General features: G+C 33.0%; 50 protein-coding genes and 1 tRNA gene (1 of these 51 running past the window's edge). 24 read left to right on the top strand and 27 right to left on the bottom strand.

The annotated features are described in order from the left end of the window. The 10 genes from murC to mraZ form a co-directional block, all read right to left on the bottom strand. Window positions 1-716 carry the 5' portion of a UDP-N-acetylmuramate--L-alanine ligase gene (murC, locus tag AC4FQX_RS13320; protein WP_491168202.1) on the bottom strand. 634 nt of this gene lie to the left of the window's left edge, so the window shows 716 of its 1,350 coding nt (coding positions 1-716); the start codon lies at window positions 714-716; its stop codon lies off the left edge, out of view. A 98-nt stretch (window positions 717-814) separates the two neighbouring features. Then, window positions 815-1,909: an undecaprenyldiphospho-muramoylpentapeptide beta-N-acetylglucosaminyltransferase gene (gene murG, locus AC4FQX_RS13315; protein ID WP_491168201.1), complete on the bottom strand. Its 1,095-nt coding sequence runs from the start codon at window positions 1,907-1,909 to the stop codon at window positions 815-817. Then, a complete protein-coding gene (locus tag AC4FQX_RS13310) occupies window positions 1,899-3,161 on the bottom strand; it encodes an FtsW/RodA/SpoVE family cell cycle protein (protein ID WP_491168200.1) in 1,263 nt (420 codons plus the stop codon). Before AC4FQX_RS13310 ends, murG begins: the two co-directional genes overlap by 11 nt. Window positions 3,162-3,227: 66 nt before the next feature. Beyond that, window positions 3,228-4,559: a UDP-N-acetylmuramoyl-L-alanine--D-glutamate ligase gene (gene murD, locus AC4FQX_RS13305; RefSeq protein ID WP_491168199.1), complete on the bottom strand. Its 1,332-nt coding sequence runs from the start codon at window positions 4,557-4,559 to the stop codon at window positions 3,228-3,230. Between the two features lies 1 nt (window position 4,560). Further along, on the bottom strand, window positions 4,561-5,790 hold the full coding sequence (mraY, locus tag AC4FQX_RS13300) for a phospho-N-acetylmuramoyl-pentapeptide-transferase (RefSeq protein ID WP_491168198.1): 1,230 nt from the start codon (window positions 5,788-5,790) through the stop codon (window positions 4,561-4,563). 6 nt (window positions 5,791-5,796) lie between these two features. After that, on the bottom strand, window positions 5,797-7,260 hold the full coding sequence (locus AC4FQX_RS13295) for a UDP-N-acetylmuramoyl-L-alanyl-D-glutamate--2,6-diaminopimelate ligase (RefSeq protein ID WP_491168197.1): 1,464 nt from the start codon (window positions 7,258-7,260) through the stop codon (window positions 5,797-5,799). Then, complete coding sequence (locus AC4FQX_RS13290) at window positions 7,257-9,257, bottom strand: penicillin-binding protein (protein WP_491168196.1); 2,001 nt, start codon at window positions 9,255-9,257, stop codon at window positions 7,257-7,259. The genes AC4FQX_RS13295 and AC4FQX_RS13290 overlap by 4 nt, the downstream gene beginning before the upstream one ends. Next, the gene (locus AC4FQX_RS13285) at window positions 9,248-9,598 is read right to left on the bottom strand and encodes an FtsL-like putative cell division protein (RefSeq protein WP_491168195.1); all 351 of its coding nucleotides are present in this window, start codon (window positions 9,596-9,598) and stop codon (window positions 9,248-9,250) included. The genes AC4FQX_RS13290 and AC4FQX_RS13285 overlap by 10 nt, the downstream gene beginning before the upstream one ends. A 2-nt stretch (window positions 9,599-9,600) precedes the next feature. Next, window positions 9,601-10,509 carry a 16S rRNA (cytosine(1402)-N(4))-methyltransferase RsmH gene (gene rsmH, locus AC4FQX_RS13280; RefSeq protein ID WP_491168194.1) on the bottom strand — a complete coding sequence of 303 codons (909 nt, stop codon included), beginning with the start codon at window positions 10,507-10,509 and terminating at the stop codon, window positions 9,601-9,603. Then, the gene (gene mraZ / locus AC4FQX_RS13275; protein ID WP_491168193.1) at window positions 10,484-10,957 is read right to left on the bottom strand and encodes a division/cell wall cluster transcriptional repressor MraZ; all 474 of its coding nucleotides are present in this window, start codon (window positions 10,955-10,957) and stop codon (window positions 10,484-10,486) included. Before mraZ ends, rsmH begins: the two co-directional genes overlap by 26 nt. A gap of 401 nt (window positions 10,958-11,358) precedes the next feature. On the opposite strand from mraZ, the gene AC4FQX_RS13270 reads away from it, so the two are divergent. The 3 genes from AC4FQX_RS13270 to AC4FQX_RS13260 all read left to right on the top strand — a co-directional run bounded on the left by AC4FQX_RS13270 (window position 11,359) and on the right by AC4FQX_RS13260 (window position 14,048). Further along, window positions 11,359-12,129, top strand: a complete 771-nt coding sequence (locus AC4FQX_RS13270; RefSeq protein ID WP_491168192.1) for an alpha/beta fold hydrolase — start codon at window positions 11,359-11,361, stop codon at window positions 12,127-12,129. A 46-nt stretch (window positions 12,130-12,175) separates the two neighbouring features. Further along, a complete protein-coding gene (yihA, locus tag AC4FQX_RS13265) occupies window positions 12,176-12,790 on the top strand; it encodes a ribosome biogenesis GTP-binding protein YihA/YsxC (RefSeq protein WP_491168191.1) in 615 nt (204 codons plus the stop codon). 379 nt (window positions 12,791-13,169) lie between these two features. Continuing rightward, on the top strand, window positions 13,170-14,048 hold the full coding sequence (locus AC4FQX_RS13260) for a HEPN domain-containing protein (protein WP_491168190.1): 879 nt from the start codon (window positions 13,170-13,172) through the stop codon (window positions 14,046-14,048). 460 nt (window positions 14,049-14,508) lie between these two features. On the opposite strand, the gene gldC is transcribed toward AC4FQX_RS13260, so the two are convergent. Together gldC and gldB are read right to left on the bottom strand one after the other, a co-directional pair. Beyond that, window positions 14,509-14,844: a gliding motility protein GldC gene (gene gldC, locus AC4FQX_RS13255; RefSeq protein WP_491168189.1), complete on the bottom strand. Its 336-nt coding sequence runs from the start codon at window positions 14,842-14,844 to the stop codon at window positions 14,509-14,511. Continuing rightward, window positions 14,844-15,800 carry a gliding motility lipoprotein GldB gene (gldB, locus tag AC4FQX_RS13250; RefSeq protein ID WP_491168188.1) on the bottom strand — a complete coding sequence of 319 codons (957 nt, stop codon included), beginning with the start codon at window positions 15,798-15,800 and terminating at the stop codon, window positions 14,844-14,846. Before gldB ends, gldC begins: the two co-directional genes overlap by 1 nt. A gap of 128 nt (window positions 15,801-15,928) precedes the next feature. Here gldB and nadE point away from each other — a divergent pair, with 128 nt between their 5' ends. Both nadE and AC4FQX_RS13240 read left to right on the top strand, forming a co-directional pair. Further along, entirely contained in the window at window positions 15,929-16,735 is an 807-nt protein-coding gene (gene nadE / locus AC4FQX_RS13245) for an NAD(+) synthase (protein WP_491168187.1), read from the top strand. Window positions 16,736-16,819: 84 nt separating this feature from the next. Further along, entirely contained in the window at window positions 16,820-17,449 is a 630-nt protein-coding gene (locus tag AC4FQX_RS13240) for a LuxR C-terminal-related transcriptional regulator (protein WP_491168186.1), read from the top strand. Window positions 17,450-17,467: 18 nt separating this feature from the next. On the opposite strand, the gene dnaG is transcribed toward AC4FQX_RS13240, so the two are convergent. The 3 genes from dnaG to rlmN form a co-directional block, all read right to left on the bottom strand. Beyond that, window positions 17,468-19,441, bottom strand: a complete 1,974-nt coding sequence (gene dnaG / locus AC4FQX_RS13235; RefSeq protein WP_491168185.1) for a DNA primase — start codon at window positions 19,439-19,441, stop codon at window positions 17,468-17,470. A gap of 142 nt (window positions 19,442-19,583) precedes the next feature. After that, a complete protein-coding gene (locus AC4FQX_RS13230; RefSeq protein WP_491168184.1) occupies window positions 19,584-20,564 on the bottom strand; it encodes a polyprenyl synthetase family protein in 981 nt (326 codons plus the stop codon). A 69-nt stretch (window positions 20,565-20,633) separates the two neighbouring features. After that, on the bottom strand, window positions 20,634-21,689 hold the full coding sequence (gene rlmN, locus AC4FQX_RS13225; protein WP_491168183.1) for a dual-specificity RNA methyltransferase RlmN: 1,056 nt from the start codon (window positions 21,687-21,689) through the stop codon (window positions 20,634-20,636). Window positions 21,690-21,971: 282 nt separating this feature from the next. On the opposite strand from rlmN, the gene AC4FQX_RS13220 reads away from it, so the two are divergent. Further along, window positions 21,972-22,613: an O-methyltransferase gene (locus AC4FQX_RS13220; RefSeq protein ID WP_491168182.1), complete on the top strand. Its 642-nt coding sequence runs from the start codon at window positions 21,972-21,974 to the stop codon at window positions 22,611-22,613. Here AC4FQX_RS13220 and AC4FQX_RS13215 read toward each other — a convergent pair. The 3 genes from AC4FQX_RS13215 to AC4FQX_RS13205 all read right to left on the bottom strand — a co-directional run bounded on the left by AC4FQX_RS13215 (window position 22,610) and on the right by AC4FQX_RS13205 (window position 24,454). Next, window positions 22,610-23,185, bottom strand: coding sequence for a phosphatase PAP2 family protein (locus AC4FQX_RS13215; RefSeq protein ID WP_491168181.1), 576 nt, complete (start codon window positions 23,183-23,185; stop codon window positions 22,610-22,612). The genes AC4FQX_RS13220 and AC4FQX_RS13215 overlap by 4 nt on opposite strands. A gap of 2 nt (window positions 23,186-23,187) precedes the next feature. Continuing rightward, a complete protein-coding gene (locus AC4FQX_RS13210; RefSeq protein WP_491168180.1) occupies window positions 23,188-23,460 on the bottom strand; it encodes a Sec-independent protein translocase subunit TatA/TatB in 273 nt (90 codons plus the stop codon). Window positions 23,461-23,689: 229 nt separating this feature from the next. Then, window positions 23,690-24,454, bottom strand: coding sequence for a hypothetical protein (locus AC4FQX_RS13205; protein ID WP_491168179.1), 765 nt, complete (start codon window positions 24,452-24,454; stop codon window positions 23,690-23,692). Window positions 24,455-24,815: 361 nt separating this feature from the next. On the opposite strand from AC4FQX_RS13205, the gene pepE reads away from it, so the two are divergent. Then, the gene (gene pepE, locus AC4FQX_RS13200) at window positions 24,816-25,523 is read left to right on the top strand and encodes a dipeptidase PepE (RefSeq protein ID WP_491168178.1); all 708 of its coding nucleotides are present in this window, start codon (window positions 24,816-24,818) and stop codon (window positions 25,521-25,523) included. Window positions 25,524-25,602: 79 nt separating this feature from the next. Here pepE and AC4FQX_RS13195 read toward each other — a convergent pair. After that, window positions 25,603-25,675: transfer RNA gene (locus AC4FQX_RS13195), tRNA-Gly, on the bottom strand. A gap of 216 nt (window positions 25,676-25,891) precedes the next feature. Between AC4FQX_RS13195 and AC4FQX_RS13190 the strand changes: the two genes are divergently transcribed. Beyond that, window positions 25,892-26,332: a GNAT family N-acetyltransferase gene (locus AC4FQX_RS13190; RefSeq protein ID WP_491168177.1), complete on the top strand. Its 441-nt coding sequence runs from the start codon at window positions 25,892-25,894 to the stop codon at window positions 26,330-26,332. A gap of 25 nt (window positions 26,333-26,357) precedes the next feature. Further along, the gene (locus AC4FQX_RS13185; protein ID WP_491168176.1) at window positions 26,358-27,950 is read left to right on the top strand and encodes a L,D-transpeptidase family protein; all 1,593 of its coding nucleotides are present in this window, start codon (window positions 26,358-26,360) and stop codon (window positions 27,948-27,950) included. Here AC4FQX_RS13185 and AC4FQX_RS13180 read toward each other — a convergent pair. Then, complete coding sequence (locus AC4FQX_RS13180) at window positions 27,939-28,679, bottom strand: murein L,D-transpeptidase catalytic domain family protein (RefSeq protein WP_491168175.1); 741 nt, start codon at window positions 28,677-28,679, stop codon at window positions 27,939-27,941. The genes AC4FQX_RS13185 and AC4FQX_RS13180 overlap by 12 nt on opposite strands. Window positions 28,680-28,955: 276 nt before the next feature. Here AC4FQX_RS13180 and gpmI point away from each other — a divergent pair, with 276 nt between their 5' ends. Next, window positions 28,956-30,476, top strand: a complete 1,521-nt coding sequence (gene gpmI, locus AC4FQX_RS13175) for a 2,3-bisphosphoglycerate-independent phosphoglycerate mutase (protein ID WP_491168174.1) — start codon at window positions 28,956-28,958, stop codon at window positions 30,474-30,476. A 324-nt stretch (window positions 30,477-30,800) separates the two neighbouring features. Here the strand turns inward: gpmI and AC4FQX_RS13170 are convergent, their stop codons facing one another. Further along, on the bottom strand, window positions 30,801-32,075 hold the full coding sequence (locus AC4FQX_RS13170) for an acetyl-CoA hydrolase/transferase family protein (protein WP_491168173.1): 1,275 nt from the start codon (window positions 32,073-32,075) through the stop codon (window positions 30,801-30,803). A gap of 119 nt (window positions 32,076-32,194) precedes the next feature. Between AC4FQX_RS13170 and map the strand changes: the two genes are divergently transcribed. The 6 genes from map to pruA all read left to right on the top strand — a co-directional run bounded on the left by map (window position 32,195) and on the right by pruA (window position 38,106). After that, a complete protein-coding gene (gene map / locus AC4FQX_RS13165; protein ID WP_491168172.1) occupies window positions 32,195-33,013 on the top strand; it encodes a type I methionyl aminopeptidase in 819 nt (272 codons plus the stop codon). Window positions 33,014-33,104: 91 nt separating this feature from the next. Further along, entirely contained in the window at window positions 33,105-33,869 is a 765-nt protein-coding gene (locus AC4FQX_RS13160; RefSeq protein ID WP_491168171.1) for a class I SAM-dependent methyltransferase, read from the top strand. Between the two features lie 64 nt (window positions 33,870-33,933). Continuing rightward, window positions 33,934-35,184 (top strand): type IX secretion system plug protein, encoded by a 1,251-nt coding sequence (locus AC4FQX_RS13155; protein ID WP_491168170.1) that lies wholly within the window; start codon window positions 33,934-33,936, stop codon window positions 35,182-35,184. A 122-nt stretch (window positions 35,185-35,306) separates the two neighbouring features. Next, the gene (gene apaG / locus AC4FQX_RS13150; protein ID WP_491168169.1) at window positions 35,307-35,693 is read left to right on the top strand and encodes a Co2+/Mg2+ efflux protein ApaG; all 387 of its coding nucleotides are present in this window, start codon (window positions 35,307-35,309) and stop codon (window positions 35,691-35,693) included. A gap of 118 nt (window positions 35,694-35,811) precedes the next feature. After that, complete coding sequence (locus tag AC4FQX_RS13145) at window positions 35,812-36,261, top strand: GNAT family N-acetyltransferase (RefSeq protein WP_491168168.1); 450 nt, start codon at window positions 35,812-35,814, stop codon at window positions 36,259-36,261. 219 nt (window positions 36,262-36,480) lie between these two features. Next, window positions 36,481-38,106, top strand: coding sequence for an L-glutamate gamma-semialdehyde dehydrogenase (pruA, locus tag AC4FQX_RS13140; RefSeq protein WP_491168167.1), 1,626 nt, complete (start codon window positions 36,481-36,483; stop codon window positions 38,104-38,106). Between the two features lie 406 nt (window positions 38,107-38,512). Here the strand turns inward: pruA and rsmG are convergent, their stop codons facing one another. Next, complete coding sequence (gene rsmG / locus AC4FQX_RS13135) at window positions 38,513-39,142, bottom strand: 16S rRNA (guanine(527)-N(7))-methyltransferase RsmG (RefSeq protein WP_491168166.1); 630 nt, start codon at window positions 39,140-39,142, stop codon at window positions 38,513-38,515. Between the two features lie 119 nt (window positions 39,143-39,261). On the opposite strand from rsmG, the gene AC4FQX_RS13130 reads away from it, so the two are divergent. The 3 genes from AC4FQX_RS13130 to AC4FQX_RS13120 are packed head-to-tail and all read left to right on the top strand — an operon-like array spanning window position 39,262 to window position 41,971. Further along, window positions 39,262-40,356 carry a fatty acid desaturase family protein gene (locus tag AC4FQX_RS13130; RefSeq protein WP_491168228.1) on the top strand — a complete coding sequence of 365 codons (1,095 nt, stop codon included), beginning with the start codon at window positions 39,262-39,264 and terminating at the stop codon, window positions 40,354-40,356. Window positions 40,357-40,388: 32 nt separating this feature from the next. Further along, complete coding sequence (locus AC4FQX_RS13125; protein ID WP_491168227.1) at window positions 40,389-41,573, top strand: pyridoxal phosphate-dependent aminotransferase; 1,185 nt, start codon at window positions 40,389-40,391, stop codon at window positions 41,571-41,573. 17 nt (window positions 41,574-41,590) lie between these two features. Beyond that, on the top strand, window positions 41,591-41,971 hold the full coding sequence (locus tag AC4FQX_RS13120; RefSeq protein ID WP_491168165.1) for a DUF4878 domain-containing protein: 381 nt from the start codon (window positions 41,591-41,593) through the stop codon (window positions 41,969-41,971). A gap of 78 nt (window positions 41,972-42,049) precedes the next feature. Here AC4FQX_RS13120 and AC4FQX_RS13115 read toward each other — a convergent pair whose 3' ends face one another. Then, window positions 42,050-42,580 carry an ankyrin repeat domain-containing protein gene (locus tag AC4FQX_RS13115; RefSeq protein ID WP_491168164.1) on the bottom strand — a complete coding sequence of 177 codons (531 nt, stop codon included), beginning with the start codon at window positions 42,578-42,580 and terminating at the stop codon, window positions 42,050-42,052. A 20-nt stretch (window positions 42,581-42,600) separates the two neighbouring features. Next, window positions 42,601-44,121, bottom strand: coding sequence for a catalase (locus tag AC4FQX_RS13110; RefSeq protein ID WP_491168163.1), 1,521 nt, complete (start codon window positions 44,119-44,121; stop codon window positions 42,601-42,603). Window positions 44,122-44,215: 94 nt separating this feature from the next. On the opposite strand from AC4FQX_RS13110, the gene AC4FQX_RS13105 reads away from it, so the two are divergent. The 4 genes from AC4FQX_RS13105 to AC4FQX_RS13090 all read left to right on the top strand — a co-directional run bounded on the left by AC4FQX_RS13105 (window position 44,216) and on the right by AC4FQX_RS13090 (window position 47,603). Next, on the top strand, window positions 44,216-45,154 hold the full coding sequence (locus AC4FQX_RS13105) for a hydrogen peroxide-inducible genes activator (protein WP_491168162.1): 939 nt from the start codon (window positions 44,216-44,218) through the stop codon (window positions 45,152-45,154). A gap of 26 nt (window positions 45,155-45,180) precedes the next feature. Next, a complete protein-coding gene (locus AC4FQX_RS13100) occupies window positions 45,181-45,792 on the top strand; it encodes a Crp/Fnr family transcriptional regulator (protein WP_491168161.1) in 612 nt (203 codons plus the stop codon). 407 nt (window positions 45,793-46,199) lie between these two features. Beyond that, window positions 46,200-46,919, top strand: a complete 720-nt coding sequence (locus AC4FQX_RS13095) for a pirin family protein (protein ID WP_491168226.1) — start codon at window positions 46,200-46,202, stop codon at window positions 46,917-46,919. A gap of 153 nt (window positions 46,920-47,072) precedes the next feature. Beyond that, complete coding sequence (locus AC4FQX_RS13090) at window positions 47,073-47,603, top strand: YceI family protein (protein WP_491168160.1); 531 nt, start codon at window positions 47,073-47,075, stop codon at window positions 47,601-47,603. Window positions 47,604-47,773: 170 nt separating this feature from the next. Here AC4FQX_RS13090 and AC4FQX_RS13085 read toward each other — a convergent pair whose 3' ends face one another. Further along, window positions 47,774-50,269: a leucine-rich repeat domain-containing protein gene (locus AC4FQX_RS13085; protein ID WP_491168159.1), complete on the bottom strand. Its 2,496-nt coding sequence runs from the start codon at window positions 50,267-50,269 to the stop codon at window positions 47,774-47,776. Window positions 50,270-50,540: 271 nt separating this feature from the next. Between AC4FQX_RS13085 and AC4FQX_RS13080 the strand changes: the two genes are divergently transcribed. Further along, a complete protein-coding gene (locus AC4FQX_RS13080) occupies window positions 50,541-50,840 on the top strand; it encodes a YceI family protein (RefSeq protein ID WP_491168225.1) in 300 nt (99 codons plus the stop codon). A gap of 13 nt (window positions 50,841-50,853) precedes the next feature. On the opposite strand, the gene AC4FQX_RS13075 is transcribed toward AC4FQX_RS13080, so the two are convergent. Then, the gene (locus tag AC4FQX_RS13075) at window positions 50,854-54,147 is read right to left on the bottom strand and encodes a T9SS type A sorting domain-containing protein (protein ID WP_491168158.1); all 3,294 of its coding nucleotides are present in this window, start codon (window positions 54,145-54,147) and stop codon (window positions 50,854-50,856) included. A gap of 401 nt (window positions 54,148-54,548) precedes the next feature. After that, a partial coding sequence (locus AC4FQX_RS13070; protein ID WP_491168157.1) for a T9SS type A sorting domain-containing protein occupies window positions 54,549-57,671 on the bottom strand: 3,123 nt, incomplete at its 5' end.

The raw sequence follows: 57,671 nt of genomic DNA, 5'->3' as shown, positions 1-57,671 counted from the left end.
AATTTCGCTTCTTCGTTTACTGCCACAGTAACTCCTTCCAGAGGTAAATCCTTGGTTATAAAAAGGTTTTGTCTCTCCTGAATCTTATCTGCAAACTCTATAAAAGAGGCTTCAATTGCTTCTTTGTCACCATAAATATCAAGATGATCTGCATCCATAGAGGTAATACAAGCAATATTGGGGTGCAAATGTAAAAAAGATCGATCAAATTCGTCCGCTTCTACAACAGTAATTGTTTTTCCTTCTCCAATTAAATTGGAATTATAGTTTTCTACAATTCCTCCTAAGAAAGCAGTAACGTCTAATCCACTCTGATAAAGAATATGTCCCAGTATGCTAGATGTTGTTGTTTTTCCATGTGTTCCTGCTACAGCAAAACAGAATGTTCCTTTTGTTATAATCCCCAGAACCTCTGCTCTCTTTTTAACGACATAATCTCTTTCAGTAAAATAATTCCACTCTGAATGTGTTTTAGGCACTGCTGGTGTAGTGACTACTAATGTGTTCTCCGTATAAAAATCTTTTGGGATCAGATCAATATTATCTTCAAAATGAATGTCAATTCCTGCTTCCTGTAATTCACCAGTCAGCGTTGTAGGTGTTTTATCATATCCTGAAACGGTTTTGCCTGCATTTTTAAAATAGCGGGCTAAGGCACTCATTCCGATGCCTCCGATTCCAATGAAATAAACGTTATGTATCTGACTTAAATTCATTTTCTTTTATTTAAGGTCTAAGACCTAATTTATTATACTTATCAAGTATAGTATTCACAGATTATTATCGCTTTAAATGCAACATGAATTACTTTCTTTCAATCTAACAATTTTATAATCTCGTTTACTATATCTTTTGTAGCATTTACTTTTGCTAACTTCTTCATATTTGTACTCAGTTCTTTCTGAAGATTTTCATCTTTTAAAAGACCTATAAAAAGGGAATTAAAATGTTCTTCCAGTTCTCCTTCTTTCAGCATCAATGCTCCTTTTTTATCCACAATTGCCTGAGCATTTTTGGTCTGATGATCTTCTGCCACATTAGGTGACGGAATAAACACCACCGGCTTTCCCACGATACTTAATTCTGAAACAGAAGAGGCTCCGGCTCTTGAAATAATAATGTCTGCAGCTGCATAAGCAAGATCCATTCTGTCAATAAAAGACATTACCTGCACGTGCTCTTTTTCATTATACTGTTTATATTCTTCAAAATAGAATTTACCACACTGCCAGATCACCTGAGCTCCTTCTGAAACAAAACGAATCGCTTCTTTTGCTGCTAACTGGTTTATTCTTCTTGCTCCTAAACTTCCTCCTAATATCAGAATCGTTTTTCTTTCTGCATCTAATTTAAAATAAGCTGTTGCTACTTCTTTTTTACTTTCAATATCCAGTAAATCCTGCCTTACCGGATTTCCTGTAAAAACGATTTTCTCTTTAGGGAAAAATCTTTCTAAACTCTCATAAGCAACACATATTGTATTTGCTTTTTTACTTAATAGTTTATTGGTTATTCCCGGAAAGGAATTCTGTTCCTGTATCACGGTTGGAATACCAAATCCTGATGCTGCTTTTAATAACGGTCCGCTGGCAAATCCGCCGGTTCCGATTACAGCATCGGGTTTAAACTCTTTTATTATTTTTCTTGATTCCCATAAACTATCTATCAGTTTTACAGGAAATAATAAGTTCTGTAATGTAATCTTTCTCTGTATACCAGCAATCCATAATCCTTTTATAGGGTAACCTGCCTGCGGTACTTTCTGCATTTCCATTTTATCTCTGGCTCCTACAAAAAGAATCTCTGACTTTGGAAAACGTAGCTTCAATTCATTTGCAATAGCAATTGCAGGATAGATATGTCCTCCTGTTCCGCCTCCGCTTATTATGAATTTTAAATTATCCTTCATGTGTCACTAATTTTCCTTTTACTGCATTCATCGGATTTTCTTCTTCTGTTTTTATACCTTCTTCAGAAGATTTTTTTGAAACATCCTCTATGTTAAATTTATTTTCTTCTGTTACTTCCTGTTCTTTTTTCGTCACATTTAAAATAATCCCTAATGCTACACAAGTCATCCAGATAGAACTTCCTCCGCTACTTATTAATGGTAATGTCTGTCCAGTTACGGGTAATAATTCAACTGCTACTGCCATATTAATCAGTGCCTGAAAAACGATCGGAAAACCTAATCCTACAACTAAGAGTTTGCCAAACAGTGATTCTGCTTTATGGGCAGCAACCAAAAATCTAAAAAATAACATCAAATATAAAGTCAATATACCTAAACCGCCTATCAATCCATATTCTTCAACAATAATTGCAAAAATAAAATCTGAGGATGACTGTGGCAAAAAATTCTTTTGTACACTTTTACCTGGACCCAGACCATATACACCGCCTGAAGCAATTGCTGTCTTTGCTTTTTCTATCTGATAATCATCTTCTCCCGGTTTATTCGTCGTGAAATTCTCTACCCTACTAATCCATGTATCAACACGATTTGGAAAAGCATCAGGAAAGGCTTTTGCTACCAGAACAAAAAAAGCTAAACCTACAATTCCAAATCCTATTATTGTAATCAAATATCGCATTGGATATTTTCCAATGAAAACTAACATTACCACCATAGCAAAAATAAGTGCTGCTGTAGAAAAGTTAGCTGGAAGGATCAACATAATAATTATAAAAACAGGTACCCAAAGTTCTATTACAGAAGACTTAAATGTTATTTCTTTATCTCTGATCTTCGCTAAATATCTTGCCACATAAATCATTAAGACAATAGAAGCTACTGTCGATGTTTGAAAAGTAATCCCTGTAAAAGGTACCTGAATCCATCGGCTTGCATTTGCTCCACCAATAGTTTTTCCCTGAAAAATAGTATACATTAATAATATTGCAACAACAGGTAAAGCCACTTTTGAAATGGCTTTGAAATAATGATACGGTATTCTATGAATAAAATAAATAATAAAAAATCCTATGGCAACATGAGAAAAATGTCGTAGCAGAAAACTAATCGTATTTCCCGCCCCGTTACTACTATAGGCAAGATTGCTACTAGCACTGTAAACGGGCATAAAAGAAATCAGGATCAAAAGACCAACGAATGACCAGATCACTTTATCTCCTTTTAAATTGCTTAACATCTCTTTCATTTTTCCTGTTTTATTTTTTCATCAATACACTGAACCTTATCAAATAAAGGTTTCTTTTCAATTTTATTATAAATTCTGTACTGCTTGTTTGAACTGTCTTCCTCTGTCTTCATAATTTTCGAACAGATCAAAACTGGCACATGCAGGTGATAACAAAACGGCATCTCCTTTTTCTGATAATCGCTGAGCATATTTTACAGCATCCTGCATGTTCGTAACCTCGATCATCGTATCCACAACATTTGCAAAAGCATCAATAACCTTTTTATTATCTATTCCCAGACAGATTATCGCTTTTACTTTTTCTCTTACTAACGACATCAACTCTGTGTAATCGTTTCCTTTATCAACCCCTCCCACAATCCAGACTGTTGGTGTATTCATACTATCCAGAGCAAAAAATGTAGCATTTACATTCGTCGCTTTTGAATCGTTTATATACTGAACATTCTGTATTTTCAACACTTTTTCTAACCTATGTTCCACTGCTTGAAAATCAGACAGACTTTCTCTAATCGTCGATTTTCTAATACGCATTAATTGTGCTACTGTTGTTGCTGCCATTGCGTTTTTCACGTTGTGTTTTCCTTCTAAAGCTAAGTGGTCTATTGCCATAACAAATTCTTCGTTATTAAGGTTGATTACTAGATTATTTTCTTTTAAAAATGCTCCCTGTTCAAATATTTTTGTCAGTGAAAAAGGAATTAATTGTGCTCTTACTTTATTTTTACTTAACCAGTTATTTATTGCCTCATCATCTGCATCATAAATCAAATAATCTTCTTCTGTCTGGTTCATTGTTATTCTGAACTTAGCAGCGATATACTGGTCATAATCATAATTATACCGATCTAAATGATCCGGACTTATATTGGTTATAATCGCTATATGCGGCTTATAAGTAATGACTCCGTCCAACTGAAAACTACTTAATTCCAATACATAGACCTCATGTTTATCATCAGCTACCTGCCAGGCAAAACTTTTTCCTATATTCCCTGCTACACCTACATTCATTCCTCCTGATTTCAGTAAATGATACGTCAGCATTGTTGTTGTTGTTTTTCCGTTACTCCCTGTAATACCGATCGTAACTGAATCTGTAAACTGAGAAGCAAATTCAATCTCTGAAAGAACCGGAATCTTTTTCTCTAATATCTTTTTTATTATTGGAGATTTTTCCGGAATACCGGGACTTTTCATCACAATATCTGCATTCAATATTAATTCTTCTGAGTGGGTTTCTTCTTCCCACTGAATATCATTAATAACAAGAACTTCTTTATAATTTTTTTTTATTTTTCCATAATCAGATACAAAAACATCGTAACCGACCTTTTTTCCTAAAATTGCTGTACCAATACCGCTTTCTCCTCCACCCAATATTACTAATCTCATATTATCTTAATTTTAGTGTAACAATAGAGAAAATAGCCAAAAGAATCCCTACAATCCAGAAACGAGTAACAATTTTACTTTCATGATATCCTTTTTTCTGATAATGATGATGTAAAGGGGACATCAGAAAAATCCTTCTTCCTTCACCAAATCGTTTTTTAGTATATTTAAAATAACTTACCTGTAAAATCACGGATATATTTTCGGCAAGGAAAATTCCACATAAAACAGGTATCAGTAATTCTTTACGTACTGCAATTGCCAGTACTGCTATTATACCACCTATAGTCAAACTTCCTGTATCTCCCATGAACACAGAGGCAGGATACGTATTATACCATAGAAACCCGATCAGGGACCCTACAAAAGCGGCTATATAAACAGTAAGCTCCCCTATCCTAGGGATATACATTATGTTTAAATAATTAGAAAAAATAATATTTCCGGATATCCAGGTAAAAATACCTAGAGTAAGCACCACTATCGCGGATGTTCCGGCTGCAAGTCCATCGATCCCGTCTGTAAGATTAGCACCATTTGATACCGCTGTAATAATAAAGATTACTACAGGAATAAAAATAAGCCATGCATAATCCTCATATCCTTTTCCGGTCCATGCCAATAATTCCGCATAGTCAAATTCGTTATTTTTAAAAAAAGGAATTGTAGTTGCCGTAGATTTTTCTTCAAAACTTGATATTCCCTGCACGTTTTCGATCTGTGTTATATTCTTATTACTGATCTTGACATCCTGTCTGATCGTAACGCTTGGATAAAAATAAAGTACATAACCTACAAATATCCCCAAACCGACCTGACCGATAACTTTAAATTTTCCTTTTAATCCTTCTTTATCTTTTTTAAATATTTTGATATAATCATCAATAAAACCAATCGTCCCCATCCATAATGTTGTAATGATTAGAAGTATGATATATACATTATCCAGTTTTGCCAGTAAAATCACTGGTATCAGTGTGGCAATAATAATAATAATCCCACCCATTGTTGGTGTCCCTGCTTTCTCACGTTGTCCTTCCAGACCTAATTCTCTAACAGTTTCTCCTATTTGCTGTCTTCTCAGAAAATTGATTATTCTTTTTCCAAAAACAGTAGAGATTAATAAAGACAGTATAATGGCCAACCCTGAACGGAAAGTAATATACTGGAATACTCCTGTTCCCGGAAGATCCCATGTTTTATCTAAATAATCAAATAAATAATATAACATAACTTTCTATTTATTGAGTTGATGTAAAAATTCTTTTACGGTCTGCATATCATCAAAATCATGACGTACACCTTTGATTTCCTGATATGTTTCGTGTCCTTTACCTGCAATAAGAATAATATCATTCCCTTGTGCTAACTGACATGCTGTTTTTATTGCCTGTTTTCTGTCTGTAATTGAAATTGTCTTTTTAAAATTCTGTGGCTCAACTCCTTTTTCCATTTCACTAATAATAATATCTGGATCTTCACTACGAGGATTATCTGATGTTATTATCACTTTATCACTCATGGTTGATGCTATATTTGCCATTATTGGTCTTTTTGCCCTGTCTCTGTCTCCTCCACAGCCTACAACGGTAATTAACTGTTCATTCTTAGTTCTGATATCATTAATCGTTTTCAGTACATTTTCCAGTGCATCCGGTGTGTGTGCATAATCTACAATTGCTGTGATCTTTTCATCTGAAACAATAAACTGAAATCTTCCGGAAACACTTTCCAGTTCGCTCAGTAATCTTAATACTTCTAAATTATCCAGGCCTAACTGTACTGCTGTACCATAAATAGCCAATAGATTGTAAGCATTAAAAGTCCCTATTAAGCGTACCCATACTTCCTGATCATTAATTTTCAGCAATAATCCTGTCAGCTGATTTTCTAATATCTGTGCTCTGTAATCTGCATATGATTTCAAAGCATATGTAGACTTCTGTGCTTTTGTATTCTGTAACATTACTGCTCCGTTCTTATCATCAATATTAGATAAGGCGAACGCTGTTTTTGGTAAATTATCGAAAAATGATTTTTTCACATCCCTGTATTCTGCAAATGTGGCATGATAATCCAGATGATCATGCGACAGATTTGTAAATACACCTCCTACAAATTCTAATCCTTCTGTTCTCTGTTGGTGGATTCCATGGGAACTAACTTCCATAAAACAAAATTCAACTCCGGCATCACTCATTTCTTTTAAGTAATGATTGATCGTAATTGAATCAGGAGTGGTGTGCGTTGCTTTATACTCCACATCATTCACTAAATTCTTCACTGTTGAAAGTAATCCTACTTTATAACCGGCAGTTTTAAACAACTGATATAATAAGGTAACAATAGTGGTTTTACCATTCGTTCCGGTAACACCTACTAATTTCAAATTATGAGACGGATTCCCAAAGTAGTTTGCTGCCATAAAAGCCAATGCTTTTTTAGTATCTGCAACTTCTATATAAGTAATCCCTGTAACAATATCTTTAGGGAATTTTTCACAAACAATAACAACAGCACCTAAACGGATTGCTTTTTCAATATATTCATGTCCGTCTGAAACAGTTCCTCTAATAGCAATAAAAACATCATTTGATTCAACTTTTCTTGAATCAAACTCAATTTTTTCTATAGCAATATCTGTTGTGCCTTTTACAGCCTCAATTGCTACTTTAAATAATATGTCTTTTAGAATAATCACGATAATTCTAATATTATGGTTTTGTTCTTATCTACTCTGTTTCCCGCTTCTAAGGATTGTTTTCTTACTTTCCCAATCCCATATGCTTTTACTTTCATTCCCAGATTCTCTAATAATGCTACTGCATCCATTCCGGACATTCCGTAAACATCTGGTATCACATTTCTTTTTTTCTGAACCTGTGTATAATAATTTTCAAAATTCCGATCCTGAATTACAACATTTTCATCTATTTCTTTTACTTCATTAGTAGAAGGTACATCTGTAAATATTTTTTGTGCAATTCTTTTAAAAACAGGTCCTGAAACATCTGCTCCGTAATAACCGTTTTTAGGACTATGAACAATAACAATACAGGAATATTTTGGCTTATCCGCCGGGAAATAACCCACAAAAGAGGACGAATAATACATCCCGCTTTCTATGTTCTTTCCTTTTCCGTAATTTACCTGAGCAGTCCCTGTTTTTCCTGCCATTGAAAATTCTTTTGAATACAACTTTTTACCTGTACCTTTTTTCACTACATTTTCTAATACGGCTCTTACTTTTAATATCGTTTCTTCTGAACAAATTTTTGGATTAACAACTTCTTTATCAAATTTTTTAATCGTTTTATTCCATTCTTTTATCTCTTTCACAAACATTGGTTTCACCATTTCACCATCATTTGCAACGGCATTATAAAATGTTAGCATTTGTAACGGAGTTAATGAAACTCCATAACCATATGCCATCCACGGCAAAGAAATTCCGGACCAACCTTTTTTCCCGGGCTGTGGTATAAAAGGAATTCCTTCTCCTTTAAAAGGTAAACCCAACGGTTTATTTAATCCCCAGCTGTTTAAGCGATTGATGAATTTTTTTGGGTCACTTTTATAATTATCATTGACTGCCTGAGCCATTACGGTATTGGATGATAACTCAAAACCTCTGGCTAAAGAAACCTTACCGTAACCTCCTCTTTTTGAATCCCTTACTTTTCTGTTATAATAACTTACTACTCCATCATGGGTATCAAATACTGCACTTGTATCTATCTTCTTGTCTTCCAGTAAAGCAATTAACCCGGCTAATTTAAAAGTCGAACCCGGTTCGTGAGATTCTCCTACTGCATAATTCACCGTTTCATAATAAGATCCATCCGAAGCTCTCCCTAAATTAGAAATTGCTTTAATTTCTCCTGTATGGGTTTCCATTACCACTACACAGCCATGATCTGCTTCATGCAACTCCAGTTGTTTTAACAAGGCATGATGTGCAATGTCCTGAATGTAAACATCTATAGTCGAAATAATATCATAACCATCCTGAGGTTCTATCTCATTATTATCATTAATCGGTTTCCACTGGCTTTTGGCTATCTTCTGTTTTAAAATCTTACCATCTTTACCATTAATATATTCTCCAAAAGCCCCTTCGATTCCCACTCTGGTATATTTACCGTCATCACCCATTCTTTCATAACCAATCGTTCTTTCAGCAATTTTCCCGATAGGGTGCTCTCTTATAGTTCTCTGTTCTGTAATAATCCCTCCTTTATAGGGTCCCAACTTGAACAAAGGGAAATTTTTTATTCTGATATATTCTGTATAACTCAGATTACGGGCTACTAAATAATATCTGTTTTTATGCGCTCTTGCTTTTGACAGTTCAGACTGATAAAAACTACTTGATTTACCGAACATTGCAGCCAATGAATCAGATAATGCTTTACTGTTCTTTTCGAAATCTTCATTTTTAGAAGCCAGTGCATCAAATCGTATATTATAATTAGGTATAGATGTAGCCAGTAAACTTCCGTCTGCTGAATACACATTTCCCTTATTAGCAGGAATAACAAAATTCTTTACCGTTCTCTCTTTTGCCAGATTTCTATAATAATCGCCTTCCACCCACTGTATATTAGTAAGCTTTACAACGATTCCTATTGCCATCATTAAAATGGCAAAAGCAACGAGGTAGATTCTGTAAGAAATATTTTTATCTTCTACTCCCATAATTTAAGTTTCTCAAACCCACTTTTTTCCTTTTTTAAAACTTTAATCTTCTGAGGTGGAACTGAAGAAGGGAAAACCCCTCTTTTTTCCATTTTTTCTGAAACTGTCGATTCCATTTTTAATTTCATCAATTCGGAACGAACATCTACAAATTCGGATCTTAATTCTTTAGTCTGATTCCCTAAATCATTGATCAAATATATTTTTTGTTCAAAACGATGTGTATTAGCAATCATGATAATAGCAAGAGAAATTAGAAAAACGATAAATCCCCAGTTTTTAAAGGCATCATCATTAATCAGAAATTTCGCTTTTAATATGCTATATATCTGCTCTCTCATTTTTATTTCTTTTCTGCCACTCTTAACTTTGCGCTACGAGCTCTGTTATTTTCTTTTATTTCTTCTGCATCGGGAACGATCAGTTTTTCGATCATTTTAAAAGGAACACTGAAATTTCCATAAAAATCTCGTTCAGGCTCTCCTTCAAACATCCCGTTTCTCATATATCTCTTTACTAATCTGTCTTCAAGAGAATGATAAGATATCACACTTAATCTTCCTTCCGGTTTCAACAACTCTAACGACTGTTCTAAAAACTCTTTTAAAACATCCATTTCCTGATTTACCTCAATTCGAATTGCCTGATAAATCTGCGCCAATATCTTATGGCTTTTATGAGCTGGTAAAAATCTACTCAAAACTAATTTTAATCTTTCTGTGTTTTTAATAGGACTCTGGCTTCTGGCTTCTACAATCACACTTGCAATTGCAGCTGCATTTTTCAGCTCGCCATAATCAAAGAATATTCTTTTCAAATCGGCTTCGTCATATTTATTGACAACCTCAAAAGCATTCAGTTCATTCTTTTGACTCATTCTCATATCCAGCTCCGCATCAAAGCGAGTTGAAAATCCTCTTTCAGCAACATCAAACTGATGAGACGAAACTCCCAAATCTGCCAGGATACCATCTACTTGTTTAATACCATGAAATCTTAGAAAACGTTTTATAAATCTAAAGTTCTCATTAATCAGAACAAAGCGTTCATCCGGCAAAGCATTTGCCAGAGCATCTTCATCCTGGTCAAAAGCAAATAGTTTTCCTTTTTCTCCCAGCCTGCTCAAAATCTCTTTTGAATGTCCTCCCCCTCCAAAGGTTACATCAACATATACCCCGTCAGGCTTTATATTCAGTCCGTCCACTGATGCTGTAAGCAAAACCGGATTATGATATTCCATTGTCGTCATCATTTAAATTTCCCATTACATCTTCTGCTAAATCAGCAAAATCAACTACTGAATCATCGATCGATTTTTCATACAGATCTTTATCCCAGATCTCTACAATATTTACCGCTGAAGACAATACTAAATCTTTAGAAATGTTTGCAAAAACAACTAAATCTTTTGGAATTAAAAGTCTTCCTGTAGTATCTATTTCAATTACCTTTACGCCTGCTGTAAATCTTCTGATGAAGTCATTGTTCTTTTTTATAAATCGGTTCAGTTTATTAATTTTCTGCATCATCAGATTCCACTCAACCATTGGATACAACTCTAAACAAGGCTGAAACACAGAACGTTTCAAGACGAAACCGTCTTGTAATGAAGTGGACAACTGCTTTTTTAAAGGAGCAGGCAACATCAGCCTTCCTTTAGCATCCACCTTACATTCATATGTTCCTACTATGGTATTCAAGCACTTAGAGTTTTATCGATTACTAAGCAAATATAGAGAAATATTTACCACAATTTACCACAATCCCCCACTTTGTTGATAAGTTTTACCACCGGAGTTAAAAAATGGTTAATTATAACTAGGTCAATTAGTTGTAAAAAAATTAAGATTATGATAATTTGATAAAACAATATTCAAAATATCACAAGAATTTTACTCTTTTTCTAAACAATACAAAGCCATTTAAAAACTTTTAGAAAAATCATCAAAAACCTCTTTTCAAATACAACTTTCTGATAAATAAATCATTGGGTTTCTCAAAAGAACCTTAAAGAATCATATTTTTTAAATTAATAAAACAAAAATTCATTTTTCACTATAAAACCTTATATTTGTGTGAATTTGAAATTGCTTATTTATTCATGGCGCAAGATTTAAAAAAAGAAGGAAAATATAAATATTTTGAAGCAGGAGAAGGTGTTCCTATTGTCATTTTACACGGATTAATGGGCGGTTTAAGTAACTTTGATGGTGTTGCTGATTTTTTTCCGAATAAAGGATATAAAGTGGTAATTCCTGAATTACCGATTTATACCCAGAATATTTTAAAGACCAATGTAAAGGCTTTCGCTAAATATGTGAAAGATTTTATTACTTATAAAGGATTTGATAAAGTTATTTTATTAGGTAATTCTCTAGGTGGACATATTGCTCTTTATCACGCAAAAATGTACCCGGAAAAAATGCTTGGACTAGTAATCACAGGAAGTTCAGGGTTATATGAAAGCGCAATGGGAGACAGTTATCCCAGAAGAGGCGATTACGAATATATAAAAAAGAAAGCGGAAGATGTTTTTTATGATCCTGCAATTGCGACCAAAGAAATAATTGATGAAGTTTTTGATATGGCAAATGACAGAATGAAACTAATCAAAACTCTGACCATTGCTAAAAGTGCCATTAGACATAATATGGCAAAAGACTTACCAAAAATGACTGTTCCAACCTGTATAATATGGGGAAAGAATGACAAAGTGACTCCTCCGGAAGTTGCAGTCGAATTTGATACCTTGTTACCAAATTCAGATTTGTACTGGGTAGACAAATGCGGTCATGCTGCTATGATGGAACATCCGAACGAGTTTAACGAACTGCTTCTTGAATGGTTGCAGAAACGAAACTTTAAAGAATAGATTTTAGATTTGAAAAATCATTTCTGACCAATTTACACACTACATTATGAAAATTAATACTGCTGAATTTATCATTAGTAATTCCGAAGTAAGCAAATGCCCAAAAGAATTTATCCCGGAATATGCTTTCATTGGCAGATCAAATGTAGGTAAATCTTCTTTGATCAACATGCTGACCAATCATAAGAGTTTAGCAAAAACCTCAGGAAGACCGGGAAAAACACAACTTATAAACCATTTCAAAATCAACGATAACTGGTTCCTTGTAGATCTACCTGGTTATGGATATGCAAAAGTTTCTAAAAAAACAAAAAGCATTTTTCAGCAGTTCATTACCGATTATTTTGAAAAAAGAGAACAATTAGTCTGTGCTTTTGTTCTAATTGATATCCGACTTGAAGCTCAGAAAATAGACTTGGAATTTATTCAATATATGGGTGAAAGCGAAATACCTTTCTGTCTAATATTCACTAAAGCAGATAAGATCAGCAGAGTAAAAGTTGATTCTAATATTGCTGCCTACAAGAAACAGTTATTCGCTAATAACTGGTCTGAAATGCCTACTTATTTTGTTACTTCCTCTACGGACAAAACCGGTCGTGATGAAGTCCTGAATTATATAGATGAAGTAAATCAGGAAGTTTTTAAAAATAAAGGATAATTTGAAAATTTACGATATCCTGCAAGGTCTTTTTTGACCTTGTAAGTATAATGGAATAGACAATTACAATATTAGATAGACGATTTATCACTGCTCTGCAAAATTTCCAAATTCAAAGGTGTGAGAGTACGGTATTCCAACCGAAAATAGTACAGGATATTAATTTACTACAATATATATGACTTACTCTGCAAAATCTTTTTATTACCTTGCAACCTAAGTTTGTTTCTAAATGAATTATGATTCTCATACCATTTAGGAGATATATAAAATAAAAAAAGGGTTTATTCTTCTAACAGTTTTCTTTTTTAACTACTTTAGTGAAAAATAAATCTCAAAAAATAGAATTATTTTTATTCTGTAAATATTTAATCATCCCATGAAGAATTCCATCGCTTATCTGCCACAAAAGAAACAAAGAGACCTCCTCCGTTTTGTAGAACAAATAACCACAAGACTCCCAAAAACTCAAATGATTATCCTCTATGGAAGCTATGCCCGGAACGAATATGTAGACCATGACGAAAGAGTAGAGTTTGGCATTCCTACCTCCTACAGAAGTGATTATGATATACTCGTAGTAACAGAAAAAGTAACAGAACAAAGAGCAACCAAGATTCTTGATGCAATCGATAATATGTATTATCAGGATCCAGACTTACAAACTCCCGTTGAGTTTATACATGAAAACATTCATCGGTTAAATGACTATATTGATGCAGGCAGATATTTTTATACCCAAATCAAAGAAGAAGGGATTGTACTTTATGACACAAAAAAACATACCCTTGCAGAGCAACGTCCGCTTCGTTTTGACGAAATAAAACAACAGGCTGAAGAATATTTTAAAGATAAATTTGATAGAGCAACTAGTTTTTTAAAAGGTGTAACATTCTATTTTTTAGAAGAGGATTATAAAATGGCTTCTTTTCATCTTCATCAAGCCTGCGAAAACAGTTTTCAGACGATCCGATTAGTATATACGCTAACCAATCCAAAACTACATAATTTATCCAAAATGTTTTCTTTCATAAGGAAATATTCATCAAATTTACCGCCTATTTTCCCCAATGATACTCCCGAAGAAAAACGATTATTCGAACTCCTCAAAAGTGCCTATATCGAAGCCCGTTATAATCCGCAATTCATAGTAACAAAAGAAGATATTGACGCACTGTTACCCAAAGTAAAACGTTTGCTTGAAATCACAAAGCAAATAAGCGAAGATAAAATCGCAGAATACGCAAAACAGATTTAGTTTAATTTGGAGCTATTCCTACTTTATTCCCTTTTATTTATTGTTTTTTCAGATGAGGTCATGAACCTCTTTTTTTGGAAAAAGATTTTTATAGGGTTTCGCTTTTATCTCTCCATTTCATTACGAGGATATCAGCTCTATCAGGGCTAAAATCTCCTAACAGGTTAAAAAGAAACCTACCGTCTGGACATATCTTTAAATAATATCTAACCTTGCGGATTCAAACCCTTGAAATACCTTGTAGGTATAATGGAATAGACGACATATAATATTAAATAGACGACTTATGATCCTGCTCTGCAAAATTTTTAACTTTTCAGGTGTGTTTAAAGATCCCTTACCTTTGTAAAACATCATAATCAATTGACCAATAACGTCAGTCGGAGACTGACCAACGCATTCTCAAAATTAGAGATTTTACGAAGCAAGAAGCAGAGAAATCGAATAATCAGAATACATTTTATTTTTTCAATTCCAATTTTTCCGCAAAGTAATCACAGAAATCCTTCATTGTTGCTGACATTTTCTCATCATCTGTTGCTCTTTTAAAAGTATCAGACATTGCAACTAATGTCTGATGGAAGAAAATTTTCATCTCATCTACAGGCATCTCTTTTGTCCACAGATCAATTCGTAATGATTCTTGTTTTTTACTATCCCAGACGGAAAGCATAACTGCTTTTGTTTCTTCAGATTTTATTCCTCCATCATGCGCAGTCCAGTATAATTTTTCAGGAACACGATTCTCGTCTAATTCAACTAAAAACTTTATTTCAGAAGTATATTTTTTTGACATTATTTTTTCGGTTTGTATTTTGACTTTTCAAATATTTCTTTTGCATCTAATTGCAATAATTGCTGCAAAGATACATCATTATTTTCCATATAAGAACGTACGATCTGCCATCCGATCCATGTTCCCACACGTCCGGGCGAACTATTATCTATTTCTAAATAGAATTTAGAGAAGGGAGCCGGATTGATAAACCGCATCCCTAATTTCGAGTCTGCATCATATAATAATTTCTTTTCGATCAGATAACGCCACATCTGTTGCTGATTCTCCTCACACCATACAATCTGTTCAGGTGTATACCCTATCTTATCTGCATCAGAATATCCCGGCAACAATATATCTTTTAAATATAAAGATCTTCCCGCATAGATCATCTGTGATAATAATGTTCGGTCTGTTGGTCTTTTAATTTTACCATATGAAAAACTGGTAACGATATCCGGCATGATCTGAGAACGTTCGAAAGTCTGTTTATAATATTCCGGAAATTCATAAAATTTATGTTCTTTTCCCAGATACAAATCTAAAGAAATCAGAATGAGACTATCTGCATAAATAGCTTTACTTTCATAATCCATTTCTGAAATAAGAGTAATAACTTTTTCAGGACGCTCTTCAGGGAAATAATATTTGATATGCTGAAACAGCAATTTCAATTCTTTTTTTAAAGGTTCTATATCTGAATACTTTTTCTGCACTTCTGTATATAGTTCTCTTAATAAAGGGTTATTCATTTTATTGATCCAGACCGTATCTTCATTTCCTTCTGGAAAAAAATAATAAAACTGTTCTTTTATTCCGGAAAGATCGGCTTCAACTGCTTCAAAAAATATCTTATCAAAACGTTCTATTTTAACATCAGCAGGAATAGCTTCAATTTCCTTTTCAAGATCATTCTTTTTATCACAGGATATTATTATAAAAAGAAGAGCAAAAACAAACAGATACTTTTTCATTAGTAGATAATTTTATTTGAGAAACATTAAACGGAAATACTTCCTAATTCGTATTGTTTTTATAATTTTATCGAAATAAAACGATTTTGCAAATATACATTGCTGATTTTAAAATTCTTGAAAATATTATGTCTAAAAAAAAAACTTTCCAAGCTGAAAAAATAAATGATCTAATTGTAAACTGGTTAAAAGAGTATGCAGTCGCTGCAAGAGTAAAGGGCTTTGTTATTGGGATTTCCGGAGGAGTCGACTCTGCTGTAACTTCTACTCTCTGTGCACAGACCGGCCTACCGACACTTTGTGTTGAAATGCCCATCCACCAACCGGAAAATCATGTCAGCCGTGCTAAAGAACATATTATACAGCTTGAAAAAAGATTCAAAAATGTAACCCATACAGAAGCAGACCTTACTACAGTATTTGAAACTTTCAAAAATGAAGTCCCGGATATAGTGGATGAACAAAAATATCATTTAGCACTGGCAAATACCAGATCCAGACTACGAATGACCACTTTATATTATTATGCTGGAATACATAGCTTGTTAGTTGCCGGTACTGGAAATAAAGTAGAAGATTTTGGTGTTGGTTTTTATACTAAATATGGTGATGGCGGTGTTGATCTAAGTCCAATTGCAGATCTGATGAAATCAGAAGTCTTCCTCTTAGGCTCCTTTTTAAAAATCCCGGAATCTATTCTGCACGCTACTCCAAGTGATGGATTATTTGGAGATGACAGATCCGATGAGGATCAGTTAGGTGCTAGTTATGATGAATTAGAAGAAGCAATGATCGCAGATGAAAACGAAAAAACAGCAGATGATTTTGCCGGAAGAAAAAAAGAGGTTTTTATTATTTATAAAAGGCTGAATGCTATAAATCAACATAAAATGACTCCTATCCCTATCTGCATTATCCCTATAAATTTGAAATAATTTCTTATAGCAATTAACTGTTAATTAACATATATTTCCTTAACTTTACAGTGGAAGAATTTTGTTAATCTAAATTAAATCGCTATGCTTAGAGTCTGTTTAGCTGATAACCAGCCCGTTGTACAATATGGAGTAAAAACCTTTTTCAAAGGTCATTCTGACATAAGTATTGTTAATGTTGTTGATAATTTTAACACATTGCAAGAAGTTTTGAAAAAGAAAAGTATTGATATTCTAGTTTTAGATCTGGAGCTGGAAGGGCTTTCCAGTATCAACCTTGTGAAATCACTGTTGAAAGAATTCCCAAATACTAAAATCATAATTTACACTAATTTATCTGAACAGATATATGCTCCTAACGCCTTAAAAGCCGGAATTTCTGCTTATATACATAAAAATTCTGAGTTAGAAACACTTTCTGATGCAATCATAAAAGTAAAACAGGGTGAAATTGTATTTAGTGAGACTATTAAACGAAATCTGACCTTAATCAGTAAAAGAAATAAAACGGATCGTTTATACAGAAAACTTTCTACTCGTGAAATCGAAGTGCTACGCTATCTGAGCGAAGGAAAGAAAAATAAAGAAATTGCGATTATACTGAATCTGAACGAAAAAACGATCAGTACTTATAAACTACGTTTACTAACGAAATTACACGTAACTAATCTTGTAGATTTAGTAAATAAGGCCAAAAAACTGGAGATTGTTTAGGTATTAAGTATCGTTATATCAATGATAGCGTGACATTACTCTACCTAATTTTAACGAAAATGAATTGATCAGCTTATGATAGTCCATTGCCATAATTAAGGTTTCAGTATTATCTGAGTCAGGATTTGGAGTAATATTACTTTTTAGATCTTCTATGATTTTATCTACCAGATACCATCGTAGTGTCAAAATAGTTTCAGACACGTACTGACCGATTGACTCATCTTTCTGTTTCACAAAGATTTGTTGCCCTTCCCAGTTATGTAACGATAGTCTCTCATCTTCCATTAAAATGTCAGTGACTTCTTGTGCCAGTTCTGGTTGCATTTGCATCAGGTACTGTTCCATATTAAAGGTCTCATTTTGATGGTAGTAATTGATCAGATCATCATAAATATCTCTGAACAAATTATTTGCCAGTTCAACTTCGTCTTCTTGCAAACTCAGATAAATACGCTGATATACTTTATAAATATTTTTCTCGACCACATTTTCCATTTCTCCTTCACTATTCGTTTTTAGCAAAACATCTTCAAATTCTTCTTCAATATTACCATACAGTAAAAGAATCTCAATAATCTTTCTTTCCAGCTGATACAAAATGTCTACTTTAGAAACTTCTGGTCTTTCATTTTTAACAACATCAAAAGCTTTCTGTTCCTGTTTTATTCTCTTACTCACATCTGTAATATCTTTCTGAACTAACTGTGCTAAAGTGTTCGACAAAACCTGTTCTGAAATATCCATTATTTTAGCACATTCCTGTAAATAAATCTCACGCTGGATGCGATCCGGGATTTTAGAAATACTAACCACCATATCCCGAATTAATCCCGCTTTTTTAACAGGATCGTTCTGTGCTTCATCCATCAACAGAGAAGCTTTGAACTGAATAAAATCTTTTGCATTGGTTTCCAAATAAGCAACCAACTCTTCATGAGAATTCTTTCTGGCAAAACTGTCAGGGTCTTCCCCATCAGGAAAAGTACATACTTTCACATTCATCCCCTCTTCAAGAATCAGGTCAATACCACGAATAGAAGCTCTTAGTCCTGCTGCATCCCCATCAAAAAGTACAGTTATGTTTTTTGTCAGACGATTGATCAATCGAATCTGATCCGGTGTTAATGCTGTACCGGAAGAAGCCACCACATTCTCTATTCCTGCCTGACTGAACTGAATAACATCCGTATATCCTTCTACTAAATAACAATTATCAGATTTGGCAATGGATTGTTTTGCATGAAAAATACCATACAATATTTTACTTTTATGATAAATTTCACTTTCAGGAGAATTCAGATATTTAGCTGCTTTGGTATCGCTTGTCAGTATCCTTCCTCCAAAACCGAGAACACGTCCGGACATACTCTGAATAGGAAACATAACACGTCCTTTAAATCGGTCGAACTGTTTTTCTTCTTTGACAATGGTCAGTCCGGTCTTATCTAAATATTGTAACTGGTATCCTTTTCCCAGAGCTTCTTTTGTGAAAGCATCCCAGGATTCCGGTGAATATCCCAAACCAAATTTCTTAATGGTCTCACTAGTAAATCCTCGCTCTTTGAAATAAGAATATCCTATTGCTTTTCCTTCTTCTGAATTTAATAATATATTCTGAAAATATTTTTGTGCATATTCTGAAACAAGATACATACTTTCACGCTCATCAGTCTGTGCTTTTTCTTCGTTAGTCTGTTCTGTTTCTTCTACTTCAATATTGTATTTTTTTGCTAAATACCGAATGGCTTCGGGATAGGTAAAATGTTCATGCTCCATTAAGAAAGCAACAGCATTTCCCCCTTTTCCGGAACTGAAATCTTTCCATATCTGTTTTACGGGTGATACCATAAAGGATGGTGAGCGCTCATCTGAAAACGGGCTCAGTCCTTTGAAATTACTTCCAGCTCTTTTTAACTGGACAAAATCGCCAATTACCTCCTCTACGCGGGCAGCTTCGAAAACAGAATCTATGGTGCTTTTTGAAATCATCTTTTGAATAGCAAGATAACAAAGATACAAAGAGTGTCTTATTCTAAATTTTAAATACTGAATTTAAATAACTTTTCTCTTTGAAAACACTCAACTATTTAAAATTGGTATCTACAGCTCCAGTTATTAAGTCAATAACACCCTATTTTTTACGCTCTATAACATAATTTACCATCAAAATCAAGGCATCCTTATAAGGCGACTGAGGATATATATCTAATAACAAAAGGGCTTCCTGCTGAAACTGAATCATCTTTTCTTCTGCATAGAATAATCCTTTTTTATTTTTCACAAACTGAATAACTTCTTTTACCCTATTCTTATCTTTATTATGATTTTTAATGGAATTAATCGCCCAGTTTTTTTCTTTATTAGTGCAATTATTAAGAGCATAGATGAGAGGCAGTGTCATTTTTTGTTCTTTAATATCAATACCTGTTGGTTTTCCGATAGCATCATCCGTATAATCAAACAGATCATCCTTGATCTGAAAAGCCATTCCTATAAGCTCTCCAAACTTACGCATATTCTCTACCTGTGTATCATCATCTTCTTTAACCGCACGAGCGCCTAGAGCACAACAGGCAGCTATTAACGTGGCTGTTTTTTGTCGTATAATTTCATAATACACCTCTTCTGTTATATCTAGTCTACGGGCTTTTTCAATCTGAAGTAGCTCTCCTTCACTCATTTCGCGAACAGCAACAGATATAATCTTTAAAAGATCAAAATCACCATTATCAATGGAAAGCAATAATCCTTTGGAAAGCAAATAATCACCAACTAAAACGGCTATTTTATTTTTCCAAAGTGCATTTACGGAGAAAAACCCACGACGACGATTACTATCGTCTACAACATCATCATGCACTAAAGTTGCAGTATGAATCAGCTCAATAACAGAAGCGCCTCTGTAAGTACGTTCGTTTACTTCTCCTCCTGAAACCATTTTAGCAGTCAGGAAAACAAACATGGGACGCATCTGCTTCCCTTTTCTGTTTACGATATAATAAGTAATTCTATTTAGCAGAGCAACCTTTGAAGACATGGACTGATGAAATTTTTTCTCAAAAGTTTCCATCTCATTAAATATCGGTTGCTTTATTTGTTCTGTTATTTTCATTGTAATTCAAATATACTACTAAGTTTTATTGTGACAAATGTCTGTTATAGTAAATCTTTTACTCTGTTATCACTTTAGCTCTTCAGCTTCTTTATTTGCTAACTGTCCACAGGCTGCATCAATATCTTTTCCACGACTGTGACGTACTTTTGCTACAATATTATGTGCTTCTAATGCTTTGATATACTTCTCTATCACAATTGGATCTGCCTGCTGAAATTCTCCGTCATCAATAGGATTATATTCAATCAAATTTACTTTACAGGGGACATATTTACAAAATTTAACTAACGCATCTATTGCCTCTTTAGTATCATTAATTCCTTTCCATACTACATATTCATATGTAATTCTGCTTTTTGTTTTTGCATACCAGTATTCTAATGAAGCTCTTAAATCTGCTAACGGAAAATTCTCGCTAAAAGGCATAATCTTAGAGCGTACCTCATCTATTGCGGAATGTAAAGAAACTGCTAATTTGAATTTCACCTCATCATCTGCCAGTTTTTTAATCATCTTTGGAACTCCTGAAGTAGACACAGTGATCCTTTTTGGAGACATTCCTAATCCTTCTGGAGAAATAATCATATCAATTGCCTTAATGACATTATTATAATTCATCAAGGGTTCTCCCATTCCCATAAATACAATATTAGATAAAGGACGATCATAATACAGACGACTTTCATTATCTATCGCAACGACCTGATCGTAGATCTCATCGGGATTCAGATTACGCATTCGTTTTAATCTTGCTGTAGCACAGAAATTACAATCCAAACTACAACCCACCTGACTTGATACACAAGCTGTTGTACGGGTTTCTGTAGGAATCAGAACAGATTCTACAACCAGTCCGTCATGTAATCGTACCGCATTTTTTACGGTCCCATCACTGCTACGCTGCATCTGATCTACTTTGATATGATTAATCACATAATGTGCTTCAAGCATCTGTCGGGTCATTTTGGTAATATTCGTCATATCCTCAAAACGATATACTCCTTTACCCCAAAGCCATTCATATACCTGATTACCGCGAAATGCTTTATCGCCATTAGCAACAAAAAATTCGCGTAACTGTTCTTTTGTTAAAGCCCTTATATCTTTTTTCTTCATTTCCATGCTGTGCAAAAGTACTAACTATTTTTAATCTGATGGTTCGATTATTCGATATTTAGATATTTCGATTATTCGATTACTCTGTTTGTTCTCTCTTTCAGGCTCTGTCTAATGTTTAAAAATCAGATATTTTTTTGAAAGGTGTATACGCCTTTCAAACTTATACTGTAAAACAGACAACACGCCTAATAATATTGTTTTTAGCATTTTGAATAAGCCAATAATAGAACCATCTAAAAATCCAGAGATCAAACAGAATTTTATTAAGTTTGCAAAAAAAATATCATGCATTTTATTTCTCACGATCTTGAAGATTATGTAGTAGCACATTCTGAAGATGAACCTGCTTTATTAGCGGCACTTTACAAAGAAACATACCAAAAAGTTTTACAGCCCCGCATGCTCAGCGGTCATTTTCAGGGAAGGGTTTTAAGCATATTATCTAAGATTATTAATCCTGTAACGATTCTGGAAATTGGCACATATACCGGTTATGCTACTTTATGTTTAGCAGAAGGGCTACAAAAAGAAGGTGTTATACATACCATAGATATTAAAGAAGAACTGGTAGATTTTCAGAAAAAATATTTTGATCTTTCTCCATGGGGAAAACAGATTATACCCCATTTGGGGAATGCTGTTACTATTATCCCAACTCTGAACACAAAATTTGACTTGGTTTTTATTGATGCGGATAAAGAAAATTATCTAAACTATTTTGAACTGGTTGTTCCAAAAATGAATAAAGGAGGGATTATTTTGTCTGATAATGTATTATGGAGCGGTAAAGTTCTGGAGTCAATAGATCCAAAAGATAAAAGCACTAACGTATTACTAGAATATAACCGAAAACTCAAAGAGGATCTGAGAGTGGAAACGGTTCTTTTGCCAATACGTGACGGATTAACAGTATGCAGAGTTCTTTAATGTACTTCTGACTGTGGGAAATATCTTTTTTTAGCTATTTTATAGATTTGAAAAACAAACAGTGCTGTCAGTGTTCCCCAGGCGAAACCACAAAGTATATCTAATGGAAAATGTAATCCTAAGTAAATTCTGCTATAGGCAAATAGCAACGGCCACAGGAATATAAGTCCAATATATTTAAAATAAGGTTTTAATATCAGATACAGGAATAAAGCAGACGCAAAAGAATTTGATGCATGTCCTGAAATAAAGCTAAATGATTTTCTGGAAATAATGATTCGAATATAACTGTTTATTTCCGGGTCATTACAGGGTCTTAATCTCTGAAAACCGTATTTGAATAAATTTGTAGTCTGATCAGTTAATGTTATTAAAACAGCAATAGATATAAGTACCAAAAGGGAGTGCCTCCACCCCAGCTTTTTAAAAACAAGATAAAAAAGAAATATGAATAATGGAATCCAGTTTATCTGAGAAGTAATTATTTTCCAAAAAGGATCATATTGTTCTGAACCTAACCCATTCAAAAAAACAAACACCTGTTTATCAAATCCTATTATTTTTTCAATCATTTTTATAGCTGGCGTTTAATAGGTCCTGTAACATTTTCATCAACTCCTTCTTTCAGTTTTCCTATTTCCGAATTAATCTCTTTTGTAACATCCGTAAGAGAAGTATCTATTCCACTTTGTTCTGCGCTTTTCTGAATCTCATTTTTAATATCTTCTGTAGCGTTTTTCAACTGTCGCATTCCTTTACCTAGCTCACGTGCGATTTCAGGAACTTTATCTGCTCCAAAAAGCATGACAACTACAACTAAAATTAAAATTATTTCTGAACCTCCCATAAACTAAATTTTTATTAGATTTCCCTTTCGGGTAACAAAGGTAATTAAAATGTTTCTTTTAAAAATTAATCACCATTTAAAAAGCACAATTAAAGTTTCGTTAAAATCCAGTCAAATCCATTTTCTGAATCTTCTGACTTTATTACAAAACCTGACAAAACCATAAAAACAGAAATTCAGTACTCATTCACAAAAAACAATGCGTATAAAGTCTTTGACTTTTATCAACTCACTCTTTAGCATTAAAATCTTGACTCTTGACTCTTTCTTCTTGATTCTCAAATTGACTATTTATTACCTTAAACTTCCTCGCCATATCGACTAAGGAAAATTTAATCAGTGACTTATCTCCTTTTGCCAGTATTTTTACAAATTCCCGGTCTTCAATACAATAATACTGAAAGGCTTTGATATACTCTGTTGGAATCTTTATCTGATTTATATAAAATTCTTCCCCAAATAAAATTTGTAAATCTTCTAAATCAGAATTTTTCTTTTCTACTGCCAGGTTATCCTTTAACATTGAAGTTCTTCCACTAAAAGCATTTATCAATCCTCCTAACCCTAAAGAAGATTCCTGATTTAATCTTCGTTCAGCTACTGTTGGCAAAACCATATCTTCCTGAATAATCCCTAAAGATTTTGCTGTGATTTTTGATTTTGTCACAACCACTTCATCTAGCTGTGTGACCACCATTCTCATATCAACAATAAATATCATTTCTTTAAAATCTTCTTCCTTTAACGTAATCTGTCTCATTTTCACTTGATTACCAGAAAAAATAAGAATATCTCCTTTTTGTGCAGAAATGGTAAAATAACCTGAATAATCTGTCGTAACTTCTTTTTCTGTATTCAGATTAATTACTTTTATAAGTCCTGATGAATTTCCCTCAACAGCAACTTTTCCATTCAGCATCTTTCGGATATCTTCCTGTGCTAAAAGATTCTGAAACAAAAATAAAACAAACACACAGAATATCTTTTTCTCCATAATTGTCCCAATTTATACTTTTGGAAAAGATCTTAATTTATTGTTTCTCGTAATCCTATAACTCGTTATATTCAATTGCCAATTCTCCTATCAGAAACCGGGCTATTATTTTATTTTTGAATTTAATACTTTAATGAATTTTTCATCTAACAATATAATATTTGTAAAAGTATCTGTAGAGCCTCTAAATTTAATATTAATGAGTTGATAAAGTTATGTTAATATAGTACAATCGACTATCCGCAGCTTCAATTTTGCTAATCCTGATCTATTAACAGTAACTTCTATTTAAATCAAGAATCAAACTCCTGTTAAGAAGTAAACTTTGTATTTTTGTATTTGTAACCCTGAAAAGAAAAAAATGAAAAAAGGAATCATAGCCAGTACTTCGACATTACATAATGGAGAATACTTAGAATATCTGTTACCTGTACTGAAAGAACATTTTAAATCCGTAACTACTCTTTTGTTTATTCCATACGCCAGACCTGGCGGTATATCACATAATGAATACACGGAGAGAGTAAAAACAGCTTTTTCAAAAATTGATATTCATGTAAAAGGAATTCATGAATATGAGAATCCGTTAGAAGCAATTGAACAAGCTGAAGGAATCTTTACAGGTGGTGGAAATACCTTTTTACTAGTTACTCAATTATATAAACTTGGACTAATAGAATCTTTGGCTGAAAGTCTTAAATATGGAATACCTTACCTAGGAACCAGTGCCGGCAGTAATATCTGCGGACTTTCCATGCAAACGACAAATGATATGCCTATCATCTATCCCCCAAGTTTTAAAACACTGGGATATATTCCTTTTAATTTAAATCCTCATTATTTAGATCCGGATCCGAATTCCAGCCACATGGGAGAAACCCGTGAAACCAGAATTAAAGAATTTCACCAATTCAATCACATTCCTGTATTAGGACTAAGGGAAGGAAGCTGGTTAAAAGTTGAAGGTGGTATTATCACACTAAAAGGGGATTTATCGGCTCGTCTTTTCAGATATAACGAACCTCCGGAAGAATTAGAACCGAACAGCGATCTAAGTTTTATAGGTTAAATTATAGAAAAGGATCTAGAGGAAAGAAACAAGAATCAAAAACAAAAAGCCGAAACTTTCGTTTCGGCTTTTAATTACGAGCGGGAGACGAGGCTCGAACTCGCGACAACCAGCTTGGAAGGCTGGAGCTCTACCAACTGAGCTACTCCCGCGTTATTGTGATGCAAATATAGACATTTATTTTACTTCTGTGCAAATTTCTGATGTATTTTTTTCTGTTTTTTTTATCAGAATGCACTTATATCTTTTTAATTTATTTATTGCCAAACAGTTGCATCTACTCATTTTTTTAATTTTTACCTGTTTTTAAATGTATAAGAAAAAAATTGTAACTTTAAACGATGCAATCTTAAAGTACAATATACATAATGACCAAGATAATTAAACCTATTTCCGCATTTGAAAGCTATTCGGTAAGACATCCGGTATTAAGAAAAGGGAAACCTGTTGAAAGCTGCCACTTTGAAGGGGATACTCTGCCTTCAACCTATCATTTCGGATTATTCATAGATGATATACTTGTTGGTGTTGCTTCGTTATTTAAAAATAAGAATAAACTTTTTGAGGAAGAACAACAATACCAGCTCAGAGGTATGGCAGTTCTACCCACTCATCAGAGACAGGGACTTGGAGAGGATTTGATCTACGCCACTGAAAAGTACGTCAGAGAAAACAATGGTGAAATTATCTGGTTTAATGCCCGAGCCGCAGCTGTTAATTTTTATAAAAGATTAGGCTATGAGCTTATCGGAATGCCTTTTGACATTAAAGATATAGGAACACATTATATTATGAGTAAGAATTTTTAATCTAAAACTTTAAACTATTTTGTGTATGAAACTATTCTACTCTTTATTTTTAGTAGGTATTTTAGTAGGTTGTAAAAAAGAGAACACAGTAGCATCTGCTGAAAATATTTCAGTGATTCCGTATTCTAAAATTTCAAATCATGATTTGAAAAGGCAGTCCATTGACTCGATTGTTTTAGCTACTATTCAGGATAAAACTATTCTTTCATTTTATAAGTCATTTAATAATGAAACAGTCTGGATCTCTGAAAAAAACCGAAAAGAATTGATTGAAAGTCTTATAAAATCAGACAAAGAAGGCTTATCTCCCGGAGATTATCCTATTAAAAAACTGAATGATTTTGAAAATAAAACAGATTCTTTAACAAAAGAGCAGATAATAGAGTACGATCTGTTACTAACAGAAAACTTCTATAAATATATATCTGTACTGACCAACGGAAAATTAAATCCTAAGAAACTATATTCTAACTGGGATCTAAAACCAAATACCATTGAATCTGAAAAGATTCTTACTACTGCCTTAAAGGATAACAAAATCGGAGAAGCTATTAACCAGAGTAAACCTCAGCATATTGTTTATAGCAGACTAAGAGATGCTCTTATTTTTATTGATAAATTCCCAAATGAAAGTTTTGAGAATATAAAACTTAAAGAAAAAAAGCTGGTTTTGAATGATTCCAGTACAACTTTAATTCCGATCAAAAAAAGACTGATCTACTGGAAAGATCTGAAAGCTCCCGACTCTCTTACCTCTGTATATGATACAGTCACTTTTAATGCAATTAAAAAATTCCAGACAAGACATGGTTTGGATAACGACGGCGTAATCGGTTCTGGAACGATTGCCGCTTTAAATGTTTCAAAAGAAAAAAGAAAAGAACAAATCATCGCTAATTTAGAACGCTGGAGGTGGTTTCCTAAAAATATGGGCGAAAGTTACTTTATTATCAATATTCCGGATTATACTCTTCATGTTGTAAAAGGAAAAGATACGACCCGTACTCATAAAGTAATTGTAGGTACAGCAAAAAGACAAACACCGGTTCTGAGTTCTAAACTGAACTATATCGTTTATAATCCTACCTGGACTGTTCCTCCTACTATACTGAAAGAAGACCTGATTCCTGCTACATCAAGAAATACAGGGTATTTAGACTCCAAGAACATCACTGTTTATGACAAGAATAATAATGTTATTAACGCCATCAACTGGAAAGCAGAGGATGCACGCGGTTATCGTTATGTTCAGAGCCCGGGCAGTTATAACTCACTGGGACGAGTTAAAATCATTTTCCCAAATACTTTTTTAGTCTATCTGCACGACACAAACAACAGAGGACTGTTCAATAAAGCAAACAGATCAATCAGTTCCGGCTGTGTACGCGTTGAAAACCCTATGCAGTTAACGGAATACATACTGAATGATGCAACCAACTGGAATCAGAAAAAAATAGATGAAACTCTGGCTACTAAAAAGACCCAAAATGTAAATATCAAAGATGATATTCAAATTCACTTATTATACTGGACTGCCTGGATGAATACTCAGGAGTTACAATTCAGAGAAGATATCTATAAACTAGATAATAATTTATATAAAAAACTAAGAGAGTAATTTAATAGGTGTCTGGTTATCTCTGGACGGATGATAAATAAACAGACAGGATTTTCCTTTGATCGTTTCAATGATCTCATCTTTTAAATCCATTGGAATAGCCGGACAGCCTTCACTTCTCCCCAGTCTTCCATTATTTTTAATGAATCTGTCTCCAACATAGTTAGCTCCATGAATAACAATTGCTCTGCTTCGGGCATTATCGTTGATCCCTTTTTCCAAACCATCTAATCTTAAAGATAATCCATGTTTACCATTATAGGTTTCTGATGCAGCATAAAAACCTAAACTACTCTGATAAGAACTGACTTTATTTGAAAACTTATTTGCAAACTCTTCTCCTGTATTTCTTCCATGAGAGACTAAAGTGTTATAAAGAACCGTATTAGTAGCCATATCAATCACCCAAAGTCTTTTCTTATTAGCAGAAAGACTAAAGTCTATTAACGTCAAAATGTCTTTTTTGATGATTCCTTTTTCTTTCAGTAAATAAAAACCTTCAATGGCTTTTTTAAAACTTTCCAGTTGAGGTAAAGCAAAATTATTTGCATCTAAATTATAATAGAGGTTTTCAACTTTTGAAATTGCTTTTGTTTTTGAAACACTAGCAATCAGTACGGTATCTTTTTCTTTTGTAATATTTAATTCTAATCTGTTTGGTGTGAATGAACTATTCGGTGTAAACGATGTCAAAAAAAATAATATAACAGGCATTATCTTGTAAATCATTGTATCTCTTTCCTTTGTGTTATTAATTTTTAGTCGGCAAAAGTATAAAAACTTTATCATAATTGAGCACTTTTGTTTATAAAATATTGCTGTTTAACACTTTAACTGGTTTTTTAATCAGATTTTACTCTAACGCTGATTTTTTAATATTATTACATTATTGGATTTTTTTATTTTTTTTATCAGTATTTTTGTTAATACAAAAAGTGTGGTGTGTTTACAAAGATTTTTCTCTTTCATTATAGGACACTTCAACAATACGAAAAAATAAATCTCATGAATAAGAAAGTAATTTTAATGATCCTTGACGGCTGGGGGAAATCTCCAGACCCAAAAGTTTCCGCAATAGATAATGCTGACACTCCTTTTATAGATAGTCTTTATACAAAATACCCTAACGCTTCTCTTCGAACAGATGGACTGAATGTTGGTCTTCCTGAAGGACAAATGGGAAACAGTGAAGTGGGACACATGAATCTGGGTGCAGGCAGAATTATTTATCAGGATTTAGTTAAAATAAATCTGGCTGTGGAAAACAAAACCCTGAACAAAGAAAAAACATTAACTGAAGCTTTTAAGTACGCAAAGGATAATAATAAAAATGTTCATTTATTAGGTCTTGTTTCCGATGGAGGCGTACACTCCCATATTAATCATCTAAAAGGATTAGTGGATGCGACGCAAGAATTCGGACTGAATAAAGTATTCATTCATGCTTTTACAGACGGACGGGATGTAGATCCAAAATCAGGAGTGTCATTTATTTCTGATCTGGAAAAACACATTAAAAATACTTCAGTAAAATTAGCTTCCGTTGTTGGAAGATATTATGCTATGGATCGTGACAAACGCTGGGAAAGAGTAAAAATAGCTTATGATCTGTTAGTAAACGGAACCGGGGAACATTCTAAAAACAGTATCCGTTCAATTGAAGAAAGTTATAAAAATGACATCACAGATGAGTTTATCAAACCTATTGTTATGACGGATGAACAGAATAAACCTATTGCTGTTATTCAGGAAAACGATGTGGTTATCTTCTTTAATTTCAGAACGGACAGAGGAAGACAATTAACAGAGGTTCTAAGCCAGAAAGATCATCATGAACAGAACATGCATAAAATGAATCTGTACTATGTAACTATGACTAATTATGATGATTCATTTATCAATATGCATGTAATATATGATAAAGACAACATTACGGAAACTTTAGGTGAAGTACTGGAAAAAAACCATAAAAAACAGATCCGAATTGCTGAAACGGAAAAATACCCGCATGTTACTTTCTTCTTCTCTGGTGGAAGGGAAGCTCCATTTGAAGGGGAAAAACGTTTATTATGTCCTTCTCCAAAAGTGGCTACTTATGACCTAAAACCGGAAATGAGTGCTTTTGATCTGAAAGACGCACTGGTTCCTGAACTTCAGAAAGGAGAGGTAGATTTTGTATGTCTCAACTTTGCTAATGGTGATATGGTGGGACACACCGGAGTTATGGAAGCAGCAATTAAAGCTTGTGAAGCTGTAGATAAATGTGTAAAAGAGGTGATAGAAACAGCTCTGAAAAACAACTATACTACGATTGTTATTGCGGATCATGGCAATTGTGAAACGATGATTAATCCGGACGGAACACCTAATACGGCACACACAACAAATCCTGTACCGATCATTCTTGTAGACAAAGATATTAAACAGATAAAAGATGGTGTTTTAGGTGATATTGCTCCTACAATCCTCGATTTGATGGGAATTCAGAAACCAGAAGCAATGACAAGACACTCATTGATCTCATAAAATGTAATATTACTCATGTTCTTCTTTTTATAATCTATCGAAAAGGTAAAGAAGTAGGTCGAATTATAGAAAAACCGGTTACAACGCTAGAACAAGATTTTTTAGAAATTCTTTCAAAAAGATAATTATTATAAAAGAAGGCTTTCGTTCGAAAGCCTTCTACTATTTTCTTTCTTCTTCAATCTATTATAGAAATGATTATCCGATCAGTACTGTATAGATATTATCTGTTTCTCACAAAGCCACAGGAGGCGCAAAGGTTTTCAAAATATATCTAAATCGTATATCCATAACATCTTTCTTCTTGACTCTTGGTTCTTTTCTCTAAATACCACATATCATATCAAAATAATCTTTTTCTATCTGTTCCTGATGATCGGGATGCGCTATATTGATCATTTCTTTTGCTCTTTGTTTTAATGTTTTACCATACAAATCTGCAATTCCGTTTTCCGTAACAATATACTGAACATGAGAACGAGTAGTAACAACTCCTGCTCCCTGTTTTAAAAAAGGTACAATCTTACTTTCCCCTTTTTTTGTAACAGATGGTAATGCAATAATCGCCTTTCCTCCATTACTTAATGAAGCTCCTCTAATGAAATCCATCTGTCCTCCTACGCCGGAATACATTTTTCCTCCGATTGAATCAGCACATACCTGTCCTGTAATATCCACTTCAATTGCAGAATTGATTGCTACCATATTGGGGTTTCTACGAATAACTGAAGCATCATTAACATAAGATGATTCTCTCATTTCAATAAACGGATTGTCATCTACAAAATCATATAAGCGTTGTGAACCGAGTAAAAATGTAGCTAGCACTCTGCCTCTGTTCACACCTTTAAAATTACAATTAATAACACCACTTTGTATCAGATCAATAACACCATCTGAAAACATTTCTGTGTGTAATCCCAGATTTTTATGATTCATCAATTTTGTTAGTGCTGCATTCGGTATAGAACCAATCCCCATTTGCAATGTACTTCCATCCTCTATAAGGGAGGCAACATGATCCCCTATTTTATGTTCCAGATTAGATATCTTTTCTTCTCCATGACCATAGACAGGAATATCAACTGCAACTAAATAATCAATCTTTGAAACATGAAGAATACTATCCCCAAAAGTTCTTGGCATTCTTGGATTAACCTGCGCAATAACGATTTTACAGTTTTCTATAGCTGCTAATGTGGCTTCTACCGAAACCCCAAGAGAACAATGTCCATGTATATCGGGTGGTGAAACATGAATCAAAACAACATCTAATAAAACTACTTTTTTTCTAAACAGACGAGGTATTTCACTTAAAAAAACAGGAGTATACGATCCATTTCCTGCTTTCAATGTATGCCTGACATTCTTGCCTATAAAAAAAGAATTGACATGAAAGCTATCTCTCAATTCCGGATTTGCATAGGGAGCCTCCCCTTCTGTATGCATATGACAAATTTCAACATTCCTTAATTCTGAAGCTCTTTCAGAAAGAGCTCTGGTCAGAATCGTTGGTGTCGCAGCAGCAGCCTGAACATACACTCTGTCTCCGGACTTAACGACCTTAACCGCTTCTTCTGCAGTTACATATTTACTCATATATCCTAAATTTTCTCAAATATAGGAATCTTAATTTTACAAATAAATGACAAAAATCATTTATTAAATTCAAATAAAATTTAATATCGTACTTTTGCAAACTGAAAATTAGTACAATTATGATTATTATAAAAACCCGTGAAGAAATAGAATTAATGCGAGAAAGTGCATTAATCGTATCCAAAACACTGGGAATGATTGCTAGCGAAATCAAACCGGGAATTACGACACTTCAACTAGATAAATTAGCCGAAACTTTCATTAGAGATCATGGAGCAATTCCTGGATTTTTAGGATTATATGGGTGTCCTTCAACATTGCTAACTAGTGTTAATGAACAGGTTGTACATGGATTACCAACAAATAGACCAATAGAGGAAGGTGATATCGTTTCCGTAGATTGTGGAGCTATTAAAAACGAATTTTACGGAGACCACGCTTACACCTTTGAAATTGGTGAGGTCGCTCCTGAAACCAAAAAACTATTACAGGTCACCAAGGACTCTCTTTATATTGGTATTCGTGAATTTAAAGCCGGAAACCGTGTGGAAGACGTAGGAAGTGCCATTCAGAAATATACTGAATCTTTTGGTTATGGTGTTGTTCGTGAACTAGTAGGTCACGGTCTGGGTAGAAAAATGCATGAAGATCCTGAAATGCCTAATTATGGAAAACGAGGGAAAGGAAAAATGTTTCAGGAAGGAATGACCGTTGCAATCGAACCAATGATCAATATGGGAACCCGAAATATTAAACAGCTTAAGGACGGATGGACGATTGTTACCCGAGATGGTAAACCAAGCGCCCACTTTGAACATGATGTTGCTTTAATTGATGGTAAACCGGAAATACTTTCAACATTCGCTTATATTTATAAGGAATTAGGAATCGTTTCTAATGAAGAAGAAGAATTCAGACAAGTACCTTTAGTCCTTTAGATTATTTCACAAAGATACACAGAAAAAAAACAGAGTTTTATAGAAAATAACCTTGGTCTGTTTCATAAAACTCTGTGTAATTTTTAAAGAAATGAAGAAATTTTTTAAATTTATACTTAATACTATCCCCAGACCTGTTCTGATTCGGCTGAGCTATGTTGCCAGACCTATTCTGGTTTTGGCTCTGAAAGGAAACCGTTTTACAGATCCTATTGATGGTAAAAGTTTTAAAACTTTTCTGCCTTATGGTTACGATACACAGCGTAATAATGTTTTATCTCCAAGCACACTCTCTCTGGAAAGACATCGTTTACTATGGTTGTATCTTAATAATGAAACTGATTTTTTTAAAGAAAAGAAAAAAGTACTACATTTTGCTCCTGAACAAGCTTTCTATAAATTATTCAGAAAACAAAAAAATCTGGAATACACAACAACAGATCTTCTTTCACCATTAGCTGATGTTAAAGCTGATATCTGTGATTTACCTTTTGAAGATAATAGCTTTGATGTTATTCTCTGTAATCATGTTCTAGAACATATTCCTGACGACACTAAAGCTATGCAGGAACTGTTCAGAGTTTTAAAACCTGGTGGAATGGGTATTTTCCAGATCCCTCAGGATCTTAAAAGAGAAACTACTTTTGAAGACAACTCCATTACGGATCCAAAGAAACGCGCTGCCATATTTGGACAATATGATCATGTTCGTGTATATGGAAGAGATTATTTTGATAAACTGCGTACTATTGGATTCACTGTTATAGAGGAAGACTATACACAAAAAATAGCTCCTGAATTAACGGAGAAGTATTGCCTTATCAAAGGTGAAATTATTCCGGTCTGTTTTAAATAGAAAAAACTATTTAGTCTATAAATTATTATTATATTAACGTTTTGCAAATTAATTAGAATAACTTATGGTATTAAAAACAAATACTTCATTATACTTTCTACTTTTCTGTTTTACAAGCCTTTTTGCGCAGATTGAGAAAGAAATCGCCCCTCCTTATAATATCAAAACAGTTTCTTTTGTTCAGAACAGACAAAATATGGTTCCTTTCTTCCGATTAGGAGATCATTTCCAGTTACAATTTGATGATCTGTTTGGCAATGAAGCAGATTATTATTATACCATAACTCATTGTGACTATGAATGGAAACCTACTTCAATAGCAAAAAACGAATATATGCAGGGATTTGATGATCTGAGAATAAAGGATTACGAGAATTCTTTTAATACACTTCAGCTCTATTCTCATTATCGATTATCGATTCCAAATGAGCAGATACAACTTAAAATCAGTGGAAACTATATTTTAAAAATATTGAACTCCGACAGGGAAATTGTATTCTCAAGAAGATTTATCTTATATGAGGATTTAGTTATGGTTCCTCTACAAGTAAAAAGAGCAAGAAACCTCGATGTTATAGAATTCAAACAAAGCCTTAACTTTACTATCAACTCTCCAAATCTTTTATTTCAGAATCCTTTACAAAATGTAAAAGTGGTATTGATGCAGAACGGAAGATGGGATGATGCGATTTACAATGTCAAACCACAATATACTTTAGGGAATGATCTTGTTTATAAATATGATACTGAGACCCAGTTTTGGGCAGGAAACGAATTTTTATATTTTGACAACAAAGATATTCGGGGATTAAGTGGTAATGTAAACCACGTCGATTCTAAAGAAATATATAATACATATCTCTATGGACATCAGGCCAGAGCCAGTAAAACATACAGCTATAATCCGGATATAAACGGAAACTTTGTTGTACGAAATCTAAATGCTTCTAATAACAATGAAGTAGATGCAGATTATGCTTGGGTTTATTTTACGCTCAGTGCACCGGAATATTTTGGCAAAAAAGATATCTATATCACCGGAATGTTCAATAATTATTCGAAAACACCTGAATATAAAATGGATTATGATGTCGATAGAGGCATCTATGAAAAAGCAGTGATGATCAAGCAGGGTTTTACTAATTATGAATACACAATCTATGATGGTAAAATAGATCATGAAAACGCAATTGATGGTAATTTTTACCAAACTGAAAATGATTATTTTGTACTAGTTTATTATCGTGCCAACAGTGAACGTTATGACCGTGTTATCGGAAAAGGTGTTGCGAATTCTAAAGATATTATAAATTAGAATCTTACAAACAGCCCTTAAATATCATTCAAACAGCGAAAGAAGGTTTTTCTTTAGAAAAAAAATCGTATTTTTGAAAAAAGAATGTGTTTTAGTAATAAAACCACAGAATTTAGATTTTTATGGTATCACAAATAACAAGGGGAATTAAAGTCACTGTTTTGACTAGTTTTGAAGGGACTTACTTCAAAAACTACAAGATTCACTTTGCCTTTAGTTATGAGGTTACCATAGAAAACCAGAGTAAAGATTCTGTTCAGCTAATTTCCCGTCACTGGGAAATATATGATTCTTTAAATGAAAAAGAAGTTGTCGACGGTGAAGGCGTAGTTGGGAAAAAACCGGTACTTAAGCCTGGTGAGAAATATATTTATGATTCCGGTTGTTTACTTTCTTCCCCATTTGGAGCCATGCGTGGTTATTTTAGTATAATCAATTTTACTTCCACGAAAAGATTCAGAGTGATTATTCCTACTTTTAAATTAAGTACACCATTTGCTCTGAATTAAGAGTCTTTTGAGATTTAAATTTCTGATCCATTAAAACTCTCATGAAAAACATCTAATTCTATTATTCTCAGGAAGTAAGATTCATTTATAGTCATCAAAAAATAAATCGAAAATTATCATGAAAGTCATATCTGTAAGAGAAAATCCTGAATATAAAGATATAGCTATTGAATATCTCCAAAATAGTTGGTCTGAAGTTAGTCCAATTATATATGAAAACTGTATAAGTAATGGTATTAAAAGTGCTAATCCTCTCCCTCAATGGTATTTATTAGAAAAAGATGATGAAATTATCGGTTGTGCAGGGCTTATAACAAATGATTTTATAAGTAGAATGGATCTTTATCCCTGGATTTGTGCTGTTTATATAGATGAAAATCATCGAGGCAACGCTTATGCTAGACTTTTAATTGAAAAAGCAAAAGAAGACACTAGAAAAGCTGGTTTTATACATCTCTATTTATGTACTGACTATATTGGTTATTATGAAAAATATGGTTTTAAATATATTGGACAAGGTTATCATCCTTGGGAAGAAGAATCACGTATCTATGAAATCAGTGTATAAAATGAAGGTGTCTTTATTCCCGGGATACTATTGAATAATCCAATCTATTCTAATTATAACTTCCTTTTCATTTTCTATATTTTTTTTACTTTTTCTTACTCTATATTAGATACATTAAAATGCATCTCTAGTAAATTCTTTGAATTATAATTTTTTAAATTATCATTACGTATATTTGCGTTGCAAATAATTTATTATTCATAAAAATCTTAGTATACCATGCCAAAAGGAAATTTTATAGTACCTAAAGCCATAAATGAACCTGTTAAATCATATGCTCCGGGTTCACCTGAAAGAGAACAGGTACTTGCTGCTTACAAACAGATGTTCAATGCTACAGTTGATGTACCATTATATATTGGAGGAGAAGAAATCAGAACAGGAAATACTAAAACTTTAAATCCGCCTTACGATTTTAAACATGTTGTTGGAACGTATCATCTGGCAGAAAAAACTCATGTTGAAAAAGCTATTACAACTGCTTTAACTGCTCGTACAAAATGGGCCGCTACATCATGGGAAAACAGAGCTGCTATTTTCTTAAAAGTAGCTGAATTATTAGCAGGTCCTTACCGTGCTAAAATCAATGCTGCAACGATGATCGCACAGGCTAAAACAGTACATCAGGCTGAAATTGATTCTGCTTGTGAACTAATCGACTTTTTACGTTTTAACGTAGAATTTATGACCAAGATTTACAATGAGCAACCAACTTCAACAGATGGGGTATGGAATCGTTTAGAGCACCGTCCTCTTGAAGGGTTTGTTTATGCTATTACTCCTTTTAACTTTACAGCAATTGCAGGTAATTTACCTTCAGCTCCTGCTTTAATGGGGAATGTTGTAGTATGGAAACCAAGTGCAACGCAAATCTACTCTGCTAATGTAATTGTTGAGGTATTTAAAGAAGCCGGTTTACCGGATGGTGTAATCAATGTTATTTACGGAGATTCCGGAATGATCACAGATACATTATTAGACAACCCACATTTTGCAGGTATCCACTTTACAGGATCTACAAGAGTATTCAATGATATTTGGGCAAAAATCGGAACGAATATCTCAAAATATAAAACTTACCCAAGAATTGTTGGTGAAACAGGAGGAAAAGATTTTGTTATCGCTCACCCTTCAGCACATGCTGCTCAGGTAGCAACTGCTCTTGCAAGAGGTGCTTTTGAATATCAGGGACAAAAATGTTCTGCTGCTTCAAGAGCGTATTTACCTAAATCAACATGGGCAAAAGTAAAAGAACAATTAGTTGCTGATGTAAAAAGTATGAAAATGGGTGCTCCTAATGATACTTCAAACTACGTTTCTTCTGTAATTAGTGAAAGTTCTTTTGATAAATTAGCAAAATACATCGATCAGGCTAAGAAAGATTCTGATGCTGAGATCATTGTGGGTGGTGGTTATGATAAATCAAAAGGATACTTCATTGAACCAACCGTTATTGTAACAACAAACCCTAAATATGAAACTATGAGTACTGAATTATTCGGTCCTGTATTAACTATTTATGTGTATGAAGATGCAAAATGGAATGAAACATTGAAATTAGTAGACGAAACTTCTGAATATGCTTTAACAGGCTCTGTTTTTGCTCAGGATCGTTATGCTATCGAAGAAGCTACAAAAGCACTGGAAAACTGTGCGGGTAACTTCTATATCAATGATAAACCAACTGGAGCTGTTGTAGGTCAACAACCATTTGGTGGTGCAAGAGGATCAGGAACAAACGATAAAGCAGGCTCTATTCTGAACTTATTACGTTGGGTTTCTCCTAGAACTATCAAAGAAACATTTGTAACTCCAACAGATTACAGATACCCGTTTTTAGGTTAATACTAATCTGAATTCAGACATAAAAAAAACGCTCCAGAATCTGGAGCGTTTTTTTTATGTCTGAATTATCAACCTGAAAATTCACTTATCCTAACAGGACTTTTTTATCCTGTTAGGTATTATACCGAATATTTTATTTGTTCTTTTTAAACACCTATTTTCTTTACTTTTTTTAATAAACCTAACTATTCCCTGATCGATACCTAAGCAAAGTATTACGTTATCTTATATTCGTTTCACATTTGTGGTTTGTAGAGATGCACAGTTGTGCATCTCTACAAACCACATTACGTACAATCACATCGGTTATTATACAATTTCATATAGATACAGAAAAAAATCCTGTTAAGAAATAAAAAAATAAAATTTCTGAAAACAAAAAAACGTCCCGAGTCTGGGACGTTTTCTATACTTTATATTTAAGTGGCAGATGCACTACTTTTTTCGTTTCAAAGAATTCATCTTCAAAAAAAGTATTCAGATCATACTGGGTTGCTTTTGGAAAATCCTGCAATTCTTCTGTCAGGTCTCCTCCTTTCAGATATAAAACACCGTTTTTAAGCTCGTGTTTCTGCTGTTTTTTTACCTTGCTTCTTACCCAAGTTACAAAATCAGGCATATTGGTAACGGCTCTACTAACAATAAAATCAAATTCTCCTTTTACATTTTCTGCTCTGATCTGTTCTGCTTTTACGTTTTTCAATTCTAATGCTTCGGCTACTGCCTGTACTACTTTTATCTTCTTTGCAATAACATCAATCAAATAAAATCTTGTTTCGGGAAAAAGAATCGCCAGAGGTATTCCGGGAAAGCCTCCTCCTGTTCCCACGTCCAAAATAGCACTTCCTGCCTTAAACTCCTGAATTTTTGCTATTCCTAAAGAATGAAGAATATGTTTTGTATACAAAGCTTCGATATCTTTTCTGGAAATAACATTTATTTTAGCATTCCAATCCTGATAGAGTTCTTCCAGTTTGCGAAATTGTTCTTTCTGAACCTCTGTCAAATTAGGAAAATACTTAACAATCTCTTCCATTTTATATATTTTTCACAAAAGTACTAATTTTAGTATGGAAATTTTTAACCTTTTTATACATACTAAAAACTTTAGAATAATTACCTTTGATCTCAACTTTTGACGTATTTGATGATATTATGAGTGAAGCACCTACATTTTCAAGACAAGATTCTTTAAAATTCTTCAGAACACTTAACAAACGTGTAAATGATTATTTTAAAGAAAATAATATAAAAAAGACCGGTAACTGGAAACTGCATGTAAAAGCAGTAATTATGTTTCTGATCTTTTTAACGCCTTACTTTCTGATTTTAACTTTAAATATGCCTTTCTGGGTATATCTGATTCTTAATATCATTATTGGTATCGGCATGGCTGGCGTTGGTATGAATGTGATGCATGATGGTAATCATGGTTCTTATTCTTCAAAAACATGGCTTAACAAATGTATGGGATCAAGCATCTATATTCTGGCAGGTAATGTATATAACTGGCAGGTACAACATAATGTACTGCACCATACTTATACCAATATTCCCGGTCATGATGAGGATCTGGATGCCGGAAGGATTATCCGTTTTACAAACGAAGCAAAATGGCATAAATTTCATAGATTCCAGCACTACTATTCTGTGTTCCTTTATGGTCTGTTAACTTTTAACTGGGCTATTACATCTGATTTTAAACAAATGAGAAGTTATGTAAAAAGAAAACTGTCCTACGGAGAGTTTCCGAGTCCTGTTAGATTATGGAGTACATTAGTGATTACTAAAGTAATTTATTTTTCTATATGGTTGCTTGTTCCTATGATCTTAGGGATTACCTGGTGGAAAGTATTATTGGGATTTTTTGTAATGCATTATACCGCAGGATTAATTTTAAGCGTGGTATTCCAGTTAGCACATGTTGTTGAGGAAACAGAGAATCCTCTGCCAAATGAATTGGGGGAAATGGAAAATACATGGGCAATCCATCAGCTATATACCACTACTAATTTTGCCAAAAAGAACTGGATTGTAAACTGGTATACCGGGGGACTGAACCATCAGATTGAACACCATATTTTTCCAAATATCAGCCATATACATTATGGTAAGATTTCTTCTATTGTACGAGATACGGCAATAGAGCACAACTTGCCTTATCATGAATTCAAAACTACAAGAGCCGCTATAATCGCACATTTCAAACACCTGAAAGATCTGGGAATGAAACCTGCGGCATTAGCTTAACTATTTTAATTATGGAAACAATAACAACACCAATGAATCAGCTTTCGGATAGAATTAACAGTTTAACTACTTCTCAGACTTTAGCAATGACAGCAAAAGCAAGAGAATTAAAATCTCAGGGAAAAGATATTATCAGTTTAAGTATAGGGGAACCTGACTTTAACACTCCCGATTATATAAAGGAGGCTGCTATTCAGGCCATTCATGAAAATTACAGTACCTACTCTCCTGTTGACGGTTATCCGGAATTAAAGGATGCTATCTGCAGAAAGTTCAAAAGAGAAAACAATTTAGATTACAAGCCTTCACAGATCGTAGTATCTACAGGAGCAAAACAATCTTTATTTAATTTAGCACAGGTTCTTCTTAACAAAGGAGATGAATGTATCTTACCTGCTCCATACTGGGTAAGTTATTTTGAAATTGTAAAAATGGCTGACGGTATTCCTGTTGAAGTGCCTACTTCTATTGAAAGTGATTTTAAAATCACTCCGACACAACTGGAAGCGGCAATTACTCCAAAAACAAAATTAATAATGTTCAGTTCTCCTTGCAATCCAAGTGGTTCTGTATATAGCAGAGAAGAATTCACCGCCTTAGCAAAAGTACTGGAGAAGTATCCTAATATATTCATTATTTCAGATGAAATATATGAACACATTAATTTTACGGGTAATTTCTGCAGTATTGCTTCTATTCCCGGAATGTTTGACAGAACAGTAACGGTAAATGGCGTTTCAAAAGCCTTTGCAATGACAGGGTGGAGAATCGGTTATATGGGTGCTCCGGAATTTATCGCAAAAGCCTGTACAAAAATGCAGGGTCAGGTAACCAGCGGTGCTAACAGTATTGCACAACGTGCTACTATTGCTGCCTTAGACGTTACTTCTGATGAAATTGGTCTGATGGTAAAAGAATTCCATAAAAGAAGAGATCTTGTTGTGGGACTTTTACAAAAGATTCCCGGGGTAAAAATCAATGTTCCGGAAGGTGCTTTTTATGTATTCCCTGATATTTCTTCTTTCTTTGGCAAAACACTAAAAGGAACTAAAATAAACAATGCAGAGGATTTCTCTATGTACTTGTTATCTGAAGCAAATGTTGCAACCGTAACCGGCGATGCTTTTGGAAATCCAAACTGTATCCGCTTTTCATATGCTACCAGTGAAGATATACTAACAGAAGCACTTAGAAGAATTAAAGAAGCTCTTTCTTGAAAATACAAAAACAGACAATGAGAAAACAAGTCAATAAAATTGGTTTGATACTGGGAATAATAACTCTTAATCTATTTGTTTCCTGCTCCGGAGGAGATACTCCTGAAACTGTGGCAAAAAACTTTTTATCACATACAACAAAAGGGGAATTTGCTAAAGCAAAAGAGTATGCCGACCCCGCTACTGTATCCATGTTTGAAATGGTAGAGAAAATGGGAGGAGAAAAAATGGCTGAGGAAGCAAAACAACAAGAAATATCAATAGAAATAGTATCTTCTGAAGTAAATGGAAATGTTGCTGTTGTAAAGTATAAATCTAAAGAAAACAAAGACGAATCTGAACAATCTATCAGCTTAGTAAAGATCGATGGTAAATGGAAAGCTTCTATTACTAAATAAAAGTTCTTTTTCAGATGCTTATAAAGTAAAAATCCCCTCGGTATTAACCTTGGGGATTTTATCATTATTAATTACTTATTACTCTGATAACAGTTGAATACTATTTTTATTTTCCTGAAGAATCGCATGATCTAAAGCTGTTTTCCCATAATTATCACGAATATTTTTATTTGCTCCTTTGTCAAGCAATAACTTTATAATCGTATCTGCACCAAAAGTTGCTGCAAAAATCATAGCGGTCGCATTATTGTAATTTTTACTATCCAAATCAATTTCAGAGTGGTTTATTAACAATTCCGCTATTCTGTTAATCCGTTTAAAACAGACCCCCATTAAAGCTGTGTTTCCCATTTTGTCTTTTGAATTTGGGTCTGCACCTCTTTCTAATAATAGTTTAACAGCATCATAGCTATCATTATAACAGGCAATTATCAAAGCGGTACTTCCTCTTTCATCAACACTGTTTATATCTGTTCCCTGAACTAACAATGCTTTTAATTCATTTACATCATTATTTCTGGCTGCTGAAAAAATAGTTTCCTGAGAAAAAACAGCAGTAGTAAATAAAATAGCCATGGTATAAACTACCTGTATATAGATTTTCTTCATCTTTAGGGAAATATCGGTTTTTATTTAGAAAATACTTTTTCTACTTCTTCACGGCTTAGGTTTAATGCTTTTGCTAAACGTTTACCATAATCTGAATCTGCCATGTAAAAATATCCAACCATTTTTCTAATCACATCCTTGTCTGCCTGTCCTAAATCTCCTGTAAGGTTTTTAATCAGATTTACTTTATCTGTTTCAGAAAGGGAACGATAAAATTCTCCCGCTTGTGTAAAATCATCCGGCTTTGTTATTTTTTTCTGAACTGTTGTTACATTAGAGAAAGAAGATTTTGAATAATTGTATTTATTATTATCGACAAATCCATTCTGAGAAGCACTAGGCTGATAATTAATATCTCCATTTATTTTTCTTGTAGAAAAAGCACCATTCTGATTATTAGTGTTTACCTGAACTTTTGGAGCATTCACGGGTAATTGCTGAAAGTTTCCTCCTATTCTGTAACGTTGTGTATCAGGATAAGAGAATAAACGTCCTTGTAACAATTTATCTTCAGAAGGTTCAATCCCTGTAACTAATGTACTTGGGGAAAAAGCTGCCTGCTCTACTTCCTGGAAAAAATTATCCGGAATTTTATTTAATGTCATTTTACCCACTAATTGTAAAGCTACTTTATCTTCCGGCCAAACTTTTGTTGCATCTAAAGGATTGAAGTCAAATTTATCTAAATCTGAAACCTTTAATATCTGAACATATAATTCCCATGAAGGAAAGTTTCCTTTTTTAATATTTTGGTAAAAATCTACTGTTGCATGTTGGAAATCTTTTCCCTGAACAACTGCTGCCTGATCTGCCGTTAAGTTTCTTTCTCCCTGTAATGATTTCCATGTATATTTCACATACACTGCTTCACCTGATGCATTGATCCATTTGAAAGCATGAACACCGGAACCATTCATTTCTCTATAACTAGCCGGAATACCATAATCAGAATAAAGTCTTGTCAACATATGAGTTGCCTCTGGAATATTAGCAAAGAAATCAAAAACTCTGGCTGGATCTTGCTTATTATAAATTGGAGACGGTTTAAAAGCATGAACCATATCCGGGAATTTTATAGCATCTCTGATAAAGAATACCGGTAAATTATTACCTACTAAATCGTAATTCCCTTCATCTGTATAAAATTTTGTAGCAAACCCTCTTGGATCTCTTAATGTTTCCGGAGAACCGGCACTATGTACTACAGTAGAAAAACGTACAAAAACAGGGGTTGCTTTTCCTTTTTGTGAGAATAAAGAGGCTGCTGTATATTTACTAAAATCTGCTGAACTTACAAACTCACCGTAAGCTCCTACTCCTCTGGCATGTACCACTCTTTCGGGAATTCTTTCTCTGTCAAAAGAAGCTAACTTTTCTATTAAATGAAAATCTTCTAATAAGACCTGACCGTTTTGACCAATTGTTTTTGAGTTTTGATTATCTCCAACCGGAACTCCGGTATTTGTCGTGATTTGTTTCTGCTGAGCAAATAATACTCCTGCAGAGGTCACTAAAATAAGTAACGTTAATTTTACTTTCATAATTATTGTTTGTTTTATTCCAACAAATGTATATTTGTATTTTAATAGATACAAACTGATTTTAACTATAACAACATAGGTAAAACCTAACGTAATGAATATACAACAATTAGAATATATAATTGCTTTAAATAAGCATCGCCATTTTTTAAAAGCTTCTGAAGCTTGTTTTGTGACTCAGGCGACTCTTAGTGAAATGATAAAGAAATTAGAAGAAGAATTAGGCGTTGTTTTATTTGACAGAAGTAAACGCCCTGTCCAGCCTACAGATATTGGAGAAAAAGTAATCCAACAGGCAAAGATCAGTTTACAGGAAATCAACCAAATACAGGAAATAATAAAAGAAAGTAGTGGGGAAATAAAAGGAGAATTAAAAATTGGTATAATTCCTTCTTTAGCTCCTTATCTATTGCCTTTATTTCTGAAACAGTTTCTGGAAAAACATCACGAGACTAAACTTGTTATTAATGAATTAACTACTGATGGAATAATCAAACAATTAAAACAGGGAGATATTGATGTTGCTATATTAGCAATTCCGCTACTGGATAAAGAATTAAAAGAAGAAACACTCTTCTATGAGGAGTTTTATCACTACGGAGGCAATCTAAAAAATCCTTCTGTAACAAAGAAATATATTCTCCCATCTGATATTAATCCGGATAAACTTCTATTATTGGAGGAAGGACACTGCCTTCGCAACCAAATCATAAATCTATGCGAATTAAGAAAGAATAATACCTCTTCTATTTTAGAATATCAGTCCGGAAGTATAGAGACTTTAAAACGGATGGTGGATTTAGAAATGGGAACTACAATATTACCGGAACTATCGCTTTTTTCTTTAGACGCAGAACAAAAAGATAAAATAAGTACTTTTGAATCTCCTGAGCCTGTAAGAGAGATCGGCATCGTTTATCACCATCATTTTATAAAAAAGAACCTTATACAAGCCTTAAAAAAATCTATTCTGGAAAATATTCCGGAAAATATGTTATCTATTGAGAATAAAAAAATCATGTCTTTTAAGTAACATCAAATACAAATCAATTATAAACTATGAACCTTCTTCTTGAAAACATTGCTAAACATATTTCATTATCTCCTGAGGAACAATCTCATTTTCTATCCCTCACAGAAACCAAAAAATATAAGAATAAAACGATTCTATTAAGAGAAGGCGAAGTCTGTATTAATTCTTATTTTGTAACGAAAGGAATTTTACGGAGTTATAACATCGATGCAAGCGGAGCGGAACATGTGGTCAGTTTTGCTTGTCCGGGATGGTGGATTGCTGATATGTACAGCTATCTCTCACAACGCCCGGGTCAGTTATATATTGAAGTTAATGAGAATGCAGAAGTTATACTACTGTCTAAAGAGAATCAGGAACGTTTGTATCATGACATTCCTAAAGTGGAACGCTTTTTCAGAATCCTGATCGAAAACTCTCTGATCGCAAATCAACAACGTCTGATCGATAATTTAAGCTTTACTGCTGAAGCTCGTTATGATAAATTCACAAAAAAATACTCTGATCTGGTGCATTGTTTACCCCAAAAACAAATTGCTTCTTATATAGGAGTAACTCCGGAATTTTTCAGTAGAATGAAATCTCAATTACTAAAAGAAGATAGAACCAAGAGTCAAGAGTCAAGAAGAAAGATATAAAGTATACAGTAGTTCAGTACTCAGTACTCAGTACTCAGTTATCAGTTATCAGTATTCAGTATTCAAAAACACCTTGGCAATCTTTGTCCTTTGCTGTTAAAGACAAGCTGAGAACTATCAACTATCAACTATCAACTATCAATTGTCAATTGTCAATTGTCAACTATCAATTATTATAACTCCTAATCTACATTAAGAGCATTTCTTAATGTAGGTTAAGTAAATTCATTTTCAAGCTGTTGTATCTTTGTTATATCAAAATAACAGTTATGAACAGAATGGATTTTATCAGAAAAAGTGTATTGGGAACAAGTGCGGTAATTACCGGAACTGTCCTTGCAAATAAAACTTCGGTTAAAGAAGAAACGATAGGGTTCAATCACATTCAGAACACAAATTCAAAGATCATGGAAAATTCAATTTTACACAAAGCAGATACTAGAGGTTTGGCAAATCACGGTTGGCTAAAAAGTTTCCACACATTTAGTTTTGCTAATTACCACAATCCGGAAAGAATGGGTTTTGGCGTATTACGTGTTTTAAACGATGATGCTGTAGCTGCCGGAATGGGTTTTGGAACGCATTCTCATGACAACATGGAAATCATAAGTATTCCATTAGAAGGAGATCTGGAACATCAGGACAGCATGGGGAATAAAACCATAATAAAAAATGGTGATATTCAGGTAATGAGTGCGGGTACCGGAGTACAACACAGTGAATATAATAAAAACAAAGACAGCGAAGTGAAATTTCTTCAAATATGGGTTTTCCCAAATAAAAGAAATGTAACTCCTCGTTATGACCAAATCACTTTAAATACCGAGGAAAGACATAATAAACTACAACAAATTGTATCTCCGGACTCAAAAGATGCAGGGGTATGGATTCATCAGGATGCATGGTTTCACCTTGCTAAATTTGATAAAAGCTTTGAGACAACTTACAAAATTCATAAAAAAGGAAACGGACTATATGTATTTGTTCTGAAAGGAAACATACAGATTGGTGATCAGGTTTTAAATACCAGAGACGGTTTTGGTATATGGGATTTTGAAACACTGGATATCAAAGCAAACTCGGATGCAGAATTTTTATTAATGGAAGTGCCAATGTTATTGAGCTAATGAGTTAGAGAAAAGAAACAAGAGCCAAGAGTCAAGAAGAAAGACTAAAGTATTCAGTATTCAAAACAACTTGGCGAACCTTGCGTAAATCTTTGTGTTCTTTGCGGTTAAAGACAAAACTAAGAACTAAAAACTATCAACTATTAAAAAATTATGGCAACAACAAAATGGGTAATTGACCCGACACATTCAGAAATCGGTTTTAAAGTAAAACACATGATGTTTACTAATGTTTCAGGAAAATTCGACAAATATGACGCTTCTGTTATAACAACAGATGATAATTTTGAAAACGCGGCTATTGATTTCACAACTGACGTTGCTTCTGTTGATACCAGAAATGCAGACCGGGATAATCATTTGAGAAGTGCTGATTTTTTTGATGTAGAGAACAATCCTAAAATGACTTTCAAGACTTCTTCTTTTTCTAAAATTGATGCGCATAATTACGAGCTGGCAGGTGATTTAACCTTACGCGGTGTAACAAAATTTATCAAACTTCCTGTAGAATTCAGCGGATTAATGACCGATCCATGGGGAAATACAAAAGTTGGCTTAACTATTTCAGGAAAAATCAACCGTAAAGACTGGGGATTAAACTGGAATTCAGCTTTAGAAACCGGTGGTGTTCTGGTTAGCGAAGAGGTACGTTTAAATATTGATTTACAGTTTATAAAACAATAATTCAGTTCACAACATACAGTATTCGGTACTCGGTCACAGTATTCAGTTTACAGTATTCAAAGCAACCTTATGTAAACTTCACGAGACTCTCCAATTCTACAAAAAAATCAACTATAAAAAAGTCCGGTATTAGATAAATGCCGGACTTTTATTCTAAAACAAAAGACTTTTTAATTCTTTATTATTTTATGACTAGATATTCCTTTGGAAGTATAGGCTTTTAAAACATGAACACCTTTTTGTAGATTTCCAACGGATATTCCCTGATTCGGTTGGTTTTCTTGTTGAACCAAATGTCCGTTCAGGTTATAAATCTCCACTTTTTCAATTTTGTCCGGTGCACTGATATAGATAATATCCATTACCGGATTTGGATAGATTATAAGTGCTGTCGTTTCTGCAACTTCTTCTTCTACCGAAGCCAACTTATATCCCCATATATCACCTTCTGTTACAGATAACGGCAAACGATCAATAAAATTAGACCCTTCTTCTCGTTCTGCTATTTTTACTACACCATCCTCTACGGTATACGGCATAACAATATAATTGCCTTCAACAATTTCAAAAGATACTTCGCACTTATAGGTATACTTATTTTTAGCAACAGTGATATCGGTTAGAAAAACACCGTTTAACTCAAACAATCCAATTCTGGTAGTAGTCTCTGAAGAGGGAGCATACACCTGAAAAGGCTCTTCTACATCTACCTGAAAAAGATTATCCTGTGCAGTTTTTAACTGTAAATGTTTTGATATGATTGTCGCTTTCAAATTAGCCCCTTCTACTCCCAAAACAGTAATTGGCAACTTATCAATTAAATGGGATCCTTCTGGACGCACAATGACTTTTTGCGTTCCGTCTTTTTCCATATACGGCTGGATAATATATTTTCCTTTTGAAATATTTTCCGGTATTTTACAGCTATAACTCTTCCCTTCTCCGGAAATCGTAATGTTAGCATAAAAAACATCGCTATTATCAAACAAACCTATTTTTAGCTGTTCCTGATTTCTTGAAACTGCAGCCTGAATCTGAAAATCCTTACCTACTGCTACTTCATAAAGATACTCTGTTGGTGTTTTTATAACTAAATGCTCTTTTAATTCCTCTTTTCTGTTATCTTGCATGGTTATACGATATCCTATAACAACATCAGGATATTCAGCATTGATCATTTTACAAATAAGAGTCACTCTATCATGCCCTTTTCCAATAATAAACTTACCATTAACGGCATACTTCAACTTGATTGGTATTCCCGATTCGGTATACCATTTGTACAACGTTGTATTACCGTTAATAGAATATTCGTTACTTAAATCAATTTCCTCATCAGCATCTATAACCCCTCCTTCAACAGTCTTTTGAGGTGAATAGTAAAACTGATAAAGTGAAGAACACAAAATTTTCATACCGGATAAACCCAAAAACATAAAATAATTATCAGTACACTTTAATATCTTTAATCGTACATTCTTAGAAAGATCCAAAACCGTTAATTGATTTGAACTACAATCCAAATTATATAAGTTTACATTCTTAGAAACATCAAAACTCATTAATTGATTAGAGCTACAATCCAAATGGGTTAAGTTCACATTCTTAGAAACATCCAAACTCGTTAATTGATTTGAATAACAATTCAAAGTAGCTAAACGAGTCGCCCCAGAAATATTCAAAGACGTTAACTGATTTGAATAACAATATAAACTAGGTAATTTTGTATTCTCAGAAACATCCAAACTCGTTAATTGATTAGAGCTACAATCCAAATGGGTTAAGTTCACATTCTTAGAAACATCCAAACTCGTTAACTGATTTGAATAACAAGACAACGTTACCAAACTTAGACTACTAGAAACATCCAAACTCGTTAACTGATTTGAATAACAAGACAACGTTACCAAACTCAGACTACTAGAAACATCCAAACTCGTTAATTGATTTGAACTACAATCCAAAGTGGTTAATTTTATATTATTAAAAAAATCCAAACTCGTTAATTGATTTGAACTACAATTCAAATACTTTAATTTTATATTATTAAAAACATTTAATGATGTTAACTGGTTATTAAAACATTGCAAATTCTCTAAACTAGTAGCTCCGAAAATATCTAATGACGTTAACTGATTATTATAACATTTCAAATTCTCCAAACTAGTAGCTCCAAAAACATTTAATGACGTTAACTGGTTAGACACGCAATCCAAATGTTTTAAATTTACATTCTTAGAAACATCTAATGACGTTAACTGGTTAGACTCACAATCCAAATGTTTTAAATTTACATTCTTAGAAACATCCAATGCTGTTAATAAATTTCCACGACAAAATAATTCTTCTAGAAAAAGAAATTTGCCCGTATTTAATGCTCCAGATAGATTAGAACTAAATATACTCAGTCTTGTTAATCGTTTGGGAGAAGCTTTATTCCATATACAACGATTTGATAATTTAGCGATCCATGCTTCTGAGGTATTCCAATCTAAGGTATCCGCTATGCTTAAACCTACTCTCTGCAAATTGAGCTGACTCGAAGAACCTGAAGATTGACGAAGAAAAACACGTAATCCTTCTTTATCATCTTCATGATACGTTTGTGCCTGTATACTACTATACAAGAAAAACATAAAAAACATAAATAGTAATTTCTTTTTCATAAAATAAATTTTAAAGTTTTAAAAATTAATCATAATATAACGAATGTAGTGTTATTATTTTACAACAATATCAATTAATTAATTAATAAAAAATAAAAATTACTATTAATTTAGATTTAAGTATTTACTTTTAATACTAAATATTTAGAAATAACCTTGAGAACCTTACGTAGCACCAGTTAAAAATATAAAGCTAAAAACTATAAAAGCTACAAAGACTCAAAGTTGCAGAGGTTCAAAGTAAGTAGAACAAACTATCAACTATTAAAAAATTATAGCAACAACAGATGATAATTTTAAAAATGTAGCTATTGATTTCACAGCTGACGTTGCTTCTGTTGATAAGAAAAATGCAGACAGAGACAATCACTTGAGAAGTGCTAATTTCTTTGATGCAGAAAACAATCCTAAAATAACTTTTAAAGCCTCTTCTTTTTCTAAAATTGATGAACATAATTATGAACTGGCAGGTGACTTAACCTTATGTAAACTTCACGAGACTCTCCAATTCTACAAAAAAATCAACTATAAAAAAGTCCGGTATTTGATAAATACCGGACTTTTTCTCTAAAACAAAAGACTCTTTAATTCTTTATTATTTTATGATTGGTTATCCCTTTGGAAGTATAGGCTTTTAAAAAATGAACACCTTTTTGAAGATTCCCAACGGATATTCCTTGATCTGGTTGGTTTTCTTGTTGAACCAAATGTCCGTTCAGGTTATAAATCTCCACTTTTTCAATTTTGTCCGGTGCACTGATATAGATAATATCCATTACCGGATTCGGATAGATTGTAAGTGCTGTTGTTTTTGCGACTTCTTCTTGTGTCGAAGCTAACTTATATCCCCATCCCCATATATCACCTTCTATTATGGATAATGGCAAACGATCTATCCAATTAGCCCCTACTTCTCGTTCTGCTATTTTTACAACTCCATCCTCTACAGTATACGGCATGATAATATAATCGCCTTCAACAATTTCAAAAGGTACTTCGCACTTATAAGTATACTTATTTTTAGCAATAGTAATATCAGTTATAAAAACACCATTTAACCCAAATAATCCAATACGGGTAGTATTATCTGAAGAAGGTAGATATACCTGAAAAGACTCCTCTACCTCTACCTGAAAAAGATTGTTCTGTACCGTTTTCAACTGTAAATGTTTTAATACGATTGCAGTTTTTAAATTAGCTCCTCCTGCCCCCAAAACAGTAATAGGTAACTTATCGATCAGATGTGATCCTTCCGGACGCACAATGACTTTTTTCGTTCCGTCTTTTTCTATATACGGCTGGATAATATATTTTCCTTTCGAAATATTCTCCGGTATTTTACAGCTATAACTCTTCCCTTTTCCGGAAAGTGTAATATTAGTATAGAAAATACCATTATTATCAAACAAACCTATTTTTACCTGTCCCTGATTTTTTGAAACCATTGCCTGAACCTGAAATTCCTTGCCTACCGCTACTTCATAAAGATACTCTGTTGGTGTTTGTATCACTAAATGGTCTTCTAATTCCTCTTTTCTGTTATCTTTTATCGTTATACGATAATCAACAATAAGCTTAGGATATGCGACATTAGTCATTTTACAAGTAAGAGTTGCTCCATCATAGGTTTTTCCAGCAATAAACCTCCCTTTAGCAACCTGTTTCAACTCTATCGGAACACCTGATTCGGTATACCAACTATATACTGTTGTATTACCTTTAATAGAATACTCACTACTTAAATCAATTCCCTTTCCGGCATCTATAAACCCTCCTTCAATACGTTTTTGAGGCGTATAGTAAAACACATGAAACGAAGGACGCAAACTTTCTATTTTAGATAAACCCGAAAACATAAAATGGTTATCAGTACACCACAGACTGGTTGTTAATTTTACATTCTTTGAAAAATCTAGTGACGTTAATGAATTAAACCCACAAGATAAATAAGATAAATGTAAATTATTTGAAACATCTAAATTTGTTAACAAATTAGAAGTACAGCTCAAACTGGTTAATTTTACATTCTTGGAAACATCCAAAATTGTTAACTGATTTTTAAAACAAACCAAATATTCTAAATTTATATTCTTAGATACATCCAAAATTGTTAACGGATTTAAAAAACATTTCAAACTCGTTAATTTCACATTATTAGACACATCCAAATTTGTTAACTTATTAGAACCACAATGCAATTTGGTTAATTTTATATTCTTGGAAACATCTAAACTTGTTAACAGATTTGAATCACAATATAAACCCTCTAATTTTACATTCTTAGATACATCCAAACTTATTAACAGATTTGAATCACAACTTAAACTCTCTAAATTTATATTCTTAGAAACATCTAAAACTGTTAACTGATTATAACCACAACTTAAAACTTTTAAACTATTTGGAACATTCAAACTCGTTAACTTATTATCATAACAATCCAGACCAATTAAATTTACACTCTTAGAGACATCTAAACTCGTTAATGAATTAGACCAACAATACAAAGATTTTAAATCTACATTCTTAGAAACATCCAAACTCGTTAACTGATTAGAGCTACAATCCAAAGTTGCTAAATTTACATTCTTGGAAACATCCAAACTCGTTAACTGATTCCGAGAACAATCCAATTTAGTTAATTTTACATTCTTGGAAACATCCAATCTTGTTAACTTATTACTACCACAATCCAGACCAATTAAATTTACATTCTTAGAAACATCTAAACTCGTTAATGAATTAGACCGACAATCCAAATCAGTTAATTTTATATTCTTAGAAACATCCAAACTCGTTAACTTATTACCATCACAAATCAAGTTGAGTAAATTTACATTCTTAGATACATCTAATGACGTTAACTGATTTTCATAACAACTCAAATTTTCTAAACTTACATTCTTAGAAACATCCAGACTCGTTAATGAATTTGAAACACAATATAACTTGAGCAAATTTACATTCTTGGAAACATCCAGATTTGTTAATTTATTAGACCAACAATCCAAATCAGTTAATTTTATATTCTTAGAAAGATCTAAATTCATTAATAGATTACTAGAACAATCCAAATTGAGTAAATTTACATTCTTAGAAACATCCAAAACCGTTAAATTATTATTATAACAATTCAATTTTGTTAAATTTACATTCTTATATACATCCAAAATCGTTAATTTATTATACCAACAATTCAATTCAGTTAATTTTATATTCTTAGAAAGATCTAAATTCATTAATGGATTATTAGAACAATTTAATTCGGTTAATTTTACATTCTTGGAAACATCCAAAAACGTTAACTTATTACCACCACAAATCAAGTTGAGTAAATTTACATTCTTGGAAACATCCAGATTTGTTAATTTATTATACCAACATTCCAATCTGGTTAAGTTTACATTCTTAGAAACATCCAAAACCGTCAACTGATTAAAACTACAATTTAATTCGGTTAATTTCAAATTCTTAGAAACATCCAAACTCGTTAACTTATTATTATAACAATTCAAAGATTCTAAAAAAACAAATTTACAAGCATCTAATGCTCCGTATAATTTATTTTGGGAACCAGTAGAACAAAATACATTTAATTTCATTAGTCGTTTGGGAGATGCTGTATTCCATGTACAGACAACACCAGAAGAATTATTATCCAATATTTTCAATTTACCAACCCACGCTTCTGAAGTCTTCCAGTTTAAAGTGTCTGCTGTGGTTAAACCCAAGACATGCAGATTTAGTTGTCCCGGTTTATCCGTTGGCTGACGAAGAAAAACACGCAATCCTTCTTTATCATCTTCATGATACGTTTGCGCCTGTATGCTACTGCAAAATAAAAACAAAATAAAAAACAAATAGTATATTTTTTTCATAAAAATAAATTTAAATAAAACACTGATTAAGTTAATTAAACGAAAATAATGTTTTAATTATCAAAATAAAAATAAACCTCTTTGTTAATTTAATAACAAACAGAGATCGTTTGTTATATTATTTGTTTTATAAAAACATATAAAACAATATGTTGTAATAAATTGGAAAAATAAAAATAGACACAATGCGTTAAAAATCTTTATGGATTTTACTTTTTGAAAATGAGATAAGAATATATTCAATACACAAATAATATTAGCCTATAATTTCTATACGTTTTTGAAAGCTCTACAGAAATCCGGATAAATAAAAAAGTCCGGTATTCGATTGAATATAATCGAATACCGGACGAACTATAAATAATATTTATTTTTATTTTTTTTCTAAAACAAAAGACGCTTTAATTCTTTATTATTTTATGACTGGTTATCCCTTTGGAAGTATAGGCTTTTAAAACATGAACACCTTTTTGAAGATTTCCAACGGATATTCCTTGATCTGGTTGGTTTTCTTGTTGAACCAAATGTCCGTTCAAGTTATAAATCTCTACTTTTTCAATTTTGTCCGGTGCACTGATATAGATAATATCCATTACCGGATTCGGATAGATTGTAAGTGCTGTTGTTTTTGCGACTTCTTCTTGTGTCGAAGCTAACTTATATCCCCATCCCCATATATCGCCTTCTATTATGGATAATGGAAGACGATCAATTAGATCATATCCTTCTTCTCTTTCTGCTATTTTCACGGCTCCATCTTCTACAGTATACGGCATAACAATATAATTGCCTTCATTGATTTCAAAAGGCACTTCGCACTTATAAGTATACTTATTTTTAGCAATAGTAATATCAGTTAGAAAAACACCGTTTAACCCAAATAATCCAATACGGGTAGTAGTCTCTGAGGAAGGCAGATATACCTGAAAAGACTGTTCTATTTCTACCTGAAAAAGATTGTCCTTTGCTGTTTTCAACTGTAAATGTTTTAATACGGTTGCAGTTTTTAAATTAGCTCCTCCTGTTCCCAAAACAGTAATGGGTAACTTATCAATCAGATGTGATCCTTCCGGACGCACAATGACTTTTTTCGTTCCGTCTTTTTCTATATACGGCTGGATAATATATTTTCCTTTCGAAATATTCTCCGGTATTTTACAGCTATAACTCTTCCCTTTTCCGGAAAGTGTAATATTAGTATAGAAAATACCATTATTATCAAACAAACCTATTTTTACCTGTCCCTGATTTTTTGAAACCATTGCCTGAACCTGAAATTCCTTGCCTACCGCTACTTCATAAAGATACTCTGTTGGTGTTTGTATCACTAAATGGTCTTCTAATTCCTCTTTTCTGTTATCTTTTATCGTTATACGATATTCTATAACAAGATCAAAATAATTTAAGGAATTTGATTCTCCTCTATCCCAATAACGTGAACCGGGATAACTAGCATTCGTCATTTTACAAATAAGGGTTGTTCCGTCATAGGTTTTTCCGGCAATAAACTTCCCTTTGACCGTCTGTTTCAACTCTATTGGAACACCTGTTTCGGTATACCAGTTATATACTGTTGTATTACCTTTAATCGAATATTCATGACTTAAATCTATTTCCTGTCCGGCATCTATAATGCCCCCTTCAATAGCCTTTTGAGGGGCATAATAAAACGTATATAAAGAAGATGGACTTTTCATATTAGACAAATCCAAAAATGTAAAATAATTATAAGAACATTCTAAATTAATTAATTTCACATTCTTAGAAACATCTAAACCTGTTAACTGATTTGAAGAACAATATAAACCAGTTAATTTTGTATTCTTAGAAACATCTAAACTTGTTAATTGATTTGAATCACAACTCAAACCGGTTAATTTTGTATTCTTGGAAACATCTAAACTCGTTAACTGATTTAAATTACAACTCAAACCGGTTAATTTTGTATTCTTGGAAACATCCAAACTCGTTAACTGATTTGAAACACAACCCAAACTGATTAAATTTACATTCTTGGAAACATCTAAACTTGTTAACAGATTATCAGAACAATTCAAATATTTTAAATTTACATTCTTGGAAACATCTAAACTTGTTAGCTGATTAGACCAACAATCCAATTGGGTTAAGTTTACATTATTAGAAAAATCCAAACTCGTTAATTGATTTAAACCACAATGCAAATTTGTTAAATTTACATTCTTAAAAACATCCAAAGACGTTAACTGATTAAAACCACAAAACAAATTTGTTAAATTTATATTCTTGGAAACATCTAAATTCGTTAATTGACTTGAACCACAATTCAAATTTGTTAAATTTATATTCTTGGAAACATCTAAATTCGTTAATTGACGACTTGAACCACAATCCAAATTTGTTAAATTTATATTCTTGGAAACATCTAAATTCGTTAATTGACTTGAACCACAATACAAATATTCTAAATTTATATTCTTGGAAAAATCTAAACTTGTTAACAGATTATCAAAACAATTCAAAAATTCTAAATTTACATTCTTGGAAACATCCAAATTCGTTAACTTATTAATCCAACATTCCAATCTGGTTAATTTTACATTCTTGGAAACATCCAAATTCGTTAACTTATTAAACCAACAAACCAAACTGGTTAAGTTTACATTCTTGGAAAAATCCAAAATTGTTAGCTGATTTCTAGAACAATCCAAAGATTCTAAATTTACATTCTTGGAAAAATCCAAAATTGTTAATTTGTTAGAGCCACAATCCAATTTGGTTAAACTTATATTCTTGGAAAAATCTAAACTTGTTAATTGATTTGAAGTACAATACAAATCGGTTAATTTTATATTCTTGGAAACATCTAAACTTGTTAATTGATTTGAAGCACATTTCAAATTTGTTAAATTTATATTCTTGGAAAAATCTAAACTTGTTAATTGATTTCCAGAACAACCCAAACTGATTAAATTTACATTCTTGGAAAAATCCAAAATTGTTAATAAATTATAACCACAATCCAATTTGGTTAATTTTACATTCTTGGAAACATCTAAACTTGTTAACAGATTATTAGAACAACTCAAACTGGTTAAACTAACAGCTCCGGAAACATCCAAATTCGTTAACTGATTCTGAGAACAATCTAATTGGGTTAATTTTGCATTCTTGGAAATATCCAAATTCGTTAACTTGTTAATACCACAATTCAAATATTCTAAAAAAATAAATTTACCTGCATCTAATATCCCATATAATTTATCATTAGGATAATTACTCACATATAATTTTATTAATCGCTTGGGAGATGTTGTATTCCATGTACAGATAGAAGAATACCCTGATCTTAGTTTACCAACCCATGCTTCTGAGGTACTCCAGTTTAAAGTGTCTGCTGTGGTTAAACCCAAGACATGCAGATTTAGTTGTCCCGGTTTATCCGTTGGCTGACGAAGAAAAACACGCAATCCTTCTTTATCATCTTCATGATATGTTTGTGCCTGTATGCTACTGCACAATAAAAACAAAACAAAAAACAAATA

The organism is Flavobacterium sp. AK-301 (assembly GCF_058310215.1).
The sequence above is the reverse complement of the archived record's forward strand: the minus strand, read 5'-3'. Positions and strand labels throughout refer to the sequence as shown.

What these genes read in the sequence shown, in the direction of transcription:
- AC4FQX_RS13285 (WP_491168195.1), bottom strand. Translation starts at nt 9,598, where the DNA reads ATGAGAGAGCAGATATATAGCATATTAAAAGCGAAATTTCTGATTAAT.
- AC4FQX_RS13180 (WP_491168175.1), bottom strand. Translation starts at nt 28,679, where the DNA reads ATGATTTACAAGATAATGCCTGTTATATTATTTTTTTTGACATCGTTT.
- AC4FQX_RS13230 (WP_491168184.1), bottom strand. Translation starts at nt 20,564, where the DNA reads ATGAAAATAACAGAACAAATAAAGCAACCGATATTTAATGAGATGGAA.
- AC4FQX_RS13145 (WP_491168168.1), top strand. Translation starts at nt 35,812, where the DNA reads ATGAAAGTCATATCTGTAAGAGAAAATCCTGAATATAAAGATATAGCT.
- pruA (WP_491168167.1), top strand. Translation starts at nt 36,481, where the DNA reads ATGCCAAAAGGAAATTTTATAGTACCTAAAGCCATAAATGAACCTGTT.
- AC4FQX_RS13110 (WP_491168163.1), bottom strand. Translation starts at nt 44,121, where the DNA reads ATGAAAGTAAAATTAACGTTACTTATTTTAGTGACCTCTGCAGGAGTA.
- dnaG (WP_491168185.1), bottom strand. Translation starts at nt 19,441, where the DNA reads ATGATTTCAAAAAGCACCATAGATTCTGTTTTCGAAGCTGCCCGCGTA.
- AC4FQX_RS13105 (WP_491168162.1), top strand. Translation starts at nt 44,216, where the DNA reads ATGAATATACAACAATTAGAATATATAATTGCTTTAAATAAGCATCGC.
- rsmH (WP_491168194.1), bottom strand. Translation starts at nt 10,509, where the DNA reads ATGATGACGACAATGGAATATCATAATCCGGTTTTGCTTACAGCATCA.
- rlmN (WP_491168183.1), bottom strand. Translation starts at nt 21,689, where the DNA reads ATGGAAATGAAGAAAAAAGATATAAGGGCTTTAACAAAAGAACAGTTA.
- AC4FQX_RS13120 (WP_491168165.1), top strand. Translation starts at nt 41,591, where the DNA reads ATGAGAAAACAAGTCAATAAAATTGGTTTGATACTGGGAATAATAACT.
- pepE (WP_491168178.1), top strand. Translation starts at nt 24,816, where the DNA reads ATGAAAAAAGGAATCATAGCCAGTACTTCGACATTACATAATGGAGAA.
- AC4FQX_RS13170 (WP_491168173.1), bottom strand. Translation starts at nt 32,075, where the DNA reads ATGAGTAAATATGTAACTGCAGAAGAAGCGGTTAAGGTCGTTAAGTCC.
- nadE (WP_491168187.1), top strand. Translation starts at nt 15,929, where the DNA reads ATGTCTAAAAAAAAAACTTTCCAAGCTGAAAAAATAAATGATCTAATT.
- gpmI (WP_491168174.1), top strand. Translation starts at nt 28,956, where the DNA reads ATGAATAAGAAAGTAATTTTAATGATCCTTGACGGCTGGGGGAAATCT.
- AC4FQX_RS13220 (WP_491168182.1), top strand. Translation starts at nt 21,972, where the DNA reads ATGCATTTTATTTCTCACGATCTTGAAGATTATGTAGTAGCACATTCT.
- AC4FQX_RS13125 (WP_491168227.1), top strand. Translation starts at nt 40,389, where the DNA reads ATGAATCAGCTTTCGGATAGAATTAACAGTTTAACTACTTCTCAGACT.
- AC4FQX_RS13215 (WP_491168181.1), bottom strand. Translation starts at nt 23,185, where the DNA reads ATGATTGAAAAAATAATAGGATTTGATAAACAGGTGTTTGTTTTTTTG.
- murG (WP_491168201.1), bottom strand. Translation starts at nt 1,909, where the DNA reads ATGAAGGATAATTTAAAATTCATAATAAGCGGAGGCGGAACAGGAGGA.
- AC4FQX_RS13240 (WP_491168186.1), top strand. Translation starts at nt 16,820, where the DNA reads ATGCTTAGAGTCTGTTTAGCTGATAACCAGCCCGTTGTACAATATGGA.
- AC4FQX_RS13160 (WP_491168171.1), top strand. Translation starts at nt 33,105, where the DNA reads ATGAAGAAATTTTTTAAATTTATACTTAATACTATCCCCAGACCTGTT.
- AC4FQX_RS13310 (WP_491168200.1), bottom strand. Translation starts at nt 3,161, where the DNA reads ATGAAAGAGATGTTAAGCAATTTAAAAGGAGATAAAGTGATCTGGTCA.
- AC4FQX_RS13085 (WP_491168159.1), bottom strand. Translation starts at nt 50,269, where the DNA reads ATGAAAAAGAAATTACTATTTATGTTTTTTATGTTTTTCTTGTATAGT.
- gldC (WP_491168189.1), bottom strand. Translation starts at nt 14,844, where the DNA reads ATGTCAAAAAAATATACTTCTGAAATAAAGTTTTTAGTTGAATTAGAC.
- mraY (WP_491168198.1), bottom strand. Translation starts at nt 5,790, where the DNA reads ATGTTATATTATTTATTTGATTATTTAGATAAAACATGGGATCTTCCG.
- AC4FQX_RS13260 (WP_491168190.1), top strand. Translation starts at nt 13,170, where the DNA reads ATGAAGAATTCCATCGCTTATCTGCCACAAAAGAAACAAAGAGACCTC.
- AC4FQX_RS13130 (WP_491168228.1), top strand. Translation starts at nt 39,262, where the DNA reads ATGAGTGAAGCACCTACATTTTCAAGACAAGATTCTTTAAAATTCTTC.
- AC4FQX_RS13290 (WP_491168196.1), bottom strand. Translation starts at nt 9,257, where the DNA reads ATGGGAGTAGAAGATAAAAATATTTCTTACAGAATCTACCTCGTTGCT.
- yihA (WP_491168191.1), top strand. Translation starts at nt 12,176, where the DNA reads ATGAAAATTAATACTGCTGAATTTATCATTAGTAATTCCGAAGTAAGC.
- AC4FQX_RS13185 (WP_491168176.1), top strand. Translation starts at nt 26,358, where the DNA reads ATGAAACTATTCTACTCTTTATTTTTAGTAGGTATTTTAGTAGGTTGT.
- AC4FQX_RS13155 (WP_491168170.1), top strand. Translation starts at nt 33,934, where the DNA reads ATGGTATTAAAAACAAATACTTCATTATACTTTCTACTTTTCTGTTTT.
- AC4FQX_RS13090 (WP_491168160.1), top strand. Translation starts at nt 47,073, where the DNA reads ATGGCAACAACAAAATGGGTAATTGACCCGACACATTCAGAAATCGGT.
- AC4FQX_RS13075 (WP_491168158.1), bottom strand. Translation starts at nt 54,147, where the DNA reads ATGAAAAAAATATACTATTTGTTTTTTATTTTGTTTTTATTTTGCAGT.
- AC4FQX_RS13270 (WP_491168192.1), top strand. Translation starts at nt 11,359, where the DNA reads ATGGCGCAAGATTTAAAAAAAGAAGGAAAATATAAATATTTTGAAGCA.
- AC4FQX_RS13095 (WP_491168226.1), top strand. Translation starts at nt 46,200, where the DNA reads ATGGAAAATTCAATTTTACACAAAGCAGATACTAGAGGTTTGGCAAAT.
- AC4FQX_RS13115 (WP_491168164.1), bottom strand. Translation starts at nt 42,580, where the DNA reads ATGAAGAAAATCTATATACAGGTAGTTTATACCATGGCTATTTTATTT.
- apaG (WP_491168169.1), top strand. Translation starts at nt 35,307, where the DNA reads ATGGTATCACAAATAACAAGGGGAATTAAAGTCACTGTTTTGACTAGT.
- rsmG (WP_491168166.1), bottom strand. Translation starts at nt 39,142, where the DNA reads ATGGAAGAGATTGTTAAGTATTTTCCTAATTTGACAGAGGTTCAGAAA.
- murD (WP_491168199.1), bottom strand. Translation starts at nt 4,559, where the DNA reads ATGAGATTAGTAATATTGGGTGGAGGAGAAAGCGGTATTGGTACAGCA.
- AC4FQX_RS13100 (WP_491168161.1), top strand. Translation starts at nt 45,181, where the DNA reads ATGAACCTTCTTCTTGAAAACATTGCTAAACATATTTCATTATCTCCT.
- map (WP_491168172.1), top strand. Translation starts at nt 32,195, where the DNA reads ATGATTATTATAAAAACCCGTGAAGAAATAGAATTAATGCGAGAAAGT.
- AC4FQX_RS13190 (WP_491168177.1), top strand. Translation starts at nt 25,892, where the DNA reads ATGACCAAGATAATTAAACCTATTTCCGCATTTGAAAGCTATTCGGTA.
- AC4FQX_RS13205 (WP_491168179.1), bottom strand. Translation starts at nt 24,454, where the DNA reads ATGGAGAAAAAGATATTCTGTGTGTTTGTTTTATTTTTGTTTCAGAAT.
- AC4FQX_RS13210 (WP_491168180.1), bottom strand. Translation starts at nt 23,460, where the DNA reads ATGGGAGGTTCAGAAATAATTTTAATTTTAGTTGTAGTTGTCATGCTT.
- gldB (WP_491168188.1), bottom strand. Translation starts at nt 15,800, where the DNA reads ATGAAAAAGTATCTGTTTGTTTTTGCTCTTCTTTTTATAATAATATCC.